51 protein-coding genes and 2 pseudogenes (2 of these 53 cut by a window edge) are annotated in these 56,909 nt (G+C 70.6%); 38 read left to right on the forward strand and 15 right to left on the reverse strand.

The window, feature by feature from the left end; all coding sequences use genetic code 11:
- From QF037_RS37395 to prcA, 3 genes are all read left to right on the forward strand, one after another.
- Positions 1-50, forward strand: the final stretch of a protein-coding gene (locus QF037_RS37395; protein ID WP_373463862.1) for an endonuclease VII domain-containing protein. 544 nt of this gene lie to the left of the window's left edge; only the last 50 of its 594 coding nucleotides appear in the window; its start codon lies beyond the left edge, outside the window; it ends in the stop codon at positions 48-50.
- Positions 2-847: a proteasome subunit beta gene (gene prcB, locus QF037_RS37400; protein ID WP_307032996.1), complete on the forward strand. Its 846-nt coding sequence runs from the start codon at positions 2-4 to the stop codon at positions 845-847. Before QF037_RS37395 ends, prcB begins: the two co-directional genes overlap by 49 nt.
- Before the next feature lie 61 nt (positions 848-908).
- Positions 909-1,646 carry a proteasome subunit alpha gene (gene prcA / locus QF037_RS37405; protein ID WP_046261817.1) on the forward strand — a complete coding sequence of 246 codons (738 nt, stop codon included), beginning with the start codon at positions 909-911 and terminating at the stop codon, positions 1,644-1,646.
- Positions 1,647-1,709: 63 nt separating this feature from the next.
- On the opposite strand, the gene QF037_RS37410 is transcribed toward prcA, so the two are convergent.
- Positions 1,710-2,726 carry a LacI family DNA-binding transcriptional regulator gene (locus tag QF037_RS37410; protein WP_307032998.1) on the reverse strand — a complete coding sequence of 339 codons (1,017 nt, stop codon included), beginning with the start codon at positions 2,724-2,726 and terminating at the stop codon, positions 1,710-1,712.
- Positions 2,727-2,845: 119 nt separating this feature from the next.
- Between QF037_RS37410 and QF037_RS37415 the strand changes: the two genes are divergently transcribed.
- The 12 genes from QF037_RS37415 to QF037_RS37470 all read left to right on the forward strand — a co-directional run bounded on the left by QF037_RS37415 (position 2,846) and on the right by QF037_RS37470 (position 14,891).
- Positions 2,846-4,105, forward strand: coding sequence for an MFS transporter (locus QF037_RS37415; protein WP_307033000.1), 1,260 nt, complete (start codon positions 2,846-2,848; stop codon positions 4,103-4,105).
- Positions 4,106-4,114: 9 nt separating this feature from the next.
- Positions 4,115-5,476, forward strand: a complete 1,362-nt coding sequence (gene pafA / locus QF037_RS37420; protein ID WP_046261820.1) for a Pup--protein ligase — start codon at positions 4,115-4,117, stop codon at positions 5,474-5,476.
- 128 nt (positions 5,477-5,604) lie between these two features.
- Positions 5,605-6,606: an FKBP-type peptidyl-prolyl cis-trans isomerase gene (locus tag QF037_RS37425; RefSeq protein ID WP_307033002.1), complete on the forward strand. Its 1,002-nt coding sequence runs from the start codon at positions 5,605-5,607 to the stop codon at positions 6,604-6,606.
- A 60-nt stretch (positions 6,607-6,666) separates the two neighbouring features.
- Entirely contained in the window at positions 6,667-7,038 is a 372-nt protein-coding gene (locus QF037_RS37430) for an FKBP-type peptidyl-prolyl cis-trans isomerase (RefSeq protein ID WP_307033004.1), read from the forward strand.
- 129 nt (positions 7,039-7,167) lie between these two features.
- Positions 7,168-8,121, forward strand: coding sequence for a helix-turn-helix transcriptional regulator (locus QF037_RS37435; protein WP_307033006.1), 954 nt, complete (start codon positions 7,168-7,170; stop codon positions 8,119-8,121).
- A gap of 18 nt (positions 8,122-8,139) precedes the next feature.
- Positions 8,140-9,168, forward strand: a complete 1,029-nt coding sequence (locus tag QF037_RS37440; protein WP_307033008.1) for a helix-turn-helix transcriptional regulator — start codon at positions 8,140-8,142, stop codon at positions 9,166-9,168.
- The gene (locus tag QF037_RS37445; RefSeq protein WP_307033010.1) at positions 9,165-9,458 is read left to right on the forward strand and encodes a hypothetical protein; all 294 of its coding nucleotides are present in this window, start codon (positions 9,165-9,167) and stop codon (positions 9,456-9,458) included. The genes QF037_RS37440 and QF037_RS37445 overlap by 4 nt, the downstream gene beginning before the upstream one ends.
- A 10-nt stretch (positions 9,459-9,468) precedes the next feature.
- Complete coding sequence (locus tag QF037_RS37450) at positions 9,469-9,663, forward strand: hypothetical protein (RefSeq protein WP_307033012.1); 195 nt, start codon at positions 9,469-9,471, stop codon at positions 9,661-9,663.
- A 266-nt stretch (positions 9,664-9,929) separates the two neighbouring features.
- Complete coding sequence (gene tatA / locus QF037_RS37455) at positions 9,930-10,220, forward strand: Sec-independent protein translocase subunit TatA (RefSeq protein ID WP_266894732.1); 291 nt, start codon at positions 9,930-9,932, stop codon at positions 10,218-10,220.
- 47 nt (positions 10,221-10,267) lie between these two features.
- Positions 10,268-11,221: a twin-arginine translocase subunit TatC gene (tatC, locus tag QF037_RS37460; RefSeq protein WP_307033016.1), complete on the forward strand. Its 954-nt coding sequence runs from the start codon at positions 10,268-10,270 to the stop codon at positions 11,219-11,221.
- 289 nt (positions 11,222-11,510) lie between these two features.
- A complete protein-coding gene (locus tag QF037_RS37465) occupies positions 11,511-11,918 on the forward strand; it encodes a hypothetical protein (RefSeq protein ID WP_307033018.1) in 408 nt (135 codons plus the stop codon).
- Positions 11,919-12,029: 111 nt separating this feature from the next.
- Positions 12,030-14,891, forward strand: a complete 2,862-nt coding sequence (locus QF037_RS37470) for a DEAD/DEAH box helicase (RefSeq protein WP_307033020.1) — start codon at positions 12,030-12,032, stop codon at positions 14,889-14,891.
- 97 nt (positions 14,892-14,988) lie between these two features.
- On the opposite strand, the gene atzF is transcribed toward QF037_RS37470, so the two are convergent.
- Genes atzF through QF037_RS37490 form a run of 4 tightly spaced genes read right to left on the reverse strand, consistent with a single transcriptional unit; the run spans position 14,989 to position 21,576 of the window.
- Positions 14,989-16,635 (reverse strand): allophanate hydrolase, encoded by a 1,647-nt coding sequence (atzF, locus tag QF037_RS37475; protein WP_307033022.1) that lies wholly within the window; start codon positions 16,633-16,635, stop codon positions 14,989-14,991.
- 11 nt (positions 16,636-16,646) lie between these two features.
- Entirely contained in the window at positions 16,647-20,159 is a 3,513-nt protein-coding gene (locus QF037_RS37480) for a 5-oxoprolinase/urea amidolyase family protein (protein ID WP_307033024.1), read from the reverse strand.
- Positions 20,156-20,755: an urea amidolyase associated protein UAAP2 gene (locus QF037_RS37485; protein WP_307033026.1), complete on the reverse strand. Its 600-nt coding sequence runs from the start codon at positions 20,753-20,755 to the stop codon at positions 20,156-20,158. The genes QF037_RS37480 and QF037_RS37485 overlap by 4 nt, the downstream gene beginning before the upstream one ends.
- Complete coding sequence (locus QF037_RS37490; RefSeq protein ID WP_307033028.1) at positions 20,752-21,576, reverse strand: urea amidolyase associated protein UAAP1; 825 nt, start codon at positions 21,574-21,576, stop codon at positions 20,752-20,754. Before QF037_RS37490 ends, QF037_RS37485 begins: the two co-directional genes overlap by 4 nt.
- Positions 21,577-21,742: 166 nt before the next feature.
- Between QF037_RS37490 and QF037_RS37495 the strand changes: the two genes are divergently transcribed.
- From QF037_RS37495 to QF037_RS37520, 6 genes are all read left to right on the forward strand, one after another.
- Positions 21,743-22,369 (forward strand): TetR/AcrR family transcriptional regulator, encoded by a 627-nt coding sequence (locus tag QF037_RS37495; protein ID WP_307033030.1) that lies wholly within the window; start codon positions 21,743-21,745, stop codon positions 22,367-22,369.
- A gap of 251 nt (positions 22,370-22,620) precedes the next feature.
- Positions 22,621-24,198 (forward strand): sensor histidine kinase, encoded by a 1,578-nt coding sequence (locus QF037_RS37500; protein ID WP_307033032.1) that lies wholly within the window; start codon positions 22,621-22,623, stop codon positions 24,196-24,198.
- Complete coding sequence (locus QF037_RS37505; RefSeq protein ID WP_046261836.1) at positions 24,195-24,602, forward strand: roadblock/LC7 domain-containing protein; 408 nt, start codon at positions 24,195-24,197, stop codon at positions 24,600-24,602. The genes QF037_RS37500 and QF037_RS37505 overlap by 4 nt, the downstream gene beginning before the upstream one ends.
- A complete protein-coding gene (locus QF037_RS37510) occupies positions 24,599-25,006 on the forward strand; it encodes a DUF742 domain-containing protein (RefSeq protein ID WP_307033035.1) in 408 nt (135 codons plus the stop codon). Before QF037_RS37505 ends, QF037_RS37510 begins: the two co-directional genes overlap by 4 nt.
- On the forward strand, positions 24,987-25,607 hold the full coding sequence (locus QF037_RS37515) for a GTP-binding protein (RefSeq protein ID WP_307033037.1): 621 nt from the start codon (positions 24,987-24,989) through the stop codon (positions 25,605-25,607). The genes QF037_RS37510 and QF037_RS37515 overlap by 20 nt, the downstream gene beginning before the upstream one ends.
- A gap of 63 nt (positions 25,608-25,670) precedes the next feature.
- On the forward strand, positions 25,671-27,176 hold the full coding sequence (locus QF037_RS37520; protein ID WP_307033038.1) for a cytochrome P450: 1,506 nt from the start codon (positions 25,671-25,673) through the stop codon (positions 27,174-27,176).
- On the opposite strand, the gene QF037_RS37525 is transcribed toward QF037_RS37520, so the two are convergent.
- Together QF037_RS37525 and QF037_RS37530 are read right to left on the reverse strand one after the other, a co-directional pair.
- Positions 27,170-28,117 carry an RluA family pseudouridine synthase gene (locus QF037_RS37525; RefSeq protein WP_307033040.1) on the reverse strand — a complete coding sequence of 316 codons (948 nt, stop codon included), beginning with the start codon at positions 28,115-28,117 and terminating at the stop codon, positions 27,170-27,172. The genes QF037_RS37520 and QF037_RS37525 overlap by 7 nt on opposite strands.
- A gap of 118 nt (positions 28,118-28,235) precedes the next feature.
- Entirely contained in the window at positions 28,236-29,762 is a 1,527-nt protein-coding gene (locus tag QF037_RS37530; protein ID WP_307033042.1) for an amino acid permease, read from the reverse strand.
- Between the two features lie 254 nt (positions 29,763-30,016).
- On the opposite strand from QF037_RS37530, the gene QF037_RS37535 reads away from it, so the two are divergent.
- From QF037_RS37535 to QF037_RS37545, 3 genes are all read left to right on the forward strand, one after another.
- A complete protein-coding gene (locus tag QF037_RS37535; protein WP_307033044.1) occupies positions 30,017-30,607 on the forward strand; it encodes a PadR family transcriptional regulator in 591 nt (196 codons plus the stop codon).
- 174 nt (positions 30,608-30,781) lie between these two features.
- On the forward strand, positions 30,782-31,816 hold the full coding sequence (locus QF037_RS37540; protein ID WP_307033046.1) for an ATP-binding cassette domain-containing protein: 1,035 nt from the start codon (positions 30,782-30,784) through the stop codon (positions 31,814-31,816).
- A complete protein-coding gene (locus tag QF037_RS37545; RefSeq protein ID WP_307033048.1) occupies positions 31,813-32,589 on the forward strand; it encodes an ABC transporter permease in 777 nt (258 codons plus the stop codon). The genes QF037_RS37540 and QF037_RS37545 overlap by 4 nt, the downstream gene beginning before the upstream one ends.
- A 54-nt stretch (positions 32,590-32,643) precedes the next feature.
- Here QF037_RS37545 and QF037_RS37550 read toward each other — a convergent pair whose 3' ends face one another.
- On the reverse strand, positions 32,644-33,483 hold the full coding sequence (locus tag QF037_RS37550; protein ID WP_307033051.1) for a siderophore-interacting protein: 840 nt from the start codon (positions 33,481-33,483) through the stop codon (positions 32,644-32,646).
- 147 nt (positions 33,484-33,630) lie between these two features.
- Positions 33,631-34,560 carry a 5'-3' exonuclease gene (locus QF037_RS37555; protein ID WP_307037562.1) on the reverse strand — a complete coding sequence of 310 codons (930 nt, stop codon included), beginning with the start codon at positions 34,558-34,560 and terminating at the stop codon, positions 33,631-33,633.
- A gap of 157 nt (positions 34,561-34,717) precedes the next feature.
- Here QF037_RS37555 and QF037_RS37560 point away from each other — a divergent pair, with 157 nt between their 5' ends.
- The 4 genes from QF037_RS37560 (at position 34,718) to QF037_RS37575 (ending at position 40,094) form a co-directional block, all read left to right on the forward strand.
- Positions 34,718-35,806 carry a quaternary amine ABC transporter ATP-binding protein gene (locus QF037_RS37560; protein WP_307033053.1) on the forward strand — a complete coding sequence of 363 codons (1,089 nt, stop codon included), beginning with the start codon at positions 34,718-34,720 and terminating at the stop codon, positions 35,804-35,806.
- On the forward strand, positions 35,799-38,405 hold the full coding sequence (locus tag QF037_RS37565) for an ABC transporter permease/substrate binding protein (protein WP_307033055.1): 2,607 nt from the start codon (positions 35,799-35,801) through the stop codon (positions 38,403-38,405). Before QF037_RS37560 ends, QF037_RS37565 begins: the two co-directional genes overlap by 8 nt.
- A gap of 374 nt (positions 38,406-38,779) precedes the next feature.
- The gene (locus tag QF037_RS37570; RefSeq protein ID WP_307033057.1) at positions 38,780-39,349 is read left to right on the forward strand and encodes a helix-turn-helix domain-containing protein; all 570 of its coding nucleotides are present in this window, start codon (positions 38,780-38,782) and stop codon (positions 39,347-39,349) included.
- Between the two features lie 25 nt (positions 39,350-39,374).
- Complete coding sequence (locus QF037_RS37575; protein ID WP_307033059.1) at positions 39,375-40,094, forward strand: helical backbone metal receptor; 720 nt, start codon at positions 39,375-39,377, stop codon at positions 40,092-40,094.
- On the opposite strand, the gene QF037_RS37580 is transcribed toward QF037_RS37575, so the two are convergent.
- A complete protein-coding gene (locus QF037_RS37580) occupies positions 40,042-41,181 on the reverse strand; it encodes a TDT family transporter (protein ID WP_307033061.1) in 1,140 nt (379 codons plus the stop codon). The genes QF037_RS37575 and QF037_RS37580 overlap by 53 nt on opposite strands.
- A 70-nt stretch (positions 41,182-41,251) precedes the next feature.
- Here QF037_RS37580 and QF037_RS37585 point away from each other — a divergent pair, with 70 nt between their 5' ends.
- The gene (locus QF037_RS37585; protein ID WP_307033063.1) at positions 41,252-42,181 is read left to right on the forward strand and encodes a LysR family transcriptional regulator; all 930 of its coding nucleotides are present in this window, start codon (positions 41,252-41,254) and stop codon (positions 42,179-42,181) included.
- Between the two features lie 60 nt (positions 42,182-42,241).
- On the forward strand, positions 42,242-43,189 hold the full coding sequence (locus QF037_RS37590; protein WP_307033065.1) for a phosphotransferase: 948 nt from the start codon (positions 42,242-42,244) through the stop codon (positions 43,187-43,189).
- Positions 43,190-43,196: 7 nt separating this feature from the next.
- Here the strand turns inward: QF037_RS37590 and QF037_RS37595 are convergent, their stop codons facing one another.
- Together QF037_RS37595 and QF037_RS37600 are read right to left on the reverse strand one after the other, a co-directional pair.
- Complete coding sequence (locus tag QF037_RS37595) at positions 43,197-43,883, reverse strand: gamma-glutamyl-gamma-aminobutyrate hydrolase family protein (RefSeq protein ID WP_307033067.1); 687 nt, start codon at positions 43,881-43,883, stop codon at positions 43,197-43,199.
- Positions 43,884-43,974: 91 nt separating this feature from the next.
- Positions 43,975-44,709 carry a FadR/GntR family transcriptional regulator gene (locus QF037_RS37600; RefSeq protein WP_307033069.1) on the reverse strand — a complete coding sequence of 245 codons (735 nt, stop codon included), beginning with the start codon at positions 44,707-44,709 and terminating at the stop codon, positions 43,975-43,977.
- Positions 44,710-44,804: 95 nt separating this feature from the next.
- Here QF037_RS37600 and QF037_RS37605 point away from each other — a divergent pair, with 95 nt between their 5' ends.
- The 4 genes and pseudogenes from QF037_RS37605 (at position 44,805) to QF037_RS37620 (ending at position 49,290) form a co-directional block, all read left to right on the forward strand.
- Positions 44,805-46,163 (forward strand): glutamine synthetase family protein, encoded by a 1,359-nt coding sequence (locus QF037_RS37605; protein WP_307033071.1) that lies wholly within the window; start codon positions 44,805-44,807, stop codon positions 46,161-46,163.
- An 8-nt stretch (positions 46,164-46,171) separates the two neighbouring features.
- Positions 46,172-47,545: an aldehyde dehydrogenase family protein gene (locus QF037_RS37610; protein ID WP_307033073.1), complete on the forward strand. Its 1,374-nt coding sequence runs from the start codon at positions 46,172-46,174 to the stop codon at positions 47,543-47,545.
- A complete protein-coding gene (locus QF037_RS37615) occupies positions 47,542-48,324 on the forward strand; it encodes a 3-oxoacyl-ACP reductase (protein WP_307033075.1) in 783 nt (260 codons plus the stop codon). Before QF037_RS37610 ends, QF037_RS37615 begins: the two co-directional genes overlap by 4 nt.
- Before the next feature lie 43 nt (positions 48,325-48,367).
- Positions 48,368-49,290: pseudogene (locus tag QF037_RS37620) on the forward strand (DUF2510 domain-containing protein).
- Position 49,291: 1 nt separating this feature from the next.
- Here QF037_RS37620 and QF037_RS37625 read toward each other — a convergent pair.
- A complete protein-coding gene (locus QF037_RS37625; protein ID WP_307033077.1) occupies positions 49,292-50,494 on the reverse strand; it encodes an amino acid deaminase/aldolase in 1,203 nt (400 codons plus the stop codon).
- Positions 50,495-51,683: 1,189 nt separating this feature from the next.
- Here QF037_RS37625 and QF037_RS37630 point away from each other — a divergent pair.
- Positions 51,684-52,448 (forward strand): hypothetical protein, encoded by a 765-nt coding sequence (locus tag QF037_RS37630; RefSeq protein ID WP_307033079.1) that lies wholly within the window; start codon positions 51,684-51,686, stop codon positions 52,446-52,448.
- A 5-nt stretch (positions 52,449-52,453) separates the two neighbouring features.
- Complete coding sequence (mycP, locus tag QF037_RS37635) at positions 52,454-53,620, forward strand: type VII secretion-associated serine protease mycosin (RefSeq protein ID WP_307037564.1); 1,167 nt, start codon at positions 52,454-52,456, stop codon at positions 53,618-53,620.
- A gap of 124 nt (positions 53,621-53,744) precedes the next feature.
- On the opposite strand, the gene QF037_RS37640 is transcribed toward mycP, so the two are convergent.
- Positions 53,745-54,692: a serine hydrolase gene (locus QF037_RS37640; RefSeq protein WP_307033081.1), complete on the reverse strand. Its 948-nt coding sequence runs from the start codon at positions 54,690-54,692 to the stop codon at positions 53,745-53,747.
- A gap of 150 nt (positions 54,693-54,842) precedes the next feature.
- On the opposite strand from QF037_RS37640, the gene QF037_RS37645 reads away from it, so the two are divergent.
- Positions 54,843-55,571, forward strand: coding sequence for an SseB family protein (locus tag QF037_RS37645; RefSeq protein ID WP_307033083.1), 729 nt, complete (start codon positions 54,843-54,845; stop codon positions 55,569-55,571).
- 4 nt (positions 55,572-55,575) lie between these two features.
- On the opposite strand, the gene QF037_RS37650 is transcribed toward QF037_RS37645, so the two are convergent.
- Positions 55,576-55,935 carry a DUF1844 domain-containing protein gene (locus QF037_RS37650; RefSeq protein WP_046261477.1) on the reverse strand — a complete coding sequence of 120 codons (360 nt, stop codon included), beginning with the start codon at positions 55,933-55,935 and terminating at the stop codon, positions 55,576-55,578.
- Positions 55,936-56,281: 346 nt separating this feature from the next.
- Between QF037_RS37650 and infC the strand changes: the two are divergent.
- A pseudogene (infC, locus tag QF037_RS37655) lies at positions 56,282-56,909 on the forward strand (translation initiation factor IF-3) (it continues 108 nt past the right edge of the window).

Consider the following 56,909-nt stretch of genomic DNA (forward strand, 5'->3'; position numbering starts at 1 on the left):
CGTGGAAGCCAACACTCGTAGCACCGGGCGTCTACCAGCTGCCTTCCTGACGCCTGGGTCCGCCTCCTTCATGGACTTCCTGTCCGCGCATCAGCCGGAGATGCTGCCGGGCAACCGCCAACTGCCGCCGACGCAGGGCGTGATCGAGGCGCCGCACGGCACCACGATCGTCGGCGTGACCTTCCCTGGCGGGGTCGTGCTGGCCGGTGACCGGCGGGCGACGATGGGCAATGTCATCGCGCAGCGGGACATCGAGAAGGTGTTCCCGGCGGACGAGTACTCGGCCGTCGGTATCGCCGGCACCGCTGGTCTGGCCGTGGAGATGGTGAAGCTGTTCCAGCTGGAGTTGGAGCACTTCGAGAAGGTCGAGGGGGCGCAGCTCTCGCTGGAGGGCAAGGCGAACCGGCTGTCGACCATGATCCGTTCCAACCTCGGTATGGCGATGCAGGGTCTGGCCGTGGTGCCGCTGTTCGCGGGGTATGACGTGGACCGTGGCCGGGGGCGTATTTTCTCCTACGACGTCACCGGTGGTCGCTCCGAGGAGCACAACTTCGCTGCCACCGGTTCGGGCTCGGTCTTTGCCCGGGGTGCGATGAAGAAGTTCTTCCATGACGGTCTGTCCGAGGCCGAGGCCACGATGCTGGTGGTGCAGGCCTTGTATGACGCGGCTGACGACGATTCGGCGACCGGTGGTCCCGATGTCGCGCGCCGGATCTATCCGATCGTCACCGTGATCACCGAGGATGGCTTCCGCCGGCTGACGGACGAGGAGTCCTCCGAGATCGCCCGTTCGATCCTGGAGCGGCGTCTGGAGCAGCCTGACGGTCCGCGGGCCGCGCTGCTGTAGCGGCGGATCCGGTGCTTGCAAGGTGATCGCAGTGACTTCGACAGAAAGGGACGGATAACCGGTGTCGACGCCGTTCTATGTCTCCCCCCAGCAGGCGATGGCCGACCGGGCGGAGTACGCCCGCAAGGGCATCGCCCGCGGTCGCAGCCTGGTCGTGCTGCAGTATGCCGACGGCATTGTCTTCGTCGGTGAGAACCCGTCCCGTGCGCTGCACAAGTTCAGCGAGATCTATGACCGGATCGGTTTCGCGGCCGCCGGTAAGTACAACGAGTACGAGAATCTGCGGATCGGTGGTGTGCGCTACGCGGATCTGCGGGGCTACACCTATGACCGTGATGACGTGACCGCTCGTGGTCTCGCGAATGTCTACGCCCAGACGTTGGGCACGATCTTCTCCAGTGCGGCCGAGAAGCCGTACGAGGTGGAGCTGGTCGTGGCCGAGGTGGGGGAGACGCCGGAGGGTGATCAGATCTATCGGCTGCCGCATGACGGTTCGATCGTGGACGAGCACGGCTCGGTCGCGGTGGGTGGCAATGCCGAGCAGATCAGTGGTTACCTCGATCAGCGTCATCAGGACGGCATGAGCCTCGCCGAGGCCCTGAAGCTGGCCGTGCAGGCCTTGTCCCGGGACACCAACGGCACGGAGCGGGAGATCCCCGCCGAGCGTCTGGAGGTGGCGGTGCTGGACCGTACGCGTCCGCAGCAGCGTAAGTTCAAGCGCATCGTGGGCCGTCAGCTCGACCGGCTTCTCGAGGCGGGTGGCGCGGCCACGGAGGCGGAGAGCTCCGAGGAGGAGTAGTCCCGCGTCTCGTCCCGTCCCTTTGTGTGCCCCGGCCGATGACTCGGCCGGGGCACAGGGCGTTCAGGGGCCGGTGGGGGGTGCTGTGGAGCCTCGTACGACGAGTTCGACGGGGATGTCCCCTGCGTCGGGTGTACGGCCTTCCAGGACTGCCAGGAGGGCGCGCATACCGTGCTCGCCGAAGAGTTCGGCGTCGAGTCGTACGGTGGTCAGTTCCGGGTCGAGGGCGGCGGCGAGGGCGATGTCGTCGACGCCGGTGACGGAGACGTCGTCGGGGATGCGCAGGCCTCGTCGGCGCAGGGCTTTGTAGGCGCCGGCCGCCAGTTTGTCGTCGTCACAGACCACGGCGGTGGGGTGGGGGCCGGGGGTGCGGAGTGCCGTCTCGGTGGCGGTGAGGGCGCCTTCGATGGAGATGGGTGTGTGTGCTGTGTGGAGTGAGGTGCCCGGCACTGTCGCGAGGCGTGCGGCGAGTTCGCGTGCGCGTACCTCGAAGGTCCAGGAGGGGATGTCGGCGGCCAGGTGCAGGAAGCGTCGGTGTCCCTGGTTCAGCAGGTGGTCGGCGACCTGGCGGGTGCCGTCGGCGATGTCCAGGTTCACGGTCGCGGCGCCCAGGCTGCCGTGGGGGTCGCTGTCGAGCATGACGAGGGGGAGCTGGTCGCCGCGGATGGCGGTGAGGGCGTCTGCGGCCATGGAGGAGGCGAGGACGCCGTCCAGGGCGGCCTGGGCGGAGGCGAAGGGGTTTCTGGCGGGGCCGACGCCTTCGGGGGAGGGGTACAGGAGGACGCCGAAGCCGTGTGCGGCGGCGATGCGTGCGGCGCCGGTGTAGACGCCGGCGAAGAATTCCGTGGTCAGGGCGGGTACGACGAGCAGGACGGTGCGGGTGCGGCCGAGGCGGAGGTTGCGGGCGGCGAGGTTGGGGCGGTAGCCGAGTTCGTGGGCGGCTCGGCGTACCCGGTCGGCGGTGGTTTCGGAGACGCGGCCTCGCCATTTGTCGCCGAGTACCAGGGAGACGGTGGCCTGGGAGACGTCGGCGGCTTGGGCGACGTCGCGGCTGGTGGGGCGTGCGCTGCCTCGTGCCACCGGCTGCCTGCTCCTTTGTCTGGACTCGTCAACAGCGCACATGGTACGTATGACGGAGGACGTTATACGTAAAACCTCATGCGTCACCGGCGCACGTCACGGCACGGGAAGGGCGGGACATGGCCGCGGGATACCTGGAGATCCTCAGGGCGAGGCACGCCACACGGTTGCTGGTCGGCACCCTGGTGGGCCGGCTGCCGAACGCCACCGCGGCCATCGCGATCGTGCTGTTCGTGCGTGCGGAGGGCGGCTCGTACAGCCTCGCCGGAGCGCTCGCGGCGGTCTACGGTGTCGCCAACGCCGTCGGTCAGCCGGTGCTGGGCCGGCTGGTGGACCTGTACGGCCAGCCGCGCGTCCAGCTGCCCGCGGCGGTCGCCTCCGCCCTGGCGATGGTGGCCTTCGCGTTCACCGGCCCTGACACGCTCGCGGCCGCCTGTGCCGCCGTGGCCCTCGCCGGGCTCTTCACGCCGCCGCTGGAGGGCGGACTGCGGGCGCTGTGGCCGAGTGTTCTGCGCAAGGAGGGCCAGGTGCACACGGCGTACGCGATGGACGCCGTGGCGCAGGAAGTCATGTTCACCCTCGGGCCGTTGCTGGTGACGGTGTGCACGTCGCTGTGGTCGGCCCGGGCCGCGCTGCTGGTTCTGAACGTCATCGGGGTGCTCGGCGCGCTCTCGGTGGTCGTGTCGCGGCCGTCGCGCGGGTGGCGTTCGGCGCCGCGTGAGGCGCACTGGCTCGGTGCGCTGCGCTCTCCCGGACTGCTGGCGCTGCTGGGCGCGTTCCTGTTCGTCGGTATCGCGCTGGGGTCCATCACGGTCGCCTCGGTGCCGTACGCCGACGACCACGGCGGCGACGTGGTGTACGGCTGGCTGATGGCGGCGATCGGTCTGGGGGCCCTCATCGGCGGCACCGTGTACGGCGCGCGGCAGTGGACCGGTGAGCCGGCGCGTCGACTGCGGGTGCTGGTGGCTCTGCTGGCGGTGTGTTATCTGCCGCTGCTGCTGATGCCCGGCGCGGTCGCCATGGTGCTGCTGACGGTGGTCGCGGGGGTGTTCCTCGCGCCCGCCATCGCGTGTGCTTTCGTGCTGGTCGACCATCACGCGCCGCGGGGCACGGTCACGGAGGCTTTCTCGTGGCTTGTGACGACGTTCACCGTGGGTGCCTCGGTCGGAACGGGCGTCGCGGGGCCGGTCGTAGAGGCCGGTGGGGCCGTGTGGGGTTTCGCCGTACCGGGTGTGGCGGGGGGTGTCTCCCTGCTGGTTCTGCTGGCCACCGGGCGGGTCCTCGCAGCTCCCGGTGGGCGGGGGGTGGTTGCGGCTTCATCGGAAAATGATCCAAACCGTGCCGTCGAACCCCGTTTCAGCACAGGGGATCGGGCGTAATGTTCAGTCATGGACCGCCGCATTTTCGGGCTGGAGAACGAGTACGGCGTCACGTGTACGTTCAGGGGACAGCGACGTCTGTCTCCCGACGAGGTGGCGCGGTACCTCTTCCGCCGTGTCGTGTCATGGGGCCGCAGCAGCAATGTCTTTCTGCGAAACGGTGCCCGCCTCTATCTCGATGTCGGGTCACATCCGGAATATGCGACTCCCGAATGTGACAACGTGACGGAACTGGTCACGCACGACAAAGCAGGCGAGCGCATTCTCGAAGGACTCCTGGTGGACGCCGAACGACGCCTGCACGAGGAAGGAATCGCGGGCGACGTCTACCTCTTCAAGAACAACACCGACTCGGCGGGCAACTCCTACGGGTGCCACGAGAACTATCTCGTCGCCCGCCACGGGGAGTTCTCCCGGCTCGCGGACATCCTCATTCCCTTCCTTGTCACCCGCCAGTTGCTCTGTGGCGCGGGCAAGGTTCTGCAGACCCCGCGGGGCGCCGTGTACTGCGTCAGCCAGCGGGCCGAGCACATCTGGGAGGGCGTCTCCTCGGCGACGACGCGTTCCCGGCCGATCATCAACACGCGCGACGAACCGCACGCCGACGCCGAGCGCTACCGCCGCCTGCATGTGATCGTGGGCGACTCGAACATGTCCGAGACGACCATGCTCCTCAAGGTCGGCGCGACCGACCTGGTGCTGCGCATGATCGAGGCGGGCACCGTGATGCGCGACCTGACGCTGGAGAACCCGATCCGGGCGATCCGCGAGGTCAGCCACGACATCACCGGTCGGCGCAAGGTGCGTCTGGCCAGCGGCCGGGAGGCCTCCGCGCTGGAGGTGCAGCGCGAGTACTACGAGAAGGCCGTGGACTTCGTGGAGCGCCGCGGCATCCGTACCGGAACGGTCGAGCAGGTCCTGGAGCTGTGGGGCCGGGTGCTCGACTCGATCGAGGCCGAGGACCTCGACCGGATCGGCACCGAGATCGACTGGGTCATGAAGTACAAGCTCATCGAGCGGTACCGGGCCAAGCACAACATGACCATGTCCCACCCGCGGGTCGCGCAGATAGACCTCGCGTATCACGACATTCACCGTCGTCGTGGTCTCTACTACCTTCTGGAGAGGAAGGGCCAAGCGGCCCGTATCTGCAACGACTTGAAGATCTTCGAGGGCAAGTCCGTGCCCCCGCAGACCACTCGGGCCCGTCTTCGCGGTGACTTCATCCGCCGGGCTCAGGAACAGCGCCGGGACTTCACCGTCGACTGGGTCCATCTCAAGCTCAACGACCAGGCCCAGCGCACGGTGTTGTGCAAGGACCCGTTCCGTTCCGTCGACGACCGGGTGGAGAAGCTGATCGCCGGTATGTGAGCAAGGCGTTCCGGATCGCCTTCCGGAACGCCACACGGGCGCCGTACGTTATCCGTACGGCGCCCTTCTCACGCCGTAGAGTTGCGCGCACGCCATCCACAAGATCGACCGATTACGAGGCTCTTACCGTGCGCCGACGCTCACTACTGATTGCCGTACCCGCAGGAATGGCCACGCTCGCCGCGTGCAACGACGACGGGGCGAGTTCCGCGGAGAGCGGCGACAGCGCGTCGCCCTCCGCCTCGGCCACGTCCGGTGCGCCGGCGCCGAAGATCGTGGACGGTCCGCTGCCGGCGATCACCGCGGGTGCGAAGTTCGGTGAGAAGCCCACCGTCGCCAAGGGCAGCGGTGACCCGTCCAGCCAGCTCGCGGTGAAGACGGTCATCGCGGGCAACGGCCGGACGGCCGCGGAGGGCGACTTCCTCGTGGCGAACTACCTCGGCCAGATCTGGGACACGGCCAAGGTCTTCGACAACTCCTTCGACCGGGGTTCCGCGCTCGCCATCCAGCTCGCCCAGGCCAGTGTCATCGACGGCTGGCGGTACGCCCTCACGGGCAAGAAGGTCGGCAGCCGCGTCGAGTTCGCCGTCCCGCCCACCTGGGGCTATGGCAAGGAGGGCTACGCGGAGGGTGGCATCAAGGGCACCGACACGCTGGTGTTCGTGGTGGACATGAAGGGCGTGTACCCGGTCACGAGCTCCGCCAAGGGCACGAACGTGGCGCAGGACGACGCGGATCTGCCCAAGGTGGGGACGAACACCGACGGCAAGGCGCCCTCCATCGAGATCCCCAAGAAGGACGCGCCGACCAAGCTCGCGTCGAGCTACGTCATCGAGGGTGACGGCGAGAAGGTCGCCGCCGACAGCGGCCTGCTCGTGCAGTACAAGGGCGTGCTGTGGGACTCCGGCAAGGAGTTCGACTCGACGTATGCCAGGAAGACCCTGACGTCGTTCTCGCTCGACGGGGTCGTCAAGGGCTGGAAGCAGGGTCTGACCGGCAAGAAGGTCGGCAGCCGCGTCCTCATCGTCATCCCGCCGGCCCTGGGATACGGCGACAATCCGCCGAGCGGCAGCGGCATCGAGAAGGACTCGACGCTGGTCTTCACGGTCGACATCCTGGCGAAGCTCTGACGCCTTCGGGGTGTAAGACTGTGTGCGTTGCCTTTCCGCAGACAAGCAGGAGCTAGAGACGTGAGCATCGAGAAGCCCGAGATCGACTTCCCCGGTGGCGAGCCCCCGGCGGACCTCGAGATCAAGGACATCTGGGAGGGCGACGGCGCCGAGGCGCAGGCGGGCCAGACCGTCACCGTCCACTACGTGGGCGTTGCCTTCAGCACCGGCGAGGAGTTCGACGCCAGCTGGAACCGTGGTCAGCCGTTCCGCTTCCCGCTGGGTGGCGGCCGCGTCATCAAGGGCTGGGACCTCGGCGTGCAGGGCATGAAGGTCGGCGGCCGCCGTCAGCTGACCATCCCCGCGCACCTCGCCTACGGCAACCAGAGCCCGACCCCGGCCATCAAGCCCGGCGAGACGCTGATCTTCGTCGTCGACCTGGTCGGCGTCTGATCGTCGTACGACCACTGGCGATCACCTGGGGTCCATGCCTGTCCGGGCATGGGCCCTCGGCTTTTGCCACGCCACCGCGGGGCGGTACGGTCATCGTCCGTAAGCACCATAGGGAGGCGAAGGGCGTCGATGGCCATTGCCAAGGCCGAGCGGCTGATGAACCTGGCGCTGTGTCTGCTGGGGACGCGCAGGCCGCTGAGCAAGCGTGAGCTGCGCCAGTCCATCGAGGCCTACCTGGAAGCGAATTCGGACGACAGCTTCAACCGGATGTTCGAGCGCGACAAGGACGATCTGCGCGAACTCGGGCTGGTCATCGAGACCGTGGAGAACCTCGACGGCGACGTCGGCTACCTCGCCCGCCGCGACAGCAACCGGCTGCCGCCCGTCACCCTCGACGCCGAGGAGGCCGCCGCCCTCGGTCTCGCCGCCAAGGTGTGGCAGCAGGCACGGCTCGCGGGCGCGGCCAGCGGCGCCCTGCAGAAGCTGCGGGCGGCCGGGCTGCCGGAGGACTTCGACCCGTACGAGGCGCATGGCGCCCTCGAGCCGCGGATCCCCGTGCACGAGGCCGCGTTCGAGCCGCTGATGCTGGCCTGCCGCGACCGCCGTCCGGTCGTCTTCGAGTACCGCAAGGCCACCGCCGCGCATCCCGAGACCCGGCATGTCGAGCCGTGGGCGCTGGAGTGCTGGCGCGGCCACTGGTATCTGGCGGGCTGGGACCGCGACCGGGGCGCCGAGCGGGTCTTCAGGCTGTCCCGGATCACCGGCAAGGTGCGTTCGCGCGGTGCCCGTTTCACCGCCGAGGTGCCCGACGTGGTGACCGTCCGCGAGACCGTCGCGAGCTGGGCGGGGGAGAGCGCCGACCGCAGCGCGCTGATCCGGTTGCGCGCGGGCGCCGGTTACCCGCTGCGGGCGAAGGCCACCGCGGTGCGGGAACTGGGCGACGGGTGGGACGAGTTGGAGATTCCGTACGGTCATGGGCTGGACGCCTGGCTGGTGGAGTTCGGGCCGGACGTGGTCGTCCTGGAACCCGCCGAACTGCGGGCCGATGTGGTGGACCGGCTGCGTGCCGTGGCCAAGGGCTGAGGGGGAGCGAGCAACACAGTGGCAGGCAAACCGGTCAGGCCCGTCAACGCCATCGACCAGACCCGGCGGATGCTCTCCCTGGTGACGTATCTGAAGGAGCGGCCCGGCGCCCGTGTCGAGGACGTCGCCCGCGCCTTCGGGATCACCGAGGACGAGCTCGTCTCCGACCTCGATGTGCTGCCCATGTGCGGCACCAGCTTCCGCGGCGGCGACCTCCTCGACATCGACACCGACGGCGAGCGCATCTGGTGGCACAACCCCGATGACGTCGCCGAGCCGCTGCGGCTCGCCGCCGACGAGGCCACCGCGCTGCTCGTCGCCGCCCGGGCCGTCTCGACCCTGCCCGGTCTGCGCGAGGGCGACCGGCAGGCGCTGCTGCGGGCCACGGCGAAGGTGGAGACCGCGGCGGGGGAGCAGGCGGGGGCCAGCTCCCGGCTGTCGGTGACCTTCGAGTCCGAGGGCGGGGTCTTCGCCGACGTCGACCGTGCGATCTCCGAGCGGCGCCGGCTGTGGATCCGCTACTACTCACCCGCCCGCGACGAGGTCACCGAGCGGGAGATCGACCCGATCCGGCTGGTCAGCGTCGGTCACACCTACGTCGAGGCCTGGTGCCGCCGCTCCGAGGCGCGCCGCACCTTCCGGCTCGACCGGGTCGCCGAGATCAAGATCCTCGACGAGCCGTCCGCGCCGCCCGAGATAGAGCTGCGGGACCTCTCGCAGGCGCTGGTGCAGCCGGCCGCCGAGGATCCGGAGGTCGTGGTCGAGGTGAGCCCGGGCGGGCGCTGGGTCGCCGAGTACTACCCGCACGACAGTGCGGATGAGCTCGCCGACGGCGGACTGCGTATCACCCTGCGCACCCCCGATCCGACGTCCCTGCGGCGCCTGGCGCTGCGGCTCGGCCGCGACGGCCGTATCGTCTCGCCACCCGAGCTCGCCGACAGCGCCCGGCAGGCGGCCCGCGAGGCGCTGGCGGCGTACGACGGGGTCGAGACGCCGGGTTCACACCCAACTCACACGAACGACGACAGGCAGGAGCAGGAGCTTTGAGCGAGTCGGCGATGTCTGGTGTGCAGGGGATGTCGGTGGCGTCCGCGTTCTCGGGAATGCGGAGCGTGTCCCCGACGGTGTTCCGGGCGGGCTGCCCGGACTGCCGCGGCCGGTTCGAGCTCGCCGCCGGGGCCCTGCGGCTGGTCGTCGGTGCCACCAGCAGGACCACGTTCTACTCGTTCACCTGCCCCGACTGCGCCGCCTCCGTCCGCAAGCCCGCGGGGGAGCGGATCGTCGAGCTGCTGACCGGGGGCGGGGTCAGCACCCTGCGGCTCCACTCCACCCTCTAGGCTCGGCACCATGTTCTGGCCGATGTTCGCGATCGCTGTGGGTTTCCTGGGTCTCGTCGTGCTCGGCGTGCTCGCCGTGCGGGTGTTCCTCGAGGCGCAGCGGCTGGGACGGCAGGTCGCGGAGTCGGCGCAGCGCCTCGGCAGGGCCGCGGAGGATCTGGAGCGGGCCGCAGTGAGCACCGCCCGCTCCGTGGACACGCTGTGAGTCCCGCTGTGCACGGGATGTGAGTCCTGCGCCGGAAGCGTTTTGGGTCACTTCGCCCTGTCATCCCGAGGGGCCGGGCAGGTACGCTGCTGGTCGCGGACCGGAGAACGAGGCCCGGCTCGCGGACCGGGAGTACGCACGGGGATTGCCCCACGTTCACCCCTGAGCGTTACGATCGCTGACAACACGATCGTTCGGACACCTGTCCGACCGGTCGGACAGCTCAGCACCCCACCCCAGCCGCCTCGGTGAGAAGGTAAAGACTTATGTTCGGAAGGCTCGGCGCCCCCGAGATCATTCTCATCCTCGTCGTCATCATCCTGCTGTTCGGCGCGAAGAAGCTTCCCGACATGGCGCGCTCGCTCGGCAAGTCCGCCCGCATCCTCAAGAGCGAGGCGAAGGCGATGAAGTCCGAGGGCCAGGACAACGCGACCGCCGCGTCCGCCCCGCCCCAGGACGACCAGCAGCCCCAGTCCCAGCGCACCATCCAGGCCGCCCCCGGCGATGTGACCAGCTCCCGCCCGGTCACCGAGCCGACGGACACGACCAAGCGCTGACGCAGGGCCGGTGACCTCCGGCCCGCTGCACGAGATGGGAACGTGGGTTGCTGAAGTCTGCCCGCAATGAGGAGAAGGATCCCGAGGGGCGGATGCCCCTTGCGGATCACCTTCGTGAACTCCGCAACCGGCTTGTGAAGAGCGTGCTGGCGATCATCGTCGGGATGATCATCGCGGTCTTCTTCTACAAGGACATCATGGAGTTCTTCACGAACCCCATCCTTGACTCCGTCGGATGCAAGTACAGGTTCACGGAGCTGGCGCAGAATCCTGATAGCAAGCAGTGCGCGCGCATCGTGCAGAACGGCTTGCTCAGTCCGTTCACGCTGGCTCTGACGGTGTCGATGTCGACCGGCATCGTGCTGTCGGCCCCTGTGTGGCTCTACCAGCTCTGGGCTTTCGTGGCGCCTGGTCTGCACGGTAACGAGAAGAAGTACGCGCTCGGCTTCGTCGCCGCCGGCTTCCCTCTCTTCGTCACTGGCGGCTACTTCGCTTACTGGACGCTGCCCAAGATGGCGTCGGTGATGCTGGAGTTCTCGATCATCGGCAGCGACAATCAGCTGCCTCTCGATGACTTGTTGCAGCTCATTATGCGGATGATCATCGTCTTCGGGCTCTCCTTCGAACTTCCCCTGCTGCTGGTCATGCTCAACTTCGGCGGCGTCCTCTCGGGGCGCCGGATGGCGGGCTGGTGGCGGGCCATGGTGATGGGCATCACCCTTTTCGCGGCGATCGCAACGCCGAGCACCGACCCCATCTCCATGCTGGCGCTGGCAGGACCCATCTGGATCCTGTACTTCATTGCCACGGGTGTGGCCCTGATGAACGACCGCCGTCGTGCCCGCCGCGATGCCGAGGGACCCGCCGACGACGAGGCGTCCGACCTCGATCTGACCCCCGAAGACGTTGGCGAGGTTGTGCCGGTGTCGGCGAGCCGGGTCCTGCCGGAGAAGACCGATCGAGACAACGACCGGGTTAACGGCTACGACGACGTCACGTGAGAGCTGCGTCACGCGCGAGTGGGGCCCGTCCCGATGAGGGACGGGCCCCACTCGCATCTCCTCCTCGGCGGTCAGTCGATCGCAAGGTGACGGAGAGTGGATATGGAGTTGACGTGTCGCACATCAAGCGTCCATGATCGTACATAATCGTTCATGAAGCCTCATGAAAACAATGTCGGCGTGTGGATTCGTGGGCACTTCTGTTGTTCTGTGGGAGGGGATCACCTATATGCGCGGTGTGACAAAGACAGCTCTGGGCGCGGTTGCCACCGGAGTGCTCGTTCTAGCGATGAGCAACCCGGCGGCTGCGGCGGACGAGTCGGACACGGGGGTCGCCAGCAGCGCTCCGACCAGCGGTACCTGTGTCACCGAGATCCAGGGCGCCAGGGCCTGCTTCAAGCCCGACGGCGATGTCATCTACGCCAAGGACACATCCTTGGACGGCTGGTCCGTCTACGCGTCCTGGGAGAACCAGCTCCGTGACAGCAGCGGCACGTGGAAGACCTACCGCACCGGCAAGTGCTGGAACAACCGGGGCGAGGGCGACTGGGTCTCCTGCAACAAGGAATTCTACGAGAACAGCACGTCGCCCAACGCCCTCGGCGGCACCGGCAGCCGCATCATTCTCGCGGCCTGTGTCGACGACTTGGGTGACGACACCTGCTACTGGGGCGGGCCGATCTACAACAGTAACTGACCCCGTCACGGCAGGAGCCTCGTAGGGGGCGTGCTCGGAGCGAGGTTGCGGCCGGTACCACCCCACGGTGGTACCGGCCGCACCTCGCTCCGAGCACGGGGGATCCGGATAATGATCGTCCTGTTGTCAGTGCGGCCCGGTACGCTCGAAAGCACGATGACAGAGGACCTCTCACCGGCCGAGCGGTACGCGGCCGCGCGCGTGCGCGCTGCCGAGCAGGCCACCGCGCTCGCCGACTTCCGCGAGATGTACGACTTCGGCCTCGACCCCTTCCAGATCGAGGCCTGTCAGGCGCTCGAGACGGGGAAGGGCGTGCTGGTGGCCGCCCCCACCGGTTCGGGCAAGACGATCGTGGGCGAGTTCGCCGTCCACCTCGCCCTGCAACAAGGCAAGAAGTGCTTCTACACGACACCCATCAAGGCGCTGTCGAACCAGAAGTACGCCGACCTGTCGCGTCGTTACGGCGCCGACAAGGTCGGTCTGCTCACCGGCGACAACAGCGTCAACTCCGACGCCCCGGTGGTCGTGATGACCACCGAGGTGCTGCGCAACATGCTGTACGCGGGTTCGCAGACCCTGCTCGGGCTCGGGTACGTGGTCATGGACGAGGTGCACTACCTCTCCGACCGCTTCCGCGGTGCCGTCTGGGAGGAGGTGATCATCCACCTCCCGGAGTCGGTCACCCTGGTCTCCCTCTCGGCGACCGTGTCCAACGCCGAGGAGTTCGGCGACTGGCTCGACACCGTCCGGGGCGACACCGAGGTGATCGTCTCCGAGCACCGGCCCGTGCCGCTGTTCCAGCACGTGCTCGCTGGGCGGCGGATGTACGACCTGTTCGAGGAGGGCGAGGGCCAGAAGAAGGCCGTCAACCCCGACCTCACGCGGCTGGCCCGGATGGAGGCGCAGCGCCCCTCCTACCAGGACCGCAGACGCGGCCGTGCGATGCGCGAGGCCGACCGGGAGCGGGAGCGCAGACAGCGCTCGCGGGTGTGGACCCCGGGGCGTCCCGAGGTCATCGAGCGGCTCGACTCCGAAGGGCTGCTGCCGGCGATCACCTTCATCTTCAGCCGGGCCGCCTGTGAGGCCGCCGTACAGCAGTGTCTGTACGCCGGTCTGCGGCTCAACGACGACGAGGCGCGGGGCAGGGTGCGTGCTCTCGTCGAGGAGCGCACCGCCGCCATTCCGACCGAGGATCTGCACGTCCTGGGCTACTACGAGTGGCTGGAGGGCCTGGAGCGCGGCATCGCGGCCCACCACGCGGGCATGCTGCCGACCTTCAAGGAGGTCGTCGAGGAACTGTTCGTCCGGGGCCTGGTGAAGGCCGTGTTCGCCACCGAGACGCTCGCGCTGGGCATCAACATGCCCGCGCGGTCGGTGGTGTTGGAGAAGCTCGTCAAGTGGAACGGCGAGCAGCACGCGGACATCACGCCGGGCGAGTACACGCAGTTGACCGGGCGTGCCGGGCGGCGCGGTATCGATGTCGAGGGCCATGCCGTCGTGCTGTGGCAGCGCGGGAGCAGCCCTGAGCATCTGGCAGGGCTCGCGGGCACGCGTACGTATCCGCTGCGGTCCAGCTTCAAGCCGTCGTACAACATGGCGGTCAACCTCGTCGAGCAGTTCGGCCGGCACCGCTCGCGTGAGCTCCTCGAGACGTCCTTCGCGCAGTTCCAGGCCGACAAGTCGGTCGTGGGGATCTCGCGGCAGGTGCAGCGCAACGAAGAGGGGCTCGAGGGCTACAAGGAGTCCATGACCTGCCACCTCGGCGACTTCGAGGAGTACGCGCGACTGCGGCGCGAGCTGAAGGACCGCGAGACCGAGCTGGCCCGGCAGGGCGCCAACGAGCGGCGGGCCGAGGCGGCCGTCGCGCTGGAGAAGCTCAAGCCGGGTGACGTCATCCATGTGCCGGCGGGCAAATACGCCGGGCTGGCCCTGGTGCTGGACCCGGGGCTGCCCGCCGGGCGGTCCAACGGGCATCGAGGGTTCGAGCACCACGACGGGCCGCGCCCGCTGGTGCTGACCGCCGAGCGGCAGGTCAAGCGGCTCGCCTCGATGGACTTCCCGGTGCCCGTCGAGGCGTTGGAGCGGATGCGGATCCCGAAGTCCTTCAACCCGCGCTCCCCGCAGTCGCGTCGGGACCTCGCCTCCGCACTGCGCACCAAGGCGGGGCACATTCCGCCGGAGCGGGCTCGCAAGAAGCGGGCGCAGGCCGCGGACGACCGAGAGATCGCCCGGTTGCGGATGGCTATTCGGGCCCATGCGTGCCACGGGTGCGACGAGCGTGAGGACCACGCTCGGTGGGCCGAGCGCTACCACCGGTTGCTGCGGGACACCTCGCAGCTGGAGCGGCGTATCGAGGGCCGTACCAACACCATCGCGCGGACCTTCGACCGGATCGTGGCGCTGCTGACCGAGCTGGACTATCTGCGGGGCGACGAGGTCACCGAGCACGGGAAGCGGCTGGCGCGGCTCTACGGCGAGCTCGATCTGCTGGCCAGTGAGTGTCTGCGGGCCGGAGTGTGGGAGGGGCTCTCCCCCGCTGAACTCGCGGCGTGTGTCTCCGCGTTGGTGTACGAGGCGCGGGTCGGTGACGATGCGATGGCGCCCAAGTTGCCGACGGGTAAGGCGAAGGCCGCGCTCGGCGAGATGGTGCGGATCTGGGGGCGGCTCGATGCGCTGGAGGAGGACTTCCGGATCAGGCAGACCGAGGGTGTGGGGCAGCGGGAGCCCGATCTCGGGTTTGCCTGGGCCGCGTACATGTGGGCTTCCGGGAAGGGGCTCGACGAGGTGCTGCGTGAGGCGGAGATGCCGGCGGGGGACTTCGTGCGGTGGTGCAAGCAGGTGATCGATGTGCTGGGGCAGATCTCGGCCGCGGCGCCGGTTTCCGGTGGGAAGGGGTCCACGGTCGCGAAGAACGCGCGTAAGGCGGTTGATGAGTTGCTGCGGGGGGTTGTCGCCTACTCGTCGGTGGGGTGACGGGTGCGTTGGCGGGTGCGGGGTGACTGTGGCTGGTCGCGCCCACGCGGCGGAGCCGCACATCGATACAGCCCCGCGCCCCTGAAGGGGCGCTGCCCTACTCGGCGTTCACATATGACCGCCAACTGCCGTATGACGTGATGTCCTCGGCGTCCTTCAGTGCGCTTGGTTCGCACAGGAAGCCGGGGACCGTGGATCCGTCTGCCAGTTGCACGCTGCCCAGGGTCATCGGGCGGGGGAGTGCGGCCAGTAGGCGGCCCAGGCCCTCTGCCGGTAGGCGCCACACCTCTGCCTCGACCGCGGCCCCGCCCTCACCGACATGCACCAGGCCCGGCTTCGGTGGGTTCGTGTGCAGTGCGTGCAGGCGGTAGACGGGGGCCGTCGTGGTCGTGCGGTCCAGGCGGGCGCCCAGGGCCAGGAGTTGGGGGTTCAGTGGCTGGCCCGAGAGGTGGGCGCCTACCACGGCCAGTCGTGTCTCGGGCTGGAGCAGTGCGGCGATCCGTGTCAGTCGCTCGTCCGTGAACGCCGGGCCGATCAGCATCACGCCGAAGGGGAGCCCGGTCACCTCGCCCGCCGGGACGGCCACCGCCGCCAGGTCGAAGAGGTTGGTGGAGTTGGTGAAGCGGCCGAGGCGGGCGTTGGCGCCCAGGGGGTCGGCGGCGACCTCGGCGAGGGTGGGGTGGCCCGGCGTGGTGGGCAGCAACAGGGCGTCCGCGTCGGCGAGTTCGGCCTCGGCCCGGGCCCTCAGGGCCGCGAGCCGGTCCTGGTCGGCGTAGAGCTGGTGAGCCGGAATGTCGCGGGCGTGGCTGATGATACCGGCGACGGTGGGGTCCAGGCCGGCGCCGCCCTCCGAGGTCAGCTTGTCGACAAAGCTCCCCACCGCGGTGTAGCGCTCGGCGACGAAGGCGCCCTCGTAGAGCATCGCGGCGGCTTCGGTGAAGGGGGCGAGGTCGATGGGGTGGATCGACGCGCCGGCCGTGATGAGCTGCTCCACCGCTGCCTCGTACGCCTCCGCCCAGCCCTCGTCCAGCTCGCCGAGCTGGTCGCGCGGCGGAACCGCGACGCGCCACGGTCCCGGCTTGCGCTGGGGAAGCGGGGGGAGGTCGCGGTCCGGCGGCGAGGTCATGAACGACAGTGCCTGTTCGGCTTCCGGGAGGGTGCGGGCGAAGACCGTCACGCAGTCGATGGAGGCGCAGGCCGGGACGACACCGGCCGTCGGGACCAGGCCCCGGGTGGGCTTGAGGCCGACGATGCCGTTGAAGGCGGCCGGCACCCGGCCCGAGCCCGCGGTGTCGGTGCCGAGGGCCAGGTCGACGATGCCGAGGGCCACCGCGACGGCCGAGCCGGAGCTGGAACCGCCGCTGATGCGGGCCGGGTCGTGGGCGTTGCGTACCGCGCCGTGCGGGGAGCGGGTGCCGACCAGGCCGGTCGCGAACTGGTCCAGGTTCGTGGTGCCCAGGACGATCGCGCCCGCCGCCCTCAGCCGGGCCACCGCCGGTGCGTCGGCCTCGGGGTGGTAGGCGTACGCCGGACAGCCCGCGGTCGTGGGCAGCCCCGCGACGTCGATGTTGCCCTTGGCGGCGAGGAGACGACCGGCCAGCGGGAGGTGCTCACCGGCGGCCACGCGTGCGGCCAGGGCGTGTGCCTCCGCCTCGATCTCGTCCTGTGGGCGCAGGTCGATCCAGATCTCGGGGCGGTCCACCGCCTCGATGCGTGCGTAGGCGGCTCGGACTCTGGACAGCATGGGTTCCTCTTTCAGTTCACGGGAGCGAGCACGACCAGCGCCGTTCCCGCCTCCACCTGGTCGCCCGGCCTCGCCAGGATCTCCGTCACCACACCGTCCATCGGCGCGTGCACCCTGGACTCCATCTTCATCGCCTCCAGCGCGAGCAACGGCTGGCCGACGGTGACCTCGTCGCCCGGCTCGACGTTCAGCTGCCACACGGAGGCGGTGAATTCCGCTTCGACGATCCGGCCGCCCTCGGGGATCTCGACGGACGCCGCGGGAGGCGCCGGAGCGCTCACCGCGTCCGCTCGGGCGAACTCGCCGGCCGCCTCCCAGGCGTCCCGCTCGGCCGCGAAGGCCGCCTGCTGGCGGATCCTGAACTCCGCTATGGACTCGGCGTTCTCGGCGAGGAACGCCTGGTAGTCGGAGAGGGAGAAGGTTCCCTCCTCGATGCGTGGCACGAACCGCCCGGACGTGATGTCGGCCCGCAGTTCCAGGAGTTCGTCGGCGTCGACCGGATACCACTTGATCCGGTCGAAGAACCTGAGCAGCCAGGGCGCCCCCGGCTCGAACGCGCCGCGCTGCTGCCACCCCGACCACACCTGGGTCGTACGGCCCACGAACTGGTAGCCGCCGGGCCCCTCCATGCCGTAGATACACAGGTAGGCGCCGCCGATGCCGACGGAGTTCTCCGCGGTCCAGGTGCGGGCCGGGTTGTACTTGGTGGTGACCAGACGGTGCCGTGGATCGAGGGGGGTGGCCACGGGCGCGCCCAGGTAGACGTCGCCCAGGCCCAGGACGAGGTACTCCGCGTCGAAGACCGTGTCGTAGACGTCGTTCACCGAGTCCAGGCCGTTGACCCGGCGGATGAACTCGATGTTCCACGGGCACCAGGGCGCGTCGTCTCGTACGCCCGCCATGTAGCGGGCGATCGCCTCGCGGGTCGCCGGGTCGTCCCAGGACAGCGGGAGGTGGACGGTCCGGGAGGGCACGACGAGTTCGTCGCTCGGGGGGAGGGACGCGGTGATCTCCCGTACCACGGCGAGGAGTTCGTGTTGCGGGAGGCGCCGTGGGTCCGTCTGGATCTGGAGGGAGCGGATACCGGGGGTGAGGTCGGTGACCCCGTCCGGACAGGCGTCGGCCACCGCCTCCATCAGCGCGTGGACGCGCATCCGCAGCGCCAGGTCGAGCTGCATCGGGCCGAACTCGACGAGCAGGTTGTCGTCGCCGCTGCGGCGGTAGGTGACATCGCCGTCGCGGGCGAGGACACCACCGTCGACGATGGGAGGCCGGGGCTCTCCGTCGGCGTCCACCGGAACGAACCGCACGGTGTCGCCGGGCCGCAGCTGGCCCAGCTTCCAGCGCTCGCCGCTGAGCACGGTCGCCGGGCACACGAAGCCGCCGAGCGAGGGGCCGTCCGGGCCCAGCAGCACCGGCATGTCGCCCGTGTAGTCGACGGCGCCGACGGAGTAGGGGGTGTCGTGGATGTTGGACGGATGCAGGCCCGCCTCACCGCCGTCGGTGCGGGCCCAGCGCGGCTTGGGACCGATGAGGCGGACTCCGGTGCGGGCCGAGTTGAAGTGGACCTTCCAGTCGGCGGCGTAGAAGTCGTGGATGTCGTCCTCGGTGAAGAACTCCGGTGCCGCATGGGGGCCTTCGGTGGCGCCGATGTGCCAGGTCCGGGTGAACCGGGGCGGGTTGTCGACCGGCCTGCCCTCGGCCCGGCCTCCCCCGTGCAGGACGTCTCCCGTCCGCAGGGCGCGCCCGCCGTGGCCGCCGAAGCGGCCCAGGGTGAAGGTGCTCGCGCTGCCAAGGAACGCGGGTACGTCGAGCCCTTGGGCGAACAGCACATAGGTCCGCAGACCGTGCTCCTGGGGCGCCCCGATGTCCAGGACGGCTCCCGCGGGCACGGTCATCGGCTCCCACTGGGCGACCGCGGAGCCGTCCACGGTCACCGGTGCGGGGGCGCCCGTCACACACACGGTGGTGGCGTGGCTGAACTTCAGCGACGGGCCCTGGAGGGTGCATTCGAGGCCCGCCGCGCCCTCGTGGTTGCCCAGTGCCCGGTTGCCGAGCCGGAAGGACAGGTCGTCCATCGGGCCGCACGGAGGCACCCCGACCTGCCAGTAGCCGGTGCGGCCCGGCCAGTCCTGCACGGTGGTGAGGGTGCCGGCGGAGACGACCTCGATCCGGGGAGTGCGGTCGCGCACGCCGGCGAGGGTGGCCGTCGAGTGGGTCGCCCCGGTGAAACGGGAGTCCGCGAGCGCCGCCCTGAGCAGGCCCAGGTTCGTCTCGATGCCGTCGACGCGGGTGCGGGCCAGCGCCTCGTCGAGCCTGCGCAGCGCATGGGCCCGGTCCGAGCCGTACGCGATCACCTTCACGAGCATCGGGTCGTACGACGTCGTCACCTCGGTGCCGGTCTCGACCCAGCCGTCGACGCGCACGCCCGGCGGGAACTCGACCCGCGTCAGCAGGCCCGCGCTGGGCCGGTGTTCGCGGGACGGGTCCTCGGCGTAGATCCGGGCCTCGACGGCGTGGCCGCGGGGGGCGTCCGGCTCGCGCACGACGTCCCGCTCGCCGCGGGCCAGCCGCAGCATCCAGGCGACCAGGTCGACGCCGTAGATCTCCTCGGTGACCGGGTGTTCCACCTGGAGGCGGGTGTTGACCTCCAGGAAGTACGCCTCCTCGCGGGCGGCGTCGTAGACGAACTCGACGGTTCCGGCGGATCGGTAGCCGACCGAGGCGCACAAGTCGCGCGCTGATCGGGCGAGTTGCTCGCGGACGCGGTTCGGCAGTCCCGGTGCCGGCGCCTCCTCCAGCACCTTCTGGTTGCGGCGCTGGAGAGAGCAGTCGCGGTCGCCGAACGTGACGACTCGGCCCGCTCCGTCGCCGAAGACCTGCACCTCGACATGGCGGGCGCGTTCGACCAGGCGCTCAAGGAAGAGGCCTGATGCGGACGCTGCGGAGAAGGAGGCGGCGGCGACACGCTGCACGCGCTCCCAGGCGTCCGCGAGCTCGTCGCCGGAGTGACATGCCGACATGCCGATACCGCCGCCACCGCCGGTCGCCTTGAGCATGACCGGATAGCCGATGACCTCGGCCTCCGCGAGAGCCTCCGTGAGCGAGGCCAGCAGGCCCGTCCCCGGCGCCAGCGGGACCCCCGCCGTCTCGGCCGCCGCGCGTGCCGTGTGCTTGGCGCCGAAGAGCTCCAGCTGCTCCGGTGTCGGGCCCACGAACACGATCCCGGCCTCCTCGCAGCGCCGTGCGAAGGCCGCGTCCTCGGACAGGAAGCCGTATCCGGGGTGGATGGCCCCCGCCCCCGTGTCCTTGGCCGCCTTCAGCACCAGATCCGCGTCCAGGTACGACTCCTTGGCGGGCGCGGGACCCAGTCGTACGGCCTCGTCCGCGAGCCGCACATGGGGTGCCGAGCGGTCCGGGTCGGAGTACACGGCGACCGTGCGCAGGCCGAGTTCGCGGGCGGTGCGGATGATCCGTACGGCGATCTCGCCCCGGTTGGCGACGAGGAGGGTGTCGAAGGTCATCCGGTGGCCCCGATCGTCATCTCCACCGCGGTCGGCTCGAAGCCGTTGCAGGGGTTGTTGATCTGCGGGCAGTTGGAGACGAGGACCAGGACGTCGCGCTCGGCGCGCAGGGTCAGCTTCAGGCCGGGTGCCGAGATGCCGTCGACGATGCCGAGGGTGCCGTCCTTGTCGACCGGCACGTTCATGTACCAGTTGATGTTGGAGACCAGGTCGCGCTTGCCGAGGCCGTGCCGGGCGCCTTCCGCGAGGAAGTTGTCCACGCACGCGTGCTGGGACCAGGTGTGGTGGCCGTACCGGAGCGTGTTGGACTCCTTGGAGCAGGCGCCGCCGACCGTGTCGTGGCGGCCCACCTCGTCGTCGACCACGGTCATCAGCGGGGTGTGCTCGTTCGACATCAGCACGGTGCCGGTGGTGAGGAAGACGTTGCCCTGGGCGTGGATGGTGTCGGGCGCGCTGTAGCGGACGGCAGTGTCGTGGGCGTCGTAGACGAGGAAGTCGACGGCCTGGTTGCCGTGCAGATCGGTGACGGTGAGGGTCTGTCCGGCGCGGATGACGCAGGACCAGGCGGCACGGGCGGGAACGACGGTGGTGGTCATACGAGCCCCCTCGCGGCAAGGAATTCGGCGGTGTTGAGGAAGGCGCGGCGGCCCTCGGGGGTGGCGTCCCACAGGGAGTCGCCGGGCTCGGTGGCGGCGGCCCGCCAGGCGAGCACCTCCAGCGGGGTGCTGACGTAGTCGGGGCGCGGGTCGGCGGGGTGCGCCGCGTTGGCGACGAGCACGGTGACGTCCTGCTCGGCCCGCAGTGTCACGCTCGCGCCCGGGCCCGCCGAGCCGGTGAAGTCGAGGGCGCCGTCCTCGCGGACCTCCACGCCCTGGAAGAAGGAGAGCGACGGCGGCAGATCGCGCGGGGCGAGTCCGTTCTTCGCGGCCGCCAGCTTGAACAGCTCCCGTCCGGCGGGGGAGCCGGACTGCGGGGTGCCGTCGCCGTACCGCTCGGTGTTCCGTACCAGGGTGGAGGTGCCGCACAGGGCGTCGTGGCGGCCGGAGGTGTCGGCCACCAGCGAGGCGAGGACCCGGCCCTGGTCGGACAGGAGCAGCACGCCCTCACCCAGATAGGCGTTCCACTGCACCTTCACCGTGTCGGCCACGTTCAGCCGCTCCCAGGGCCGGTCCGCGGCGTACAGCAGCAGATGCGCGCAGGCGTCGCCGTGCAGGTCGGTCAGGCGCAGCTCGGTGCCGCGGGCGAGTACGCGGTGTGTGTAGTTGCCGCCCGCGACCGTCTCGGCCCAGACCAGGGGCCCCGCCTCACGGGGCGGCTGCGGCCAGTCCGCGGCCGGCACGACGGGCATGGCCTCGGCGTGGGCGCCCTCCTGGGCGCGGGCGTGATCGCGGGCTCCGTAAGTGGTCGATGTCGCCATCGCGGGACCTCCGGCTCCGATGCTATTTCTGTCGTGCGACAGAAATTAGGAGCGGGGTGGGTCGCAGGCGTTGCCCGGGAGTTGCGGGGTGGTTACCGAGCCCTCACCCGTGCCCGCCGTGCGCTGCCGAAGATCACCGGATGGTGCCCTGTGCGAGGATCGGCGTATGGGAACGACGGGTGGACGGCGGGTCGGCAGACCGCGTGCCGCACAGCGGCCGGACAGCGGGCTCGAGCCGCGTGACGAACTGCTCGCCGCGGCCGCCGAGTTGTTCACCACCCGCGGCTACGCGGCCACCACCACCCGGGCCGTCGCCGAACGCGCGGGCATGCGTCAGGCGTCCATGTACCACTACGTCTCCGGCAAGGAGGAGCTGCTCGCCCGGCTCCTGGAGTCCACGGTCACCCCGTCGCTCGGGTACGCCCGCGAGCTCCTGGCCGACGATGCGACCGCGGCCGAGGACCGGCTGTGGGAGCTGTGCCGTGCGGACGTGGAGCTCCTGTGCGGCGGCCCGTACAACCTGGGCGGCCTCTATCTGCTGCCCGAGGTGCGCGCCGAGCGGTTCGCCGGCTTCCACGCCGTGCGCGCCGAACTCAAGGACGCCTACCGGCAGTTGCTCGCCGCGACCGGCGCCGGTGGCGCACTCGCCAAGAGCGAGCTCGATCTCCGTACGGACCTGCTGTTCGGGCTGATCGAGGGGGTCATCCTCGTCCACCGCTCGGACCCCGACCGTCCGGTGGCGGTGTTTGCGGAAGCCACCGCGGACGCGGCGCTGAGGATCGCGGGCGCCTGACCTTCACCCGTCACGGTGAGTGGTTTTCGCATGCCCGTACGCCGTGACGCACCGTGTGCGAGCGGCACCTCTGCGTGCAAATGGAGCCGAGGGTACTCCTCGTTCGCGTCCCGTTTCAGGCGCTTGCTGAATATGACACGGCGATGATCCGGTCGGACTAAGCTCGCCCGCGGCGCACCGAGTTGAGATGTATTCGTGCGCTTGTTCCCTATGTATGCGCATCCAAGCCGATTCGTTTTCGAGGGCCTTACATGGTGAGTGTTCAAGCCCCACCCGTACGCCGTGAACTCCCCTACGCGCGCGTGCTGTTGTTCCCCGCGATACTGATGGCCGCAGCCACCGGAGCCGCAGCCGCCGTGGTCCAGGAGCCGGCCCGCACGGCCGTCGCCTGGTGCGGCGCCGTCGCCACGCTCCTGGTGCTCGCGGCGGCTTCCGAAGTGGTGCGTCGCGGCCGGGCCCTGCGTGAGCTGCGTGCCGAGTACGCCCGTAACAGCGCGTATCTGGAACGACGGGTCGGCGCGCACGAGGAGGAGATGCTCCGCCTCGCGAAGGAGATCACCCCCGCCGCCATCTACCGGTTGCGATCCGGAAATTCCCCCGGGGAGGTGATTCGCCAACTCGGCGACATCGACCCCTCCTACCGCGAACTCCCCGAGTCGCAGCTCATCCTGATCCACACGGTGCTCGACATCATCGACCGCGAGGAAGCCCTCCGCGACTCCACGCAGCGCTCCTTCGTCTCCATCGCCCGCCGCGTCCAGGCGATCGTGCACCAGCAGAACAACGAACTCCGCGAGATGGAGGAGGACCACGGCCGCAACCCCGAGGTCTTCGACGACCTCCTGCGCATCGACCACGGCACCGCGCTGATCGGCCGCCTCGCCGACTCCATCTCCGTTCTCGGCGGCGGCCGCCCCGGCCGTCAGTGGCCCGACCCCGTGCCGCTGTACAGCGTGCTGCGCGGCGGCATGTCCCGCATCCTGGAGTACCGCCGCATCAAGCTGGACTCCATCGCCCAGGTCAACATCCGCGGCATCTCCGTCGAGCCGGTCATCCACGCCGTCGCGGAGCTCCTGGACAACGCCACCCGCTACTCGCCGCCGCAGACCAAGGTGCACGTCACCGCCAGTGAGGTGCAGACCGGCGTCGCCGTCGAGATCGAGGACGCCGGAGTCAGCTTCAGCGAGGAGGCCCGGGCCAAGGCCGAGACCATGCTGGAGCGGGCCAAGGCCGGTGTCGACCTCCAGGACCTGGGTGATTCCCCGCGCCTGGGCCTGGCCGTCGTCGGCCGCCTGTGCACACAGTTCAACATGCAGGTCTCGCTGCGCTCCTCGGCGTACGGCGGTGTCCGCGCCGTCCTGATCGTGCCGCGCGAGATGATGACCAGCGATCCGGCCCCCGGACTCGCCCACGGCATCGGCGCCGGCGCCGTGCCGAAGACAGAAGGTGCGCTCGAAGGTCCCAAGCGCGCACCGAAGCGGCGGCGCCCCACCAGCCCGCGCATCCCCGTCGGCGTGTCCATGGAGGACGACGTCCCCGAGGTCACCGAGTGGACCGCCGGCGGGCTGCCGCAGCGCCGCAGCCGGGTCAAGACACCCCTGCACCAGCGGTTCGCCGAGCAGGCGGCCATCGAGAAGGCCGAGCGGGAGGGCAGGCCGACCATCTGGTCGACGCCCGCCCCCGCCCCCGAGCCGGAGAAGAACGAACCCGAGCCCGGACTGTGGGTCGAGGCCTTCTGGAACGGACTCAAGGGCGACCCGAGCGCACCCACCCAGCAGACCACCGAGCCGGCCCGGACCGAGGCCGACGACGAGAGGGACCACACGTGATCCAGCAGCGCGCCAACTTCGACTGGATGCTCAAGGATCTCGCCGACGGGGTACCAGGCATCGAGATGATCGTGGTGCTCTCCGCCGACGGCCTGCGCATCGCGCGCTACGGCGGCGACCCGGACGCCGCCGACCGTGTCGCCGCGGCCTGTGCGGGGCTCCAGAGCCTCGCCCACGCCGTCGCCCACGAGATCCCGGACAGCGACGGCCGGATGAAGATGGTCATCATCGAGATCAACGGCGGCTACTTCTATCTGATGGCCGCGGGCGCCAACGCCTATCTCGCGGTGCTGTCCGACGTGGTCGCCGAACCCGGCCTGATGAGCAACCGCATGCGCGACCTCGTCGTCAGAATCGGCGCCCATCTCACCAGTCCGCCCCGGCGGAACGGGCAGACCGTATGACTCCTCCGCAACGCCGGCGGCGATACCCCAGTCAGGCACCGGAGGAACCGTCCCCGAAGCCCGAGGGCGAGGGCACCGGAAAGCGCCCCCCGGAACGGCTCTACGTGGTCGCAGGGCCGGACGGGGAGCGGGCCGAACTCGACCTGGTCGCGTTAATCGTGGCGCGCGCCGACCCGCCGCCCTCCGCCACCCCCGAGCAGACGGCGATCCTCCGCCTCAGCGCGGCCCCGATCTCGGTCGCCGAGCTCTCGGCCTATCTGAGCCTGCCGTTCAGTGTGATGACCGTTCTGCTCACGGAGATGCTGACGGCCGAACTGGTGACGGCGCGCGCCCCGATCGTCCGTCAGGCGCTCCCCGACCGTTCCCTTCTCGAAGCGGTGATGCATGGACTTCAAAGGCTCTGACACCATCCCCGGGCCACGCTCGGAGGATCAACTGCCGCACACGGCCCAGGCCGCGGTGAAGATCGTGATCGTGGGCGGCTTCGGAGTCGGCAAGACGACGATGGTCGGGTCGGTCAGCGAGATCAGGCCGCTGACCACCGAGGAGACCATGACCCAGGCCGGGATCGGGGTCGACGACAACTACGGCTCCGAGACCAAGACCGCCACCACCGTGGCCATGGACTTCGGACGCGTCAGCATCACCGACCAACTCGTCCTGTATCTCTTCGGCACCCCCGGCCAGCAACGCTTCTGGTTCCTGTGGAACGGCCTGTTCGAGGGCGCGCTCGGCGCCGTGGTGCTGGTCGACACCCGCCGTCTGGAGGTCAGCTTCGACGTCATAGGACGGCTCGAGGAGCGTGGCGTGCCCTTCATCGTCGCCGTCAACTCCTTCCCCGACGGGCCCCGTTACCCCATCGCGGACCTGCGCGGCGCGCTCGACCTGGACGAGGGCATCCCCATCGTGGAGTGCGACGCACGCCGCCGGGCCTCCAGCCGCGACACCCTGATGACCCTGATGCGCTTCCTGCACTCGCTCGCGCTGACGGGCCGGCTCACCTGACCGGCCGGAAAGCTCACCCGGCCTCAACTCCCCAGCAACCGGATCCACTTCGGAGCGATCACAGTGACGCCTGAACCCCAGTCCCTGACCGGTGCCGACCCCACGGCCGGCCCGCCCCCGGGCTGCCCCGCCCACGGCCGTGGCCCCGGCGGGCTGCACCGGCTGTACGGCCCCGAGGCGGAGGACCTCGAAGGCCTCTACGAACAACTCCGCGAGGAACACGGCCCGGTGGCGCCCGTGCTGCTCCACGACGACGTGCCGATGTGGATCGTCCTCGGCCACGCCGAGAACCTCCACATGGTGGGCACCCCCTCGCACTTCTGCCGGGACAGCCGCATCTGGACGCCGCAGATCGAGGGCATGGTCAAGCCCGACCACCCGATGATGCCGCACATCGCCTGGGCGCCCATCTGCTCCTACGCCGAGGGCGACGAGCACCTGCGGCTGCGCGGCGCTGTCACCGGCGCCATGTCGACCATCAACTACCGCGCCATCCGGCGCCACATCAACCGCTACACCCAGCGCCTGGTCAACGAGTTCTGCGAGCAGGGCGACGCCGACCTCATCGCCCAGTTCGCCGAGCACCTGCCGATGGCCATCATGTGCGAGATCTTCGGCATGCCGGAGGAGTACGACGACCGGCTCGTGCAGGCCGCCCGCGACCTCCTCAAGGGCACGGAGACCGCCAACGCCAGCCAGGCGTACGTCATGGGCGTCCTCCAAGGGCTCGCCGCACGCCGCCGTGAGCAGCCCGAGGACGACTTCGCCAGCCACCTCGTGCTGCACCCGGCGAAGCTCACCGACGACGAGGTCACCACCCACCTGTGGCTCGTCCTCCTCGCCGCCTACGAGGCGACGGTGAACCTCATCGGCAACGTCCTGCGCGCCGTGCTCACCAACCCCGGCTTCCGCGCCCAGCTCAACGGCGGTCAGATGACGGTGCCGCAGGCCGTCGAGCAGTCGCTGTGGGACGAGCCGCCGTTCAGCACGGTCTTCGCCTACTACGCCAAGCAGGACACGGAGCTGGGCGGCCAGCGCATCCGCAAGGGCGACGGTCTGCTGTTCGGTATCGCGCCGGGCAACGTCGACCCGCGGGTCCGGCCCGACCTGGAAGCCAACATGCGGGGAAACCGCTCGCACCTCGCCTTCGGCGGCGGCCCGCACGAGTGTCCCGGTCAGGACATCGCCCGTGGCATCGCCGACACCGGTGTCGACGCGCTGCTGATGCGGCTGCCGGACGTCCAGCTCGACTGCGACGAGGACGAGTTGGAGTGGCGGCAGTCGATCTCCTCGCGCCACCTCGTGGAACTGCCCGTGCGGTTCGCGCCCAAGCCGCAGCAGGACATCATGCAGCAGCCGGGCCACGCGCCGGTTCCGCAGCAGCGGCCCGGCTGGCAGGTCGGCACGGAGCGGCCGCAACCCGCGGCCGTCGAACCCCAGCCCCAGCCCCAGCCCCAGCCCCAGCCCCAGCCCCAGCCCGCTGCCCCGCCGCAGCCCGCGCCGACGCCCGAACCGGCCCGTCCGATGGGCGCCTGGCGCCGCCTCCTGCGGTGGTGGCGGGGTTACTGACCGGCCCGGTCACCGAGGTGCGCCCAGGCCTCCAGCACCCGAGTGCTCCGGAACCGGTGTTCGACCCCCGTGACCGGATCGGTGAAGTCCAGCGCCCGCGCCAGCAGTTGGAGCGGATGCCGGAACTCACCGGCCGGCACGGGGGCGGCGACCTCGGGATACAGCGGGTCACCGAGGATGGGTACGCCGAGGGCGTTCATGTGGACGCGCAGCTGATGTGTCTGGCCGGTGGTGGGCGTGAGGCGGTACCGGCCCAACCCCGCACGCCGGTCGACGAGTTCTACATGGCTGACGGCATTCGGCTCGCCCTCGACCTCATAGGCGGCCAGCACCCCGCGCTCCTTCACGATCCGGCTCCGCACGGTCCGGGGCAGGGCGAGCGTGGCATCGTAGGGTGCGACGGCCTCGTACTCCTTGCGCACCCGCCGGTCCCGGAACAACGACTGGTAGGCGCCCCGCTCCTCGGGCCGCACCGTGAACAGCACCAGTCCGGCGGTGAGCCGGTCGAGCCGGTGCGCGGCCCCGAGCTCCGGGACACCGAGCTCCCGGCGCAGCCGCGCGAGCGCGGTCTCGGTGACATGGCTGCCGCGCGGGGTGGTGGCGAGGAAGTGCGGTTTGTCGACGACGACGATGTGCTCGTCGCGGTGCACCAGCTCCAGGGGGAAGGGCACGGGCACCTCGTACGGCAGCTCGCGGTGGAACCACACGTACATGCCGGGCACGTACGCGGCATCGGGTGCCACCGGAGTGCCGTCCGTCCCGACGATGAGCCCCCGGGCGAACATTCCCTCGACGACTCCGGCGCCCGCCCCCCTGAGCCGCTCCACCAGGTGCTCCCGCACGGTGGCCCAGTCCCCTTCACCCGGCAGCCGCACGCGCACCGGGTCCACCCCGTCGCGCTGGGGCAGCGGGGAGGGCGGGGGAGCAGTGCGGCGTCTCATCGGGATCAAGGGTACGGGGGCCTCCGGCGGTCGGCAGGTGGGCGACGAAGGGGGTGCCACCGTATGGTGTCGGTCGGGCGCTGCGCCGTCGTGGTTTGTCGCGCAGTTCCCCGCGCCCCTAGGGGGTTGCAGTGGCCCCGCGCCTGGAATGGAGCCTCCAGGCCGCGCCCAGTACCAGCGTTGCTGCCAGGAACAGGACCGTGAACCACTGGAAGTACCAGTGGCCGCCCGCCGGGTCGTACACCTCCGCCCTCGGCCAGGCCAGGTTGATCGTCATGAACAGGCCGTAGAGCAGGGCGAGGGCGTTGACCGGGACTCCCCAGCGGCCCAGGGAGAAGAGCTTGCCGCCCCTCTCGTCCGTGCCCTCCGAGGTGAAGCGGCCGCGGAGACGGGAGACCAGGAGGGGGCCGGTGACCATCGCGTACGCCAGGTACAGCATCACGATGCAGGTCGTGCCGATCGCCAGGAACGCCTCCGGGGAGGCGAAGTTGAGGAGCAGCAGGGCCGCGGCGAGGAGACCGACCACCAGGGCGGGAGCGGTGGGCATGCCGGTGCGGGGGTGGACGCGTGCCAGGCGTGCCGCGAAGGGGAGCTGGCCGTCGCGGGCCATGGAGAACAGCATCCGGCAGGCCGCCGTCTGGATCGCGAGGGTCGCCACCGCGATCGCCACCACCACGTCCGCCAGCAGCGCCTTGCCGACCCCGTCGCCCAGGCTGCTCGTGAGGACGTAGCTCAGTCCGTCGACCGCCAGGCGTCCGTCGGTCAGGCTCGGCGCCGCCAGCAGGCCGCCCAGCACGATCAGACCCCCCAGGAGGCCGGCCGCGCCGAGCGCCGTGAGGATCGTGCGGGGTGCGGTGCGCCGTGGATCGCGGGTCTCCTCGCTCATCTCGCCCGCGCTGTCGAAGCCGATCATCACGTACGCCGCCGTGAACGAACCCACCAACAGGGCCCCGAACAGGCCGGACTGGGCCGCGCCCTCGGTGTGGAAGGTGATGCCGGGTGCCCGCTCGGAGTGGGTGAGCAGCAGGACGACGATCAGTACCGCGCCGATGATCTCGGCCGTCACCCCGACCCGGTTGATCACGGACATCACCCGGTTGTCGAGCACGTTCACGAGTGTCGTCAGCGCGAGCAGGAAAACGCCCAGGAGCGCCGCGTTGGCCGCGCCGTCCGCCGATGTCGGCGCCGGATCGGTGCCGATCAGCTGGAAGCCCGACCAGATCGCCGGCAGCACCATCTGCAGTGCCAGCGCGGCCGCAGCGACCACCACGATCTGCCCGATCACCATGATCCAGCCCGCGAACCAGCCGAAGGTGAGGTTCGACAGCCGCGACGACCACTGGTAGATCGCGCCCGAGATCGGATAGCGCGCCGCCAGCTCCGCGAAGCAGGCGGCCACCAGCAACTGCCCGACCAGCACCGCCGGCCAGGCCCAGAAGAAGACGGGGCCGCCGAACGCGTACCCGAAGGCGAAGAACTGGAAGACCGTCGTCAGGACGGAGATGAAGGAGAACCCGGCCGCGAACGACGCGTACCGGCCCAGGCTGCGGTGGAGTTCCTGGCGGTAGCCGAACTCGGCGAGCGAGCGGTCGCTGGGGGAGTGCGGTGGATCGGGGCGGACTTCGGAGGGGCTGGTTGTCGTCACGGCGGCACCTGCCTTCGGCGGCGGAAGAGCGGGACAGCGGTGCGGGCGCTGAATTCCTGTCGGGCGACAGAAATTAGGGAGCGGCTGTTTCACCCGCATGACGCGGCCATGTCGAAGGTGGGCCCAAGTTCTCACCTCTCTTGCGCATGCCGCTCAAACGCGATACATCGTGTCTATTGACCGGTTCTCGCGGGTCGCGATATGTTCGGCTACGGATATTCGGTGCGAAGTAGAGATGCGAGGTGAATCGGCCCATGAGGCGTCGCAAGCTCCGCAACCCCTTGGCGCTCGCCGTGCTGGCGACCCTGTGGCAGAAGCCGATGCATCCCTACGAGATCGCCCAGACCCTGCGTCGCCAGGGCAAGGACTCCAGCACGAAGATCAACTACGGCTCGCTCTACACGGTCGTGCAGAACCTCCAGAAGCATGGCTTCGTCGAGGTCACGGACGTGGAGCGGCAGGGCAACCGGCCCGAGCGGACGGTCTACGGCATCACCGAGGCCGGCCGTCAGGAGACCACCGAGTGGATGTCGGACCTGGTCGCTTTCCCGGCCAAGGAGTACCCGATCTTCGAGACCGCGCTCTCACTGCTCGGCGTGCTGCACCCCGACGAGGTGATCTCCCTGCTGGAGGAACGGCTCGAGGCCCTGGAGGTCCGGATCGCCTCCGGCTGGGGCGCACTGGAGAAGCTGTACGAGACGCTGCCCCGGCTCTTCCTCGTGGAGAACGAGTACCAGCTCCACATGATCGAGGCGGAAGCAGCGTGGGTCCGAGGCTTCCTCGATGAGATCAGAAAGGGCGAGCTGCCCGGCATCGAGGAGTGGAAGGCGTTCCACGCACCGTGACCTGACGAAGAACAGGCCCCGGCGCGGCTGTTGGAGCAGCCCGCCGGGGCCTCGAACCCCGAGCTGAATCCGCCGTGAGGCACATCCAGGCGATCGAGGTGCGGCACACCCAGGATAGCCCGGTGCTCCTCACGCGGATCAGCTGTCATCCGCTCACCCAGGAGAGCACCTGTCATGAACACTCGTGCGCCCGCAGTCGAGGCGCGTCAGCTGATCAAGGCCTACCCGGGCGGTGTCACCGCCCTCAACGGCATGGACATCACCGTCGAACCCGGCACCGTCTTCGGCCTTCTCGGCCCCAACGGCGCCGGCAAGTCCACCACCGTCAAGATCCTCACCACCCTGGCCCGCCCCGACTCCGGCACGGCCACCGTCGCCGGTCACGACGTACTGCGCCACCCGGACCGGGTGCGCCGCGCGATCGGTGTGGTCGCGCAGAACTCCGGCGCCGACCCCGGGGCCACCGGCCGCGAGAACCTCCGACTGCAGGGCAGGCTCTACGGGTTGAGGGGGACCGGCCTCGACAGGCGCGTCGCCGAACTCCTGGACCGCTTCACCCTCGCCGACGCCGCGGACCGCCGGGTCAAGGGCTACTCCGGCGGTATGCGGCGCCGCCTCGACGTCGCCCTCGGTCTGGTGCACCAACCCGAGGTGCTCTTCCTCGACGAGCCCACCACCGGTCTCGACCCCCAGGCCCGCGGCGCGATGTGGGACGAGATCGGCCGGCTCTCCGGCGAGGAGGGACTGACCATCCTGCTCACCACGCACTATCTCGAAGAGGCCGACCGGCTCGCCGAGCGCGTCGCCATCGTCGACCGCGGCCGGGTCGTGGTCGAGGGCACCCCGGACTCCCTCAAGGGTGAACTCCGCGGCGACGCCGTCCACATGGAGCTCCGCTCCGGTGTCGGCGAAGCCGGTCGTACGCTGCTCAGGAGCGCCCTCGACGGACTGCCGGGCGTGCACGAGGTCCTGGTCGACGGGCGCCGGGTCAGTGTCCGCGCCGACGACGGAGCGGCGGCGGTGCCCGCCCTCCTGGGCGCACTCGAGCGCGCCGGAGTCGGTGTCGCCGCCGCGACCGTGGCCCGCCCCTCGCTCGACGACGTGTACCTGCGGTACACCGGCCGCCGCTATTCCGAGGCCGAGGAAGCGGGGGAGGCCGGGGAAGGCGGCCGGACCGACGGCCTCGCCCTCGCGGGAGGTGCCCGATGAGCACCGCCGTCTCCCAGACCTGGTACATGACACAGCGTCAACTCATGGTGTTCGTACGCCAGCCCGCGTACGCGGTCATCACCCTGATCCAGCCGGTGATCTGGCTGTTCCTGTTCGGCAGTCTGTTCCGCGAGGTCGTCGAGCTCGGCGGCTTCGGCACCACCTCGTACCTCGACTACCTCGTCCCCGGCGTGGTCGTGATGAGCGCGCTGAGCTCCAACATGTGGGCCGGGATGACCACGCTCGACGAGATCCAGCGCGGCACCCTGGACCGCTTTCTGACCACCCCGGTCAGCCGGGCCGCGCTGATGAACGGCAACGTCGTCAACAACGGCCTGGTCACCGCCGCGCAGTCGGTGATCATCGTGCTGCTCGGGCTGCTGGGCGGGGCGGACTACCCGGGCGGGATCGTCGGGATCGCGGTCCTGGTGCTCGCCTCGGTGCTGCTGGGCACGGTCTTCGGGGCGCTGTCCAACGCGCTCGGCATGCTGGTGCGGGAGCGGGAGTCGATCATCGGGATCAACACGTTCCTGCTGCTGCCGCTGACGTTCCTGTCCTCCGCCTTCATGGCGCCCGCCCAGATGCCCGGGTGGATGCAGCATGTCGCCGACGTCAACCCGCTCGACTGGGCGATGGTGGCGGGGCGTTCGGCGCTGTCCGGGAACCCCGACTGGGGTGATGTGCTGATCCGGGGCGGTGGGCTGCTGGCGCTGGCGGTGGCGGCGGTGTGGCTGTCGATCCGGACGTTCCGGTCGTACCAGCGGTCCGTGTAGCCGTGTGGGAGGGCGCCGCTGCGCCCTCCCACACTTCGTATCCGTCCAAGGGGACTAGGCGGGCGTGGCCTCCTGCTCCGCCTCGATCCGCGCGTTCCAGTCCCGCTTCGAGGCCTGCCAGCCGTCCTCGTTGTGGCCGAGCCGCCAGTACCCGGAGATCGACAGGTCCTCGCGGGCGATCTCGCGCTCGACGCGCAGCAGGTGCCGCAGCTGCTTCACGCAGTGCGCCTCGCCGTGGACGAAGGCGTGCACGCGGCCCTCCGGGAAGTCCAGCGCCCGCACGGCCTCGGTCAGCGCCTCGCCGACCGGCCGGTCCCCGCGGTGCAGCCAGACGACCTCCACATCGGAGTCGATCTTCTGCTCCTCCTCGGGCCCGGAGACCTCGATGAAGGCGTACGCCGTGACGCCGTCGGGCAGCACCTCCAGGGAGCGGGCGATCGCGGGCAGCGCGCTCTCGTCCCCGGCGAACAGATGCCAGTCGGCGGTCGGATCAGGGGTATAGGCGCCGCCCGGGCCGTTGAACCGCACGGTCTCGCCCGGCTGCACGCTCGCCGCCCAGGGGCCGGCGAGGCCCTCGTCGCCGTGGATCACGAAGTCCAGGGTCAGCTCACGGTGTTCGGCATCCCAGTGGCGCACGGTGTACGTCCGCGTCACCGGCCACTGCTCGCGCGGGAACTCCTCGCGGATGCGCTCCATGTCGAAGGGCTCCGGGTAGGTCGCACCCCCGGCCGGGAACAGCAGCTTCACATAGTGGTCGGAGCAGGTGTCCGCCGCGAAGTCGGCGAGCCCCTCCCCTCCGAGCACCACCCGGTGCATGTGGGGGGTCAGCCGCTCGGTGCGGACGACCTGAGCGGAATACGGCTTCCGCGGCTTGCGTCCCGGTCGTTCTGCCATGGCGGCCTCCCTGCTTTTCGCTTAGGCTTACCTAAGTTAGCATTTCCCCTCTACTTAACACCCCTTGTACGAGGGCAAGATCAAGCCATTGTGGAGAGTGTGGATCCCTCCTGAAGAGAATCGCATTCACTTGGCAGAGAGCGTGATTTACGGGGCCAGGGTCGTCAGCAGTCGCTGAAGCGACCCGCCCAGCCCCCAGCGCGCCGCCAGCCGCTCCACCGCCGCCGGATCACGCGGCCCGCGCGGCACCACCGTGTCGACGACCGGCAGCGGGACGTCGTCCGCCACCCGCACGACCTTGGGCGCCACCGCGACATAGGGCCGCGACTCGTCCAGCCGCTTGCGCTGCGACGGCGTGAGCTTGGCCTTCGGGTCGTCGACCGCCGCCATGATCCCGGCGACATCGCCGAACTCGGCCAGCAGCTTGGCGGCCGTCTTCTCCCCGATGCCGGGCACCCCCGGCAGACCGTCGCTCGGGTCGCCGCGCAGCAGCGCCAGATCCGCGTACCCCGGCCCGTCGACCCCATACTTCTCGCGCAGCCACGCCTCGTCCGTGAGCTGGAGGGTGCCCACGCCCTTGAGCGGGTACAGCACCCGCACCCCGCGCGCGTCGTCCACCAGCTGGTACAGATCGCGGTCGCCGGTGACGATGTCCACCGGGCCCTTCGCCCGCGCGGTGAAGGTGCCGATCACATCGTCCGCCTCGTACCCCGCGACGCCCACGCGCGCGATGCCGAGCGCGTCCAGGACCTCCTCGATGACCGGGACCTGCGGCGACAGCGTGTCCGGCACCTCCTCCTCGTCCGGCCCCGCCGCCCGCTCCTCGGCGACGCGGTGCGCCTTGTAGGAGGGGATCAGATCGACCCGCCACTGAGGACGCCAGTCGGCGTCCATGCAGGCCACCAGCTCATCGGGGCGGTGGTCCCTGACCAGGCGGTCGATGAATTCCAGCAGGCCGCGCACGGCGTTCACCGGCGTGCCGTCCGGGGCCTTCACGGACTCCGGGACGCCGAAGTAGGCGCGGAAGTAGAGGGAGGCGGTGTCGAGGAGCATGAGTCGTCCGGTCACGCCTCGCATCATGCCGTACGCCGCCGACAGTCACCGGTCCTCAGCGTTGTGAAGCCGCTACGGCGATCCCACGGAATGGTTGTGAACTGAACCACTTCGGCGTTTGCCCTGGTCGGTCGAGGGCAGGCGCCGCCACTGACCCCCGCCCCCGAGTCAAGAGGTACGCGTGTCAGCCAGCCTAGAGGCCGAACATCTCTACAAGGTGTTCGGCAGACGACCGAGTGAGGCAGTCGAGAGACTGCGCGATGGAGCCGACCGGGAGGAGTTGCGCGCCGACGGCAGCACCGCCGCGGTCGTCGACGCCTCCTTCACCGTGGAGCCCGGCCAGATCTTCGTCGTCATGGGCCTGTCGGGATCCGGCAAGTCCACCTTGCTGCGCATGCTCAACGGCCTCCTCGAGCCCACTGCCGGACACGTCCGCTTCGACGGCCAGGACCTGACCGCGCTCGGCGACCGCGAGCTGCGCGCGGTCCGGGCGAGGAAGATCAGCATGGTCTTCCAGCACTTCGCGCTCTTCCCGCACCGCAGCGTCCTGGAGAACGCCGCCTACGGCCTCGCCGTACAGGGCGTCCCCCGCGCCGAGCGCGAGAAGCGCGCCACCGAGGCCCTGGCCCTGTGCGGTCTGGCCGGCTGGGAGAAGTCCTGGCCCGACGAGCTGTCCGGCGGTATGCAGCAGCGCGTCGGTCTGGCCCGCGCGCTGGCCACCGACGCCGACCTGCTCCTGATGGACGAGTCCTTCAGCGCGCTGGACCCGCTGATCCGCCGCGACATGCAGGACCAGCTCCTGGAGCTCCAGAAGACCCTGAAGAAGACCATCGTCTTCATCACCCACGACCTCAACGAGGCCATGCGCCTGGGCGACCGCATCGCCGTCATGCGCGACGGCCGTATCGTCCAGATCGGCAGCGCGGAGGACATCCTCGTCCGGCCCGCCGACGACTACGTGGCCTCCTTCACCCAGGACGTCGACCGCTCGCGGGTCCTGACCGCGGGCGCCGTCATGGACCCGGACGTCGTCGGTGACGAGGTCGGCTGCCGCTGCGAGACCGCGACACCGGACACCCCCTTCACCGAACTCTGCGCGATCAGCGCCCGGCTGACGCACCCCGTCGCCGTCCTCGACAAGACGGGCGAACTCGTCGGCCGCGTCCCGAGACAACGCCTGGTCGCGTTCCTCGGCGACGAGCAGTCCGACCCGGTGGCCTGCGACTCGCCCCGGGACAAGGGCGGCGACAAGGCGGTGGCCCGTGCCTAGGATCCCGCTCGGCGACTGGGTCAACGACGCGGTCGACTGGCTGCTCGGCCACATGGCCTGGCTCTTCGACTTCCTCAAGACCGTCTTCACCGGCACCTACGACGGTATCGACGCCGTCCTCCAGGCGCCCCAGCCCCTGCTCCTCGCGGGCATCTTCGCCGTCATCGCCTTCTGGCTGCGCGGCACCACGGCCGGCGTCCTCACCTTCGCGGGCTTCGCCTTCATCGACTCCCTCGAACTGTGGGACGACGCGATGGTGACCCTCTCACTGGTCCTCGTCGCCACGATCATCGCCCTGGTGATCTCCGTGCCCGTCGGCATCTGGGCGGCCCGCTCCGACCGGGCCAGCGGACTGGTCAGGCCGGTCCTGGACTTCATGCAGACGCTGCCCGCGATGATCTACCTGATCCCGGCGATCCTCTTCTTCGGCACCGGCGCCTCCGCGGGCATCGTCGCCACCCTGATCTTCGCGCTCGCCCCCGGCGTGCGCATGACCGAGCTGGGCATCCGCCAGGTCGACAAGGAACTGGTCGAGGCGGCCGAGGCGTTCGGCACGACTCCCAGGGACACCCTCCTGCGGGTCCAGCTCCCGCTCGCCCTGCCCACTGTCATGGCCGGCGTCAACCAGGTCATCATGCTCGGCCTGTCCATGGCCGCGATCGCCGGCATGGTCGGCACCGGCGGCCTCGGCGGACGCGTCAACGAGGCCATCGGCCAGCTCGACGTGGGCCTCGGGTCCGAGGCGGGTGTCGCCATCGTGGTCCTCGCGATCTACCTCGACCGCATGACCGGCGCCCTGGGCTCCCAGGTCTCCCCGCTGGGCCGCCGCGCCGCCGCCAGGGCGCGTGCCGCACAGGGGCTGAAGATCTGGTCGTACCGTCCCCGTCCGCAGGTCGCCGTCATCGGCGTGGTGGTCCTCGCCCTCGTCGCGGGCGGCATGGGGATGTTCGGCGGCAAGGACGACAGCGCCGCCCCGGTCGGCGAGAACGTCGGCCAGGGCAAGAAGGTCAGCATCGGCTACATCCCCTGGGACGAGGGCGTCGCCTCCACCTTCCTCTGGAAGGAGCTGCTGGAGGAACGCGGCTTCGAGGTGGACGCCAAGCAGCTCGACGCCGGCCCGCTCTACACCTCCCTGGCCTCCGGCAACGTCGACTTCCAGACCGACGCCTGGCTGCCGACCACCCACGCCGAGTACTGGAAGAAGTACGGCGACCGGCTGGACGACCTGGGCTCCTGGTACGGCCCGACCTCCCTGGAGCTGAGCGTCCCCTCGTACATGAAGGGCATCGACTCCCTGGAGGACCTCAAGGGCAGGTCCGCCGAGTTCGGCGGGAAGATCACCGGCATCGAGTCCAGCGCCGGAATGATGGGTCTGCTCAAGAGCAAGGTCCTCAAGGACTACGGCCTCGACAAGGAGTACAAGGTCGTCGACAGCTCCACGCCGGCGATGCTGGCCGAGCTGAAACGGGCGTACAGCAAGCAGGAACCGGTCGTCGTCACGCTCTGGTCGCCGCACTGGGCGTACAGCGACTACAAGCTGAAGAAGCTCAAGGACCCCAAGGGTGCCTGGGGCAAGGGCGACGGTGTGCACACGGTGGCCCGCAAGGGCTTCGCCGACGACAACCCGGTCGTCGCGAAGTGGCTGAAGAACTTCAGGATGAGCGAGAAGCAGCTCACCGGTTTGGAAGCCGAGATCAACAAGGCGGGCAAGGGCAAGCAGCAGGACGCCGTACGCGCCTGGCTGAAGGCCGACCCGGGTGTGCTCGACAAGCTCGCACCCGTCGCGGACACCGCCGCCCCCGCCGAGGCGAAGCGGCCCGTCGACGTGGCCTGGTTCCCCTGGGACGAGGACATCGCCGTCACCTACCTCTGGAAGAACGTCCTGGAGCGGCGCGGCTACCGGCTGAACCTGAAGCAGATGGACGTCGGCCCGGTCTACACGGGCCTCGCCTCCGGGGACCTCGATCTCAACTTCGACGCCTGGCTGCCGTACGCGCAGGCGAACTACTGGGACAAGAACAAGGACAGACTCGCCGACCTCGGCACCTGGTACGAGCCGACCTCGCTGGAGGTCGCGGTCCCCTCGTACGTCAAGGGCGTGACGTCGTACGAGGATCTCCAGGGCAAGGCCGACCTCTTCGACGGGAGGATCATCGGCATCGAACCGGGCACCGGCGAGATGAACCTCCTCAAGAAGAAGGTCCTGCCCGGCTACGGCCTGGACAAGGAGTACGACCTCGTCGACGGCTCCACGCCCGCGATGCTGGCCGAGCTCAAGCGCGCGTACGCCAAGAAGCAGCCCGTGGCCGTCGTGCTCTGGTCGCCGCACTGGGCGTACAGCCAGTACGACCTGACCAAGCTGAAGGACGACAAGAAGCTCTTCGGCGAGGGCAACACGATCCGGACCATCGCCAACGAGAAGTTCCCGGCGCAGTACCCGCAGCTCACCAAGTGGATCAAGAACTTCCGGATGAGCGAGGACGAGCTCGGCACCCTGGAGGCCGAGATCAACCAGCGGGGCCAGGGCCACGAGGAAGAGGCCGTCGCCGCCTGGCTGAAGGAGCACCCGGACGTGGCGGAGCGGATGACACCGCGGTAGCCGCCCTTTCGAAGCCGCCCGGGGGGCGGGCTCCCCACGTGACCTGACGGCGTGTGGCGAGGCCCGCCCCTCGGGCATGTCCGGGGCCCGCGCATCCGTACGTCGTCCATGAAAAGGATCCGGACAACCACAAAGAGCTACGCCGCCCCCTGAGCCTCATCGGGCGCTCGTGGTCAGCCGGTTCGTCCTGACGGCGCAAACCCCGCACGGAGCGGGTGGAGAGCTGATCTACTGGCCGGAGTTGGCGAGATGGACCGCACGGGGTTTACGGCAATGTGACGGGCGCGTGAAACGGTTTGCCGAACATGCGTAGGGTGCAGACAACTCCTCAGAGAGCGTGAACGGACCGACGAGCGAAGGAGGGAGCCGGAGCGATGGGCGACCACAAAGAACAACCCTTGCGGGTGGGCGCGGCCGTCAGGCGGCGACGCCGTGCGCTGGAGCTCACCCTCGCCGTCGTGGCCGAACGCAGCGGCCTGTCGGTGCCCTTCCTCAGCCAGATCGAGAACGAGCGGGCGCGGCCCAGCCAGAGCTCCCTGGAGAAGGTGGCCGACGCCCTGCGCACCACCGCCGTGGAACTCCTCGCCGCCGCCGACCCGGCGTGCAGCGTCGACGTCGTCCGCTTTGACGACGCCGAGCCGGAGTGCCGGACCCGGGTGCGTTCCCTGGTGCGCGGCCACCACCAGATGCACGCCCAGGAGTTCACCGGTGACCATGACGCCGGGCGTGAATTCCAGTTCCGCAACGACCAGTTGATGTACGTCGCCGACGGCGCGGTGGAGATCGAGGCGGAGGGGCGGGCGTACCGGCTCGGCCGCGCCGACACGCTCTACCTCACCGGCGGGGTCCGGCACCGGTGGCGGGCGACCGTGCCCGAGACCCGGGTCGTGGTCGTCGCGGTGGCCGAACACATCGAGGCGGTCCGGGACCGGCCACGCACGTGAGGGCCCCGCACGAGAGGGCCGCACCGTGAGGGTCGTCTCCCTCGTCCCGTCCCTGACGGAGGCGGTCGCCCGGTCCGTCCCCGGCGTCCTGGTCGGCGCCACCGACTGGTGCACCCACCCGGCGGACCTCGACGTCGTGCGCGTGGGCGGCACCAAGAACCCCGAGACCGACCGAGTCCTCGCCCTCGCCCCCGACCTGGTGATCGCCAACGAGGAGGAGAACCGGGAGCCGGACCTCGCCGTTCTGCGCGAGGCGGGCGTCGAGGTCCTGGTGACCGAGGTGAGGGACGTCCCGCAGGCCTTCCGGGAACTGGCACGGGTCCTTGAGGCGTGCGGTGCGCCGGGACGGCCGCGCTGGCTGGACGAGGCGGAGCGGACGTGGTCGGCCCTGCCGGAACCGGGGTCCGCCATGACGGCGGTGGTCCCGGTCTGGCGCCGCCCCTGGATGGTGCTGGGGCGCGACACCTTCGCCGGCGATGTGCTGGCGCGTCTGGGCGTGGACCATGTGTACGCGACGCACCCCGAGCGCTATCCGCGGATCCCGGTCGACGACCTGAACGCGGCCGCACCGGACGTCGTCGTCCTCCCGGACGAGCCCTACCGCTTCACCGCGCACGACGGCCCGGAGGCGTTCCCGGGACTGCCCTGCGCCCTCGTCAGCGGCCGGCACCTCACCTGGTACGGCCCCTCCCTCAGCGAAGCGCCACGGCTGCTGACGCGGGCCCTGCGAGCAGCGCACCGCTGAGCAGCCCGCGCGCGGTGTGCAGGGCGGCGACAGTCCAGGCGGCGACGAGAACGACGTACAGCACGACCGCGAGCCACTGGAAGGCGAGCAGCCCGGTGTGCCGGGCCAGCCCCTCCGCCCCGGTGACACAGGTGCCGACCGGGAAGGTGAAGGCCCACCACGTCATCGCGAACCCCATGCCCTCCCGCCGGGCGCGCAGCACGTGCGCGGTGGCGAGCGCGAACCACAGCAGCGCGAACCCCATGACCGGCACGCCGTAGAGCACGGCGAGGACGCCGAAGCCGCCGCTGTAGGGCGTCGGTACGACACCGGGCGCGATGTCCGCGAAATGGTTGACGGCGGTGGTGGACTGCCCGAGCGGGCCCAGCACCAGGAACAGGGTCGGGGCGAGGGCGAGGGGCAGCGGACCGCCGGTGATGAGCCGTCCGAAGACCAGCGGCAGCATGAGCAGGGTCGCGAGCAGGCTGATCCCGAACAGGGCCACGCACGCGAGCAGCAGGGTCTCCCGCGCCTGCCCGGCCGGGAGATGGGGCACGAGCAGCGGCCCGAGCGCGGCCGACACCATGGGCGCGACGAGCGGCAGCAGCCACACGGGAGTGGCTTGTGACGGCTCGATGCGATGGCGTACGGCCATGAGGTACGGGACGGCGACGGCGGCGGTGAGTCCGATGGCCGTGCCGGCGGTGAAGAGCACGGCGTCGAGAGCGACCGCGGCTCGGGTGCCGATCCAGTCGGAGCCGACGGTGAGGGCGCCGCCGCCGACGGCGAGGAGGGCCATGGAGAGGCAGCCGTAGAAGGGCGCCATGGCCGGGTCGAGGAGATGGGCGCGGGCCTGGTCCCGATGGTGGGTCCAGTGCAGGGCGCGGGCGCAGAGCAGGACGGCGAGGAGAGCGAGGGAGAGCGCCCAGACGCCGGTGAGGGCGGTGCGCAGACCGGGAACGGAGACCGGCAGTCCGGCTCCGGCGGTGGCGACGATGGCGGTGCCCATGACGGTGGCGTACCAGTTGGGTCCGAGGTGACGGACGGCGATGGCACGCGGGGGTCGTGCGGTGGCACGGGGCAGAAGGGGGTGGGCTGCGGTGACCATGATTCGACGATCGCGTGAGAGTGCGGCTGCCACCAGGGACGACGTGTCTATGAGGGCATAAACTGCATTTATGAGCAGTGAGCGGGAGGGCTCTCCCTCGACCCCCGGTGGCATGCTGGCGCACCGCGTCCCCGACCTGGGGGCGCTGGAGCTGCTGCTGGCGGTGGCCAGGCTCGGCAGCCTGGGTGCGGCGGCGCGGGAGACCGGCATCACCCAGCCGGCGGCCAGCAGCCGCATTCGCTCGATGGAACGTCAGCTGGGGGTGGCGCTGGTGGACCGCTCACCGCGCGGCTCCCGTCTCACGGACGCGGGCGCGCTGGTGACGGACTGGGCGCGGCGGATCGTGGAGGCCGCGGAGGCGTTCGACGTGGGGGCGCAGGCGTTGCGGGACCGGCGGGACTCGCGGCTGCGGGTCGCGGCGAGCATGACGATCGCGGAGTATCTGCTGCCGGGCTGGCTGTTGGCGCTGCGCGCCCAGCGTCCGGACACGGCGGTGTCCTTGCTGGCCGGCAACTCGGCGGCGGTGGCCGCCCGGCTGCTCTCGGACGAGGCCGACCTGGGGTTCGTGGAGGGCCTGAACGTACCGACGGGCCTCGACTCGGTCGTGATCGCCCACGACCACCTGATCGTGGTGACCGCCCCGGCCCACCCCTGGGCCCGCCGCCGACGGCCCCTGGCGGCGGACGAACTGGCGGTGACACCCTTGATCCTGCGGGAGAAGGGCTCGGGGACGCGGCAGGTCCTGGACGCGGCACTGGGCGGTCTGGCGCGCCCGTTGATCGAGCTGTCGTCCACCACCGCGGTGAAGGCGGCAGCCGTCAGCGGCGCCGGGCCGGCGGTACTGAGCGAACTGGCGGTGGGCGAGGAACTGGCGATGCGCCGCCTCGTGCGGGTACCGGTGGAAGGAGTCTCCCTGGCACGGGACTTGAGAGCGGTGTGGCCGACGGGACACCGCCCGGTGGGACCGGCCAGGGAACTGCTGTCGCTGACGCGGGGGTAGGGGCCGCGGCGGCGAAAAACTCCTGGCCCGCCACCACGGCCGACCCGCACCATGCCGTACATGCCACCCACCGCCCCACCCGCAGCAGGCGCCCGCACTCCGTGGGAAGAGCTCCCACCCCGGGTCCGCGCCGCCGTGGCCGACATCCTCGGTGAACCCGTCACCCACGCCACCACCCAGCCCGGCGGCTTCTCCCCGGGCGCCGCGGCACGCATCCGCACCGCCCGGGGTCGCCGTGCCTTCGTCAAGGCCGTCAGCGCGGAGACCAACGCCACAGGCCCCGTGTTCCACCGCCGAGAGGCCCGCTACGCCGCCGCCCTGCCACCCGCCGTCCCCGCACCCCGCCTCCTCGGCACCTACGACGATGGCACCTGGGTGGCTCTGGTCTTCGAGGACGTGCCAGGCCGCCAGCCCCACGTCCCCTGGCGGCAGCCGGAGTTGAGACGTGTCCTCGACGCGGTGACAGACCTCGCCCGGACTCTCACCCCGTCGCCGGTGCGCGACGCGCCCCCCGCCTCCGAGTCCGCCATCGGCACGTTCAGCGGCTGGCGGCGACTCATGGAGGAGACACCCCCGGACCTCGACGCCTGGACCGCCGCCCACCTCCCGTACCTCGCCGAGCTGGCCGACCCCTGGCCCGAGGCCGTCGCCGGCGACACCCTCGCCCACGGCGACCTCCGCGCCGACAACATGCTGCTCACCGACGACAGCCGCGTCGTCTTCGTCGACTGGCCGCACGTCGTCCGCGGTGCCCCATGGCTCGACCTGCTCCTCATGCTCCCGTGCGTCAGAGCCCAGGGGGGTCCCGATCCGCAGGAGCTCTTCACCGCGCACCCACTGGGCCGCGACGCCGAGCCGGACGCCGTCACCGTCGCCCTCGCCGGTCTCGCCGGCTACTTCGTCCACCAGTCGCTGCAGCCCCCGCCGCCGGGCATCCCGACCGTCCGCGCCTTCCAGCACGCGCAGGGTGAAGCGGCGTCGGCATGGCTGCGAGGCCGGATCCGGTAGACCCGGCTCAGGCTCCCGCCGCCTGCACCAAGCCCCGTACCACTCGCAGATCCTCACCCATCTCCGGATGCCACTGCACTCCCAACACCCAGTCGGAGGAGGGGAGTTCGACGGCTTCCACCGTTCCGTCCGGCGCGTGCGCCGATTCCAGGAGGCCGGTGCCCAGGCGGTCCACGGCCTGGTGGTGGTAGGTGGGTACGGATGTCTCCTCCGGGACGACACCGGCGTACAGCGTCCCCGGCACCGGTTTCACGGTGTGCCACCCGAAGGCACCGACCACCTCCGCGTGCCCCTCGATGTGCTGGACGAGGGTGCCGCCGACGGCGACGTTCAGCAGCTGCATGCCCCGGCAGATCCCGAGCAGGGGGATGCCCGCGGCGAGGGCGGCGTCGATGAGGGCGAGCTCCCAGGCGTCGCGCTCCGGTGCCGGCGGCCCGGTACGGGGCTCGCGCTCGGCGCCGTAGTGCACCGGATCGACGTCCGGGCCGCCCGCGATCACCAGCCCGTCGAGACGCGCCACGGCCTCGGCGGCATGCCCGGGCGCGTCCGGCGGCAGCATCGCGGCCAGCCCGCCCGCCCGCTGCACGAGCCGCGGATACCCGACGGGCAGCAGCGCCGCCGCCAGCTCCCAGACGCCCCAGCGTGCCCCGGCCTCCAGATACGTACTGATGCCGATCAGCGGTCTGCCCGCCATGCGCCCTCCCGGTCCGGCAAAGGATTGTTTCCATACCTTTGTCGAGAGACGCCCGCGAAGGCAAGACTCCCGGGCCGCCCGGAGGCCGCCGTCACGCCAGGAACCCCCTGAGCAGGGCCGCCGTCCCCCCGCAGTGCTCCCGCATCATCTCCCGCGCCCCGTCCGCGTCCCCGTCCAGCACCGCCTCCACCAGCGCGGTGTGCTGGCGTTGGGAGTGTTCGAGGTTGCGGACGAGGAGCGGGATGCAGTCCAGCAGATCGTTCACCGTGGCCCGGACCGCCGCGTACTGCGCGGTCAGCGACGGTGAGCCGCACAGCTCGGCCAGCGTCAGGTGCAGCATCGTGTCCAGGCGCCGGTAGTCCGCCAGCGGAGCGTCCTGCGTGCGGGCCAGCGCCTCGCGCAGCCGTTCCGCCTGGTCGTCCGCGAGCCCGTGCGCCGCGCACAGACCCGCCGCCCCCACCTCCAGCACCTCGCGGAACCGCAGCACGTCCTCGATGTCGACCGCGGAGATCCGCCGCCGCAGCTCGTCCTCACCGCCGGCGTCCGACTTCCGCAGCACGAACGTCCCGCCGTACCGCCCGCGCCGCGACTCCACCAGCCCCTGGTCCTGGAGCACCTTCAACACCTCGCGCAGCGTCACCCGGCTGATCCCGAGCCGCTCCGCCAGCTCCCGCTCAGCCGGCAGCCGCTCACCCCCCGGCACCAGACCGAGCCGTACGACCTGCAGGATCTGCTCCAATGCCTCCTCGAAGCCGTTGCCCGCCCGTACCGGCCGCAGCACCGGCGTCAACCGGTCCTCCAGGTCGTCCTCCGGATCCAGCGACATCCCGTCGTACCCCCTTCCCAAGCAATGGTTCTCCGCAATACCTTATGGCTTCCGGCCCGGCCGAAAAAAGCGCAGAAGCCCGAAGGAGCCCTCCCGTGGCAGAACGCACACCCCCGCTGAGCGTCGAGGAGCTGCACGTCCTCGTCGCCGGCGGTGAGATCGACACTGTCGTCCTGGCCTTCCCCGACATGCAAGGGCGGCTCCAGGGCAAGAGGTTCGCCGCCCGCTTCTTCCTCGACGAGGTGCTCCACCACGGCACCGAGGGCTGCAACTACCTCCTCGCCGTCGACACCGAGATGAACACCGTCGAGGGCTACGCCATGTCCTCCTGGGACCGCGGCTACGGCGACTTCGCCATGCACCCCGACCTGTCCACCCTGCGCCGCGTCCCCTGGAACGCCGGTACGGCCATGCTCATCGCCGACCTCGCCTGGGACAACGGCTCACCCGTGGTCGCCGCCCCGCGCCAGATCCTCCGCCGCCAGCTGGAACGCCTCGCCGAGCTCGGCTACACCGCCATGGTCGGCACCGAGCTGGAGTTCATCGTCTTCAAGGACACCTACGAACAGGCCTGGGACGCGGGCTACCAAGGGCTCACCCCGGCGAACCAGTACAACATCGACTACTCGGTGCTCGGTACCGGCCGCATCGAGCCTCTGCTCCGCCGTATCCGCAACGACATGACCGGCGCCGGCCTCGTCGTCGAGTCCGCCAAGGGCGAGTGCAACCCGGGCCAGCACGAGATCGTGTTCAAGTACGACGAGGCCGTGGTCACCTGCGACCAGCACGCCATCTACAAGACCGGCACCAAGGAGATCGCCGCCCAGGAGGGCGTCTCGATCACCTTCATGGCCAAGTACAACGAGCGCGAGGGCAACTCCTGCCACATCCACCTCTCGCTCACGGACACGGCCGGCAACAACGTCATGGCCGACAACGGCGGTATGTCCGAGGTCATGCGGCACTTCCTCGCCGGACAGCTGGCCGCCCTGCGGGACTTCTCCCTGCTCTACGCCCCCAACATCAACTCGTACAAGAGGTTCCAGCCCGGCTCCTTCGCCCCGACCGCCGTCGCCTGGGGCCACGACAACCGCACCTGCGCTCTGCGCGTCGTCGGCCACGGCCGCTCGATGCGCTTCGAGAACCGGCTGCCCGGCGGCGACGTCAACCCCCACCTCGCGGTCGCCGGACTGGTGGCGGCGGGCCTGTACGGCATCGAGCAGAAGTTGGAACTGCCCGAGGCCTGCACCGGCAACGCCTACACCGCCGACTACGCGCACGTCCCCACCACACTGCGTGAGGCCGCCGAGCTCTGGGAGAACAGCCCCATCGCCAAGGCCGCCTTCGGCGACGAGGTCGTGGCCCACTACCGCAACATGGCACGCGTCGAACTGGACGCCTTCGACGCCGCGGTGACCGACTGGGAGCTGCGCCGCTCCTTCGAACGCATGTGAGGCATCTCTTGTCGCAACCGTACGAACTGGACGTCCTCAACCCCGCGACGGAGGAGGTCATCGCCACCGTTCCGGGCGCCGTCGAGCAGGACGTCGACGCCGCCGTCCACCGGGCCGACCGGGCCCAGCGCGCATGGGCGGCCCTCGCGCCCGCCGACCGGGCCAGGCTGCTGCGCCGCTTCGCCGCCGTCGTCGACGAACACGTTGAGGAACTGGCGCGGTTGGAGGTGCGCGAGGCCGGCCACACCATCGGCAACGCCCGCTGGGAGGCCGGCAACGTCCGTGACCTCCTCGACTACGCCGCCGGCGGAGTGGAGCGGCTCGCGGGCCGGCAGATCCCCGTGCCCGGCGGCCTCGACGTCACCCTCCTGGAACCACTGGGCGTCGTCGCGGTGATCGCGCCCTGGAACTTCCCCATGCCGATCGCGGCCTGGGGCACCGCCCCGGCCCTCGCGGCGGGCAACGCCGTGATCCTCAAGCCCGCCGAGACCACCCCGCTGACCGCGCTGCGCCTCGCCGAACTCGCCCTGGAGGCCGGGCTCCCGGAACACCTCTTCCAGGTCCTGCCGGGCCGCGGCGACATCGCGGGCGACTCCCTCGTACGGCACCCTGGCGTCGCCAAGATCGTCTTCACCGGCTCCACGCGGGTCGGCAAGCGCGTCATGGCCCTCTGCGCCGACCAGGTCAAGCCGGTCACCCTCGAACTCGGCGGCAAGAGCCCGAACATCGTCTTCGCCGACGCCGATCTCAAGACCGCCGTCGACCCCTTCTCCTTCCTCGACAACTCCGGCCAGGACTGCTGCGCCCGCACCCGCATCCTGGTCCAGGAGTCCGTGTACGACGAGGTCCGCGAGCTGCTGGCCGACGCGCTGGCCGCCGTCGTCGTGGGCGACCCGGCCGACGAGAAGACCCAGATGGGGCCGCTGATCTCCCGTCAGCAGCTGGACCGCGTACGGTCGTTCGTGCCGGACGACGCCCAGGCCCTGCGCGGCAGCGCCCCCGAAGGGCCCGGCTTCTGGTTCGCGCCGACCGTCCTCACGGGGGAACGGCACGACTCCGACGCGGCCCGGGAGGAGATCTTCGGACCCGTGGCCGTACTCCTGCCCTTCACCGACGAGCAGGACGCGATCCGGCTCGCCAACGACACCCCGTACGGCCTCTCCGGCTCCATCTGGACCCGGGACGTCGGCCGCGCGCTCCGTGTCTCCCAGGCGGTCCGGGCCGGCAACCTGTCCGTCAACTCCCACTCCAGCGTCCGCTACTGGACGCCCTTCGGCGGCTACAAGCAGTCCGGCGTGGGCCGGGAGCTCGGACCGGACGCCCTGGCTGCCTTCACCGAAACCAAGAACGTCTTCATCAGTACGGAGGGCCCGACACAGTGACCGAAGAGATTGTCTGCCGACGCCTGGTAGGCCGTACCGCCGTCATCACCGGGGCCGGCAGCGGCATCGGTCTCGCCACCGCCCGCCGGCTCGCCTCCGAGGGCGCGCACGTGGTCTGCGGCGACGTCGACGAGCAGCGCGGCAAGGCGGCCGCCGAGGACGTCGGCGGGATCTTCGTGAAGGTCGACGTCACCGACCCCGAGCAGGTCGAGGCGCTGTTCAAGACGGCGTACGACACCTACGGCAGCGTCGACATCGCCTTCAACAACGCGGGCATCTCCCCGCCCGACGACGACTCCATCCTGGAGACCGGCCTCGAGGCCTGGAAGCGCGTCCAGGAGGTCAACCTGACCTCCGTCTACCTGTGCTGCAAGGCCGCGATCCCCTATATGCGGCGGCAGGGCAAGGGCTCCATCATCAACACGGCGTCCTTCGTGGCGAGGATGGGCGCGGCCACGTCCCAGATCTCCTACACCGCGTCCAAGGGCGGTGTCCTGGCCATGTCCCGTGAACTGGGCGTGCAGTTCGCACGGGAGGGCATCCGCGTGAACGCCCTCTGCCCCGGCCCCGTCAACACCCCCCTCCTTCAGGAACTGTTCGCCAAGGACCCCGAGCGCGCCGCCCGCCGACTCGTCCACATCCCGCTCGGCCGCTTCGCCGAGGCCGAGGAGATCGCCGCCGCCGTCGCCTTCCTGGCCAGCGACGACTCCTCGTTCGTGAACGCCAGCGACTTCCTCGTCGACGGCGGAATCTCGGGGGCTTACGTCACACCGCTCTAGGCCTGCGGCCCAGGCCCTGTCGGCCTAGAGTGCCGGGATGAGCATGACGCCCCCGCCCGGCTGGTACCGCGACCCCAGTCATCCGCAGCTGGAACGCTGGTGGGACGGCACGGCCTGGACCGAGCACCGGCGCGAGCCCGCACCCGTGGGCCCGCCGCCGGTGCCTGCGGTGCCGGGGCGGCCGCCGGGCGGCGAGGCCCCGGGGCGCGCGAAGGCCATCGCCCTCGCCACGGCCGGGGCGGTCCTGGTCGCGGCGATCGTGACGGAAGCGTTCGTCCTGCGGGACGACGAGGGCGCCGAGGACAGCACGACGGTGACCGAGTCCATCACCCCCACCTTCGCACCGACGAGCCGGACGCCCACGCCCACGCCGTCGGAGTCCACCAGCGAGCCCTCCGCCGACGACCCGGCCGTCGTCGAGGACCAGCTCAACGGCATCACCGTGCCGCTGCTCGACGGCTGGGTGCGACCGCAGTACATCGCCGACAAAGACGTCCTCATGTCCACCGACGGCACCTACGACTGCCCCGGCGACCACGGACTGTGCCGGCACGGTCTCGTCATCTCGCGCACGGTGACCTCGAACGACGAGACTTCCCCCGAGGCCCTCGCCAAGGCCGACATTTCCGACGCGGCCGACGACGCCTACGACCGCGACCTCGTCGGCAGGCGGCCCTTCGGCGGCATCGCGTCGCACGAGGTCGTGAAGTCCGGTCCGGTCGCCGTGGCGGGCCGTGCCGGGTACTTCGTCCGCTGGCGCGTCAAGACGGCCAAGGGGCCCGGCGGTTACGTCCAGTCCCTCGCCTTCCAGTCCAGCGTCGGCACCGAGTCGTCGTGCGCTTCGTCTTCGACGCCGGCGAGGACGGGCCGCCGCTCGCCGACATGGACCGGATCACCAAGGGCATCCGGTCCAGCGGCGACGCGAACGGCGGCGGCGTGGGCAGCAGCATCGGCCCGACGGACTGACCTACAGGAACGTCCGGCCCTCGCCCCGATAGGTCGGGACGGTCGAGGTGACGGTGTCGCCCTCGATCAGATGCAGCACGTCGAACCGCTCGCACAGCTCCCCGGCCTTCGCGTGCCGGAACCACACCTTGTCCCCGAGGAGGAGATCGTCGGCGGGGGAGCCGAGCAGCGGCGTCTGCACCTCGCCGGGCCCCTCCTGAGGGTCGTACTTCAGCCCCTCGGGCAGACAGGGCACCGGGAGCCGGTCGGGCCCGGGCGCGCCGGAGGCCGGATAGCCGCCCCCGAGCACCGTGACGACACCGACGCCGGGCCGCCGCACGACGGGCTGGGCGAAGAGCGCGGCCGGACGCCCGCTGAACGACGTGTAGTTGTCGAAGAGCCGCGGCACATACAGCCCCGACCCGGCCCCGATCTCCGTGACGGCGTCCTCGGCGGCGGTGGTCTGGACGCTGCCGGTACCGCCGCCGTTCACGAACTCCAGGTCGGGCACGACGGACCGGACGGCACGCACCACCGCCGCCCGCCGCTCGGCGAGCTCCTTGCGGGCGGTGGCCTGCATCAGCCGCACGGCACGGGACCGGAACGGATGCCCGGCGACGGAGTCGCCCACACCGGCGATATGACCCTCGTACGCCATGATCCCGACGACCTTGAACCCGGGCCGCCGGACGATCGCGCGGGCGAGGTCGGCGACCTGGGCGGGGGAGTGCAGCGGGGAGCGGCGGGCGCCCACCCGCACCCGGCCGCCGAGGAGCTTGAGGGAGGTGTCCAACTCCAGGCAGACGCGGACGACTTCACCTCCGCCGTCCCGGGAGCGGTCGATGAGGTCGAGCTGTGCGACGTCGTCGACCATGACGGCCACGGCGGCGGCGAGCTTGGGGTCCGAGGTCAGCTCGGCGTACCCGGTGCTGTCGGCGGAGGGGTAGGCGAGCAGGATGTCGTCGAAGCCGGAGCGGGCCAGCCACAGGGATTCGGCCAGGGTGAAGGACATGAGGCCCGCGAAACCGTCCTTGGCGAGGACGCGTTCGAGCAGCGCCCGGCACCGCACGGACTTGCTGGCCACACGGATCGGCTTCCCGCCGGCCCGGCGGACGAGATCGTCCGCGTTCGCGTCGAAGGCGTCCAGATCCACGATCGCCAAAGGAGCGTCGAGGTGAGCGGTGGCCCGGTCGTACCGGGCCCGGTCGGCGGCGCGCGCAGTCATGAACGAAGCCTGCCAGACAGGATTACCGCAGGGTAGGGGGACGTTCCGGGCTAAAGCCTCGGGCTCGTGGACTGGTTCCCGTCCGGCCGGGGACAACCCGTAGAGTGACGCGCACGCATGTGAGGACGGCAGGGGCCCGAGTCAGGGGATGCCGGTCCGTCCGTGCGGGTATGCGTGCCCGGGCGGGCCTGTTCGCACCGGGCACCACGACGGACCCGGGCACAAGGGAAACGGGGGGCGCATGAGCACGGAAGCGCGGCACGCCTCCATCCCTCCGCGCCCCACGGCACCCCCACGCCCCACGACCCCTCCGAAGACGGACTCCGAGGCCACGGACCGCGAGGCGCCCGGGCGCACCCCGGGCACCACCGAGGCACGGCCACCGGCCCAAGCATCGGGTGCGGGAGCGCGTACGGTGCCCGCGAGCGGCGCGGCTTCGCCCCGGCGCGGCGAGACCGCGGAACCGGCCCGTGATACCTCCCTGGACACGCCTCCCCGCTTCCCCCGCCTGCGCGCCCCGTCCTCCGGCGACCCCGCCCCCTCGACCCCGCCCCCGCCGAGGGCTTCCGCACGCTTCCCGGACACGCCCCCGGCCCCCGGCCAGGACAGCCCCGGAACCCCCGCGACACCCCCGCGCCGCAACGCCACACCCCCGGAAACGTCCTTCGAGACCACCTTCCGCCTCCGCCCGGTACCGGTCGCCCCGGACGCCCCCCTGGGCCGCCCCGCACCCCCCGCCACACCACCTCGCCCGTCCCCTGCGCCCGGTCCGACGACGCCCTCCGGCGTACCGCCGAGGCCAGGCACCCGTCCGTCCTCTGCGCCCGGTCCGACGACACCCGCCGGCTCACCGCCCGGGTCTGGCAGCCGTCCGTCCTCCACGCCCGGCTCGGCGGCGCCCTCCGGTGCTCCGGCCGGTGTGCCGTCCCGGCCCGGTTCCCGTCCGGCCGGCGCGTCCGGCTCCCGGCCGGTCTCGGCGTCGGGCGGTGCGCCCGGGCAGCGGTCGGACTCGGTGGCCGCCGATGCCTTCGGGCGTACCGCACCCCCCGGAGGGGATCCGTCCCCCCGGCAGCCCGATCCCTCTCTCTCCTGGAGCGCCCCCCTGGCACCCGGTGACACCCCTGGATCCGGGCGGCCCGTCGTGTCGTTCGGGCAGCCCGAGGGGTATGACGAGCAGGCGCGGCCGCGCGTGCTCCGTGGGCGAGGCCGGCTGCGGGCCGTCGGTGTGGCCGTCTGTCTCGTGCTCGGGCTCGGGCTCATCGGCGGTGCCGCGACCGGGAGTTGGCTCGTCGGGGACTCGGCCGCGGCCGGGTCCGGGGACGCCTTCGCGGCGGCCGCCGAGATGTGGCACGGCGTTCCGGTCGACCAGCTCTTCCCACCCACCGTCGAGGGACAGGGCGCGGGCCCAGGCGGCGCCGACCGGACCTGGACGCGGATCGCCGTCGCCCCGGACAGCGGCTGCAAGGACGCCTTCGACCCCCTGCTGCGCAAGGCACTCGCCCCCGTCGGCTGCCAGCGGCTGCTCCGCGCCACCTACACCGACGCCACCCAGAGCTACGTCACCACCGTCGGACTCCTCTTCACCAAGGCCGACGCCGCCGGCATGACCGCCCTCGACACCCGGTTCGGCAAGGAGAAACTCGGCGACCGGAGCGACCTCATGCCCCGGACCTACGCCGCCAAGAACACCGTCGCCGCAGCCTTCGGCAGGAAGCAGCGGGCCTCCTGGGCCGTCTCCGTCCTCACCGACGCCCCCGTAGTCGCCTACGCCGTCTCCGGCTGGGCCGACGGCCGCAGCGTCGACGAGCCGGAACCCGCAGAGAAGGCCATGGCGTCCGACGCCACCACGGACATCGCCCAGGCCGGTCTCGGCCACGAGGCCCAGGGACTCGCCGACCGCATCGAACGCGGCTTCCGCAAGACCGTCAGCTCGGCCACGGAGAAACCGTCGTGAACACCATGACCCGCCGCGCCGGCCTCCTCAGCGCCCTTCTCGCCGCCTCCCTCGCCCTCGTCCCGCCCACCGCGGCGCACGCCGACGGCATACGCGCCCAGCAGTGGGCCCTGGAAGCCATGCACACCCAGGAGGCCTGGCAGACCACCAAGGGCAAGGGCATCACCGTCGCCGTCCTCGACACCGGCGTCGAGGACGACCACCCCGACCTCGTCGGCAACGTCCTCGAAGGCAAGGACATGGTCGGCTTCGGAGCGAGCCGCGGCGACCGCGCCTGGGCCCGCCACGGCACCGCGATGGCCGGCATCATCGCCGGCCACGGACACGGGTTCGGCAACGCCGACGGCGTGATGGGCATCGCCCCCGAGGCCAAGATCCTCCCCGTCCGCGTCATCCTGGAGGACGGCGACTCGGCCCGCGGCAAGGCCCGCAACACCCGCGGCAACGCCCTCGCCGAAGGCATCCGCTGGGCCGCCGACCACGGCGCCGACGTCATCAACCTCTCCCTGGGTGACGACTCCAAGTCCGCCCACCCCGAACCCGCCGAGGACGAGGCCGTCCAGTACGCCCTCAAGAAGGGCTCCGTCGTCGTCGCCTCGGCAGGCAACGGCGGCGAGAAGGGCGACCACATCTCCTACCCGGCCGCCTACCCGGGTGTCATCGCCGCGACCGCGGTCGACCGGTACGGCACCCGCGCCGCCTTCTCCACCCGCCGCTGGTACTCCACGGTCAGCGCCCCCGGCGACAAGGTCGTCATCGCCGACCCCGACCACAAGTACTACGAGGGCTGGGGCACCAGCGCCGCCGCGGCCTTCGTCTCCGGAGCCGTCGCCCTGGTCAAGGCGGCCCACCCCGGCCTGACCCCGGCCCAGATCAAGAAGCTCCTGGAGGACACGGCCCGCGACGCCCCAGTGGGCGGCCGCGACGACTCCCGCGGCTACGGCCTGGTCGACCCGGCCGCCGCGATCAAGGCAGCCGCACAGCTGAAGCCGGAAGGCCTGCAGGCGGCGTCCTACGGCGAGAAGTACTTCGGCTCGGGCCCGGACGCGGCCGAGACGGAGGACGACGGGGCAGGCTGGGCGGCCCCGCTCGCGGGCGGCGCCGGCGGCGTCCTGCTGATCGCGGCGGTGGTGCTGTGGCGGGGCCGTCGGGAAAACCACGACGAACTCTGAGCCGCCGACCCGGGTTCGGACAACGCCGGTGGGCGGGCGGGACTGTACCGATGTGCGGCTACCGCCGCGCGGGCGCGACCGGCCACAACGCTGCCGCACCCCGCCGGGGCCTGTCGAGGCACTCTCAACCCGTGAACACCGACACCGCGGCCCGGGCCGCCGACTCCACGAGTGAAATCCCCTTCTCCTTCGTCGCGTTGCCGTTCGACAGCGCGACGACGAGATACTCGCTCCCGTCCGATGCCGTGACGCGCCCGATGCTGTTGATGTCCCACAGACCGGTCGTACTGCGCGGCAGCCAGCCGTTCTTCAAGGCCCACGCCGACCCGTCCGCCGCGGCCGAGACCCCCCAGTCCTGGCCGACGGCTATCCGCCCCATCAGCCCCCGCACATACTCCCGCGACACCGAGCTCAACTCCGAGTCGTCCCCGAACACCTGCCGCAGCAACGTGAGCTGATCCGCCGCCGTGGTCCGGGTCAGCCCCCACAGCATCCCGTCACCGCCCTCGGTGCCCGTGAGCCCGAGCCGCTCGTTGGCCGCGTCGAGCCCCTCCGCCTGCCCGATGATCCGCCACAGCGCCGACGCGGAGGCGTTGTCGCTGTTCTCGATCATCGCGGTGGCGTACGACTTCTCGGCCGTCGTGAGATGCCGGTCCTCGTCCTGCGCCCGGAGCAGCAGCGCCGCCAGGATGTCGACCTTGACGATGCTCGCCGTGTCGAAGGCGGCGTCCCCGTACGTGGCGCTCTCCCCGGAGCCCAGGTCGAGCACGGCGACCGAGACGTCCGCGTCGTCCGGCACGGTCACCGACTCCATGGCCGTGGCGAGCAGCTTGTCGTGGTCCACCGTCGGCTGCGTCACGGGCTCCACCGATGCCTCCTCGCTCGTCGCCGCCGTGGCCGGCGACGGGGCCGACGACACGGAGGGAGCGCCGGAGTGCGCCTGCGCCTTCACATACACGGTGCCCCCGGCCGTGGCACCGACGATCGCGACGAAGGCGAGGGCGGTGTACATCAGCGGGCGCCGCCGGGACGGGCGCGAGCGACGGCTTCGGCGGGCTCTGGAGGACTCCATGACCGTGATGGTCGGGCCCCCGGCTGTGCGGGCCGTTAGACGAAAGTTAGATGTGTGTCAGGGAAATCTGAGATTCCGGTGAAGAGCGTCACGGAGAGGTTTCCGGGGCCGCACAAGCCCAGCAGCATCCCCCCTATAGGGTCAGTGACCGTGGCGAACAAGAACATTCCCGACTCCGGCTTCTCCGACGACGACGGCACCGCCGACCCCGGGCTGAGCGCGGCGCTCGCCGCCTGGGCCGAGGACCGCAGCGCCGTGGGACCCGTCCTGGAGGCACTGAAGGGCGCCCGGCTGCTCGTCCCCGTCGTGGCCGTGCTCGGCGAGGTCGAGGAGGACGAGAACGGACTGCGCCGCGAGAAGACCAGCGACATGGCCGTCCCGACCCTGAAGGCCGGCGGCCGCACCGCGCTGCCCGCCTTCACGTCCACCGACTCGCTGGCGCGCTGGGACCCGGCGGCCCGCCCCGTCGCCGTACCCCTGCACCAGGCGCTCCAGGCCGCCGCGCACGAGAAGGCGGACACGGTCGTCCTGGACCTGGCCGGACCGGTGCCGTTCGAGCTGACCGGCCCGGCGCTGCTCGCCCTCGCCGAGGGCCGTACGACGACGGACCCGCTCGCCGACCCCGCGGTCGTGGCGGCGGTACGTGCCGCTGTCGCTGCGGTGGGCGCGGTGGAGCGGGCCTATCTCGGACCCGGCCAGGGGGACGGCACTCTCGCCCTGGTCCTCTACCCCGGCATGCCGAACGACGCCGGCGTCCACGGGGTGGCCCGGCGTCTGGCCGCCGACGAGACGCTGAGGGCCCGCCTGGTGCGCGGCCTCGACCTGGCACTGCTGCCGGCCGGGGCGACGCCTCCGGGCGAGCCCTTGTACGTGCGGTAGGGACTCAGCCGTAGACCGGGCCCGTGTACTTCTCGCCCGGGCCCTGGCCCGGCTCGTCCGGGACGATCGACGCCTCGCGGAACGCCAGCTGGAGGGACTTCAGACCGTCGCGCAGGGGGGCCGCGTGGAAGGAGCTGATCTCGGTCGCGCTGCCGTCCAGCAGACCGGCCAGGGCGTGGATCAGCTTGCGGGCCTCGTCGAGGTCCTTGTACTTGTCGCCCTCCTCGGTCAGACCGAGCTTCACCGCGGCGGCGCTCATCAGGTTCACGGCGACCGTCACGATCACCTCGACGGCGGGGACCTCGGCGATGTCGCGGGTCATCTCGTCGAAGTCGGCGGGGGACTCAGGAGGGGTGTCACTCATGGCCCACACGATAGGCGGTCCGTGCCGGCGTTCCCCCAATTGGTCCTTGTCAAGCGATCCTGCTAACCTGGTTGACGACCGGCTGGACACTCGCGTGCCCGGCCCACAAGTGGAGGCTCCGATCTCCCACCTGACCGTCCCCCGGGACGGCGGGTCACCCCGGTCAGGCGGCCACCATCGTTCCGTACGGACGATGGAGTCGCCCGAATGCGCGCCCCGCGATCATCGCGGCGGTGCTCCGGCAGTGTTTTGGAGCCCCGTCTTGTGATCGTCCGGGGCATTTTTTGTGCTTCGGCGCGGTTAGGTCTGTCGAAAAGAGACAAACGCGGCTGTCCGCCAGACCGCCGTGTGGTGCTAACCGAGGAGGATCCATCAGCGCCGAGCCCCGCATCAACGACCGGATTCGCGTTCCAGAGGTGCGACTTGTCGGTCCCAGTGGCGAGCAGGTGGGCATTGTCCCGCTGGCCAAGGCACTGGAGCTTGCGCAGGAGTACGACCTGGACCTGGTCGAGGTGGCGGCTACCGCCCGTCCGCCTGTGTGCAAGCTCATGGACTACGGGAAGTTCAAGTACGAGTCGGCCATGAAGGCCCGTGAGGCGCGCAAGAACCAGGCGCACACGGTCATCAAGGAGATGAAACTCCGGCCGAAGATCGACCCGCACGACTATGACACCAAGAAGGGTCACGTCGTTCGGTTCCTCAAGCAGGGCGACAAGGTCAAGATCACGATCATGTTCCGTGGTCGCGAGCAGTCCCGGCCGGAACTCGGCTACCGACTGCTGCAGCGTCTCGCGTCGGACGTCGAGGACCTCGGTTTCGTTGAGTCGAACCCGAAGCAGGACGGCCGAAACATGATCATGGTTCTCGGTCCGCACAAGAAGAAGACCGAGGCGATGGCCGAGGCGCGCCAGGCGCAGGAAGCCCGCAAGGCTGAAGCGAAGGCCAACCCCGGCAAGTCGCAGAACGCCGCGGAC

It is taken from the genome of Streptomyces canus, from assembly GCF_030815415.1.
Classification (GTDB): Bacteria; Actinomycetota; Actinomycetes; order Streptomycetales; family Streptomycetaceae; genus Streptomyces; species Streptomyces canus_F.

Bases quoted from the DNA above. Each gene is read 5' to 3' on its own strand.
- QF037_RS37415 (WP_307033000.1), top strand. From the start codon at position 2,846: ATGGCCGCGGGATACCTGGAGATCCTCAGGGCGAGGCACGCCACACGG.
- QF037_RS37640 (WP_307033081.1), bottom strand. From the start codon at position 54,692: ATGGAGTCCTCCAGAGCCCGCCGAAGCCGTCGCTCGCGCCCGTCCCGG.
- QF037_RS37480 (WP_307033024.1), bottom strand. From the start codon at position 20,159: ATGACCTTCGACACCCTCCTCGTCGCCAACCGGGGCGAGATCGCCGTA.
- QF037_RS37535 (WP_307033044.1), top strand. From the start codon at position 30,017: ATGAGGCGTCGCAAGCTCCGCAACCCCTTGGCGCTCGCCGTGCTGGCG.
- QF037_RS37545 (WP_307033048.1), top strand. From the start codon at position 31,813: ATGAGCACCGCCGTCTCCCAGACCTGGTACATGACACAGCGTCAACTC.
- atzF (WP_307033022.1), bottom strand. From the start codon at position 16,635: ATGCTGTCCAGAGTCCGAGCCGCCTACGCACGCATCGAGGCGGTGGAC.
- QF037_RS37500 (WP_307033032.1), top strand. From the start codon at position 22,621: ATGGTGAGTGTTCAAGCCCCACCCGTACGCCGTGAACTCCCCTACGCG.
- QF037_RS37470 (WP_307033020.1), top strand. From the start codon at position 12,030: ATGATCGTCCTGTTGTCAGTGCGGCCCGGTACGCTCGAAAGCACGATG.
- QF037_RS37650 (WP_046261477.1), bottom strand. From the start codon at position 55,935: ATGAGTGACACCCCTCCTGAGTCCCCCGCCGACTTCGACGAGATGACC.
- QF037_RS37585 (WP_307033063.1), top strand. From the start codon at position 41,252: ATGAGCAGTGAGCGGGAGGGCTCTCCCTCGACCCCCGGTGGCATGCTG.
- QF037_RS37515 (WP_307033037.1), top strand. From the start codon at position 24,987: ATGGACTTCAAAGGCTCTGACACCATCCCCGGGCCACGCTCGGAGGAT.
- QF037_RS37595 (WP_307033067.1), bottom strand. From the start codon at position 43,883: ATGGCGGGCAGACCGCTGATCGGCATCAGTACGTATCTGGAGGCCGGG.
- QF037_RS37510 (WP_307033035.1), top strand. From the start codon at position 24,599: ATGACTCCTCCGCAACGCCGGCGGCGATACCCCAGTCAGGCACCGGAG.
- QF037_RS37485 (WP_307033026.1), bottom strand. From the start codon at position 20,755: ATGACCACCACCGTCGTTCCCGCCCGTGCCGCCTGGTCCTGCGTCATC.
- QF037_RS37540 (WP_307033046.1), top strand. From the start codon at position 30,782: ATGAACACTCGTGCGCCCGCAGTCGAGGCGCGTCAGCTGATCAAGGCC.
- mycP (WP_307037564.1), top strand. From the start codon at position 52,454: ATGACCCGCCGCGCCGGCCTCCTCAGCGCCCTTCTCGCCGCCTCCCTC.
- tatA (WP_266894732.1), top strand. From the start codon at position 9,930: ATGTTCGGAAGGCTCGGCGCCCCCGAGATCATTCTCATCCTCGTCGTC.
- QF037_RS37580 (WP_307033061.1), bottom strand. From the start codon at position 41,181: ATGGTCACCGCAGCCCACCCCCTTCTGCCCCGTGCCACCGCACGACCC.
- QF037_RS37495 (WP_307033030.1), top strand. From the start codon at position 21,743: ATGGGAACGACGGGTGGACGGCGGGTCGGCAGACCGCGTGCCGCACAG.
- QF037_RS37550 (WP_307033051.1), bottom strand. From the start codon at position 33,483: ATGGCAGAACGACCGGGACGCAAGCCGCGGAAGCCGTATTCCGCTCAG.
- QF037_RS37525 (WP_307033040.1), bottom strand. From the start codon at position 28,117: ATGAGACGCCGCACTGCTCCCCCGCCCTCCCCGCTGCCCCAGCGCGAC.
- QF037_RS37490 (WP_307033028.1), bottom strand. From the start codon at position 21,576: ATGGCGACATCGACCACTTACGGAGCCCGCGATCACGCCCGCGCCCAG.
- QF037_RS37600 (WP_307033069.1), bottom strand. From the start codon at position 44,709: ATGTCGCTGGATCCGGAGGACGACCTGGAGGACCGGTTGACGCCGGTG.
- pafA (WP_046261820.1), top strand. From the start codon at position 4,115: ATGGACCGCCGCATTTTCGGGCTGGAGAACGAGTACGGCGTCACGTGT.
- QF037_RS37625 (WP_307033077.1), bottom strand. From the start codon at position 50,494: ATGACTGCGCGCGCCGCCGACCGGGCCCGGTACGACCGGGCCACCGCT.
- QF037_RS37590 (WP_307033065.1), top strand. From the start codon at position 42,242: ATGCCACCCACCGCCCCACCCGCAGCAGGCGCCCGCACTCCGTGGGAA.
- QF037_RS37450 (WP_307033012.1), top strand. From the start codon at position 9,469: ATGTTCTGGCCGATGTTCGCGATCGCTGTGGGTTTCCTGGGTCTCGTC.
- QF037_RS37555 (WP_307037562.1), bottom strand. From the start codon at position 34,560: ATGCGAGGCGTGACCGGACGACTCATGCTCCTCGACACCGCCTCCCTC.
- QF037_RS37570 (WP_307033057.1), top strand. From the start codon at position 38,780: ATGGGCGACCACAAAGAACAACCCTTGCGGGTGGGCGCGGCCGTCAGG.
- QF037_RS37435 (WP_307033006.1), top strand. From the start codon at position 7,168: ATGGCCATTGCCAAGGCCGAGCGGCTGATGAACCTGGCGCTGTGTCTG.
- QF037_RS37465 (WP_307033018.1), top strand. From the start codon at position 11,511: ATGAGCAACCCGGCGGCTGCGGCGGACGAGTCGGACACGGGGGTCGCC.